Genomic DNA, 57,671 nt, shown 5'->3' on the forward strand with positions numbered 1-57,671 from the left:
TATAAATCGCCCCTTCTTTAACTAATCCAAGATGAGTCTATGAGCGCACCCTTTTGGCAAACAAAAACGTTAGAGCAGATGACGGAGCAAGAGTGGGAATCTCTGTGCGATGGCTGCGGCAAGTGCTGCCTGCACAAACTCATGGATGAAGATACGGATGAAATCTACTACACCAATGTGGCGTGTAGCTTACTCAACACAAAAACCTGTTCGTGCAGCGATTATGAACATCGTTTTGAGTCTCATGAAGAGTGCACCAAGCTGACTCGTGATGACATCGATGATTTCACCTGGTTACCGCACACCTGTGCCTACCGTTTAATGGCAGAAGGCCAGCCACTGCCCGAATGGCACCCGCTGCGCACTGGCTCTAAGTCGGCTATGCACGCCGCCGGCGAAAGCGTCAGAAATAAAGTGGTCTACGAAATCGATGTGATCAATTGGGAAGACCACATACTCAATCATCCTACGCGTGATTAAGCCAATGATTTGTCGTTGAATTGACAACAAGTCCTCGTCTTTAACCTCTTATCCGCCCTCTTTTGTCTCAATGGACCACGGGTTGCTCGGTGCGTGTTGGCGGAGCTAAATCAAAGCGGATGATGAGCCACTGCACGGGTTTTGGCAGTTGATTCATAATAGAGAAAAGTGGACCGGCCGTTTGACTGGGAAAGGTCGTGGTGACGGGCCAAGCCGAAGCGGGGGCTGGGCGGGTGCTACACTCCGCAACGGAGAAATGTATTGATGGCAATGATTTCATCTCTCTTACCTCACAATCCAAAGTGGAAGACAAGCGGGCAACGTCGCCCGCTTGTGTGCACTGACGCTCTAGAGCACCAGTGAGAGAAGGTTAGGCTTCCTCACTCTCAACGTGGTCTGTGATCATGGCTTCGGTGGTGATCATCAAACCTGCAACTGACGCGGCAAATTGCAAGGCGGAACGGGTCACCTTAGCAGGATCCAAGATACCCATCTCAATCATATTGCCATATTCACCGGTTGCGGCGTTGTAGCCGTAGTCCGCATCGCCCGATTTCACCGCATTGGCGACAACGGACGCCTCATCTCCGGCGTTAATGGCGATTTGACGAAGTGGCTCTTCCATCGCACGTAGAGCGACACGAATACCGACGTTTTGATCGTCGTTATCACCTTTGAGATCGGCGAGCTCTTTGGCAATCTTGGTCAGCGCGACGCCACCACCTGCCACAATACCTTCCTCAACGGCCGCTCGTGTTGCATGCAGCGCATCATCCACACGATCTTTCTTCTCTTTCATCTCCACTTCAGTGGCAGCGCCAATCTTGATCACTGCCACACCGCCAGAGAGCTTCGCAATGCGTTGCTGGAGTTTCTCTTTATCGTATTGAGACGTTGCCGAAGCCATTTGCGCTTCAATACTTGCCACGCGGTCTTGAATTGCATGGTGCTGTTCATCGCTGCCTACAATGGTCGTCGCGTCTTTGGTGATGGTCACTTTCTTAGCCTGACCAAGCTGCTCCAAGGTGGTCTTTTCAAGCTCTAAGCCAATCTCTTCAGAGATAACCGTACCAGAGGTAAGCACCGCAATGTCTTCCATCATCGCTTTGCGGTTGTCGCCAAAGCCTGGCGCCTTGACAGCGGTTGCGCGAACGATACCACGCATGTTGTTGACGACGAGTGTCGCCAATGCTTCACCTTCGATGTCTTCGGCGATAATCAGCAATGAACGAGAGGCCTTAGCGACTGACTCTAGAATCGGCAGCAGTTCACGAATACTGCTCACTTTCTTATCGACCAGCAAGATGTACGGATTGTCGAGCTCGACGGTACCTGTGTCTTGATTGGTGATGAAGTACGGCGAGAGATACCCACGGTCAAATTGCATGCCTTCGACAACTGAGAGTTCGTTGATCAGGCCCTGACCTTCTTCAACGGTGATGACGCCGTTGCGGCCGACTTTTTCCATCGCCTGGGCAATGATCTCACCGATAGCGCGATCGCTATTGGCCGAGATACTACCAACTTGCGTAATCGATTCTTGATCGCTGCAAGGTTTCGCCATATCGCGTAATTTAGCCACAGCGGCTTCCGTCGCTTTGTCGATACCGCGTTTAAGATCCATAGGGTTCATGCCCGAGGCCACCGCTTTTAGCCCTTCATTGATGAACGATTGCGCCAGTACCGTTGCGGTAGTGGTTCCGTCGCCCGCTTCATCGTTCGCTTTGGATGCTACCTGTTTGACCATTTGAGCACCCATGTTTTCGAATTTATCTTTTAGCTCAATGGCTTTGGCGACAGACACCCCATCTTTGGTGATGGTAGGGGCACCGTAAGACTGATCTAAAACAACATTGCGTCCTTTAGGGCCAAGCGTCACTCTGACCGCATTGGCTAAGACATTGACACCAGTGAGCATTTTTTGACGTGATTCGTTTGCAAATAGTACGTCTTTTGCAGCCATGATTTTCTCCTCAAAAAGATGACAGAACGAGATTATTCGACGATAGCCAACACATCTGACTCACTGAGAATCAGATACTCTTTGCCATCAATCTTTTCTGTTTTCACGCCGTATCCATCATTGAAAATGACGTGATCACCGACTTTGACGTCCATTGACGCGCGGTCACCATTATCAAGACGTTTGCCTAAACCCACTGCGATGACTTTCCCGCGCGTGGATTTTTTCACCGATTGAGAAGTTAGTACGATTCCCCCTTCAGATTTGTTTTCCACTTCTTGTCTTTCAACAATCAGCTTGTCATTTAAAGGACGAATATTCATTGGATTTGCCTCCTACTTAGGACAAAAAATAAAAGACACAATATGAGCGATTCCTTCGCGCTCGATGAAAAAATAGGGTCTCTCATGGCAACTTCAAGGGGGAAGTTCGATAAAAGATTTTTATGAAAGTAGCGAGGACAATAAAAAAGCTCACCGAAGTGAGCTTTAAAACTAGGAAGGAGTGGCGCAATGGCTAAGAAACCGGGATGCCCAATCGGGGATGCCTAATCTCTGCAATGCGAAATGATTATGAAGCCACAGCAAGGTCGACAACAAATTGAGATTTTTGTCGTCTCGAATCAAAGGCTTGATCCCTTACCAATTGAGAACCGTTGAGCGCTCAATGTTAGATTAGGGCCAGCAAAATGCCGCCAACGGTTGCCGCCGCGGAAAGATATTGCCCCGCAGAGTAAGAGCCGTCTTCCTCTTCTTTGATCTTATCTGGATGATCCATGCCTAGCGCACCGTGGGCGAAAGACTCTACTTTGTCACCGACGGTTTTTTCCGCTTTGTTGGCTTGGCTCTCTTTCTCAATTTCTTGCAATGCGGCAAGCAGTGCTTTCCCTTCCTCTGAAAGGGTTACCGTGTTTTGCTCAACTTTTAAAGGTGCAGCGCCTTTATCTGCAACCGAGGTGTTGGCTTGAGGCTTAACCTGCTGGGTTGGTGCCAGCTTCGCTGACTCCATTCCTACTGGGGTCATAGTGTTCTCCTTACTTCATCCTCAAATAACGTATCGGCAGTGTGGTGTAAAACTTGTGCAAAATATGCGTTATTTGTATGAAAAGCCATCAAGCACAAATCATGCCTATTTATCGGTCGCGAGTGCAGGCGTTCAGCTAAGGTCGATTAGGGGGCTTCAGTCGGCTGACACTTGTTGCTCCCATGACGGGTCGACATTTTATGAAACGCCGCCATTTGATTTTCCATTTTGACGAAGCGCACAGGTGGGGCTAAGACGTGCAATGGGTAATCCGTGTTGAGAGGCTGAGGCTCGCTGGCGGCATCGATGATAGATGCGATATCAGACATAGGTGTAATAACCACGACAGAGAGGTTGGGGTTGCGCGCCAAAATAGACGCTTTGGTTCCTAGCCCTTGTTCGGTATGAAACTTCCCTGCGACATGAATGACTTGGTGGCCTGGGTGGTCATTGAGGTATTGGACGATGCTTTCCGCCATGGTTTCATCCCACGTCATTTGAGCAGCGTACTGTTTTTCGGTTTGGGCGGGCTCGCCATGATGCATTGAGGCCATAAATTTGCGTTTGTATGCGGAGTCCTCGGTGTTGATCTTAGCGGCCACGAGGCGGCGCTCATCGTCGGATAGGCGATCAAGGTAGCGTAAACCGACACGACCCACACAACGTACCGTTGATTTAGGTGCGTTGGCGGCAATGACAGGCCAGTTAAACGTTTTTGCTAGCTCGACTAATGGTCGATAGTCACTTTCATAGTTAGGCCAAGCGTTACCCGATGTGATCAGTGTTTGCTCTCCAATCTCACCGTTAAGGTAGGCGTTGAGATGGGGTTGGGCGTCTCTTGAAAACTGCTCCATCGACAAGGCGGTGTCTCGGCCTTGGCTCGCTATTGCCTTAATAAAATCGGCTTGAAAGCGATGGATAGCGGAATGAGTATGCCATTCACCAATCAAAATAACTTCTGCCTGAGTGAAGGTTTCAGGTAGTGCATTGAGTGACAGGGCTTTTCCCGATGGGTCGTATAGTTGATAGTCATAAAAACTAACGATAGGGGTAGCAGCGCTTGGATCAGAGGTCACTGAGTTTGAACGAGTGGATGGAGAGAGTGACGCTGCGCTGTATGAACAGGCGGTCAGAGTCATACAAGCACTAAAACAAACAAAACGGGTCAATATAAAACGGATCAGCATAAACCGTGGCCTCCTAATGGTCTGCTCGCATACTAAAGGAGGCTCGGGACATTTACAATGCAAATGAGAATTGTTATCTAGTTTGTGCCGGGTAACGCCTGCTTACGATAGATGCGAATCATAAAATCTGCCTCACATTCAAACATAGTGGAGTTTTTCAGTTCGTCACGCAAAGAATCGCTGGCTTTCCAAGCAAATGGGGTCATTTGCAATAGGTCGAACGCATCACCATCGGCGAGGGGGAGGAGGTAGCTGAGCTTTTCTTCCCGCTCAAGGTCGAAGCCTTCAATCGATTCGGCTTCTTCGCTGTGCAGTCGTACATCGTCATAAATTCGCTCTCGCAACTGGTAAAGATGACGTCCTGCTGGCGTGACTGTGATGACCACGCCATTGTCTCGCACGCAGCGTTGCAACTCTTGCGCTTTGCACGGCGCGTAGATGCGTAACACGCCATCGAGTGAGTGGTCGGCAAAGGGTAGGCGGTGGATTGAAGCAACACTGAAAAGGCAGTTTTGGTAACGTTTCGCGGCATAGCGGATGGCGATTTTGGAAATGTCCAAACCGTATGTGTTTGCTGCTGCGTGTTGTTCGATTAACCGATGTGCTACTTGGGTCGTGTAGTAGCCTTCGCCGCAGCCGATATCAAGCAACTGGTGATCACTACCGACTAAGGCTTCGGCGCATAAGTCGGCAATGCGTTGTCGCAGGGGTTGGTAGTAGGTTTTTTCCAAAAATCGGCGCCGAGCTTGCATCATCTCTTTATTGTCGCCAGGATCTTTTGAACGTTTGTGATGCACAGGCATCAGGTTGACGTAGCCCTCTTTTGCTACGTCGAATGAGTGACGGTTTTCACACGAGTAGCGCTGTTTTTCTTGCGATAAAGGCAGATGACATAAAGGACAGGAGTAAGACATATCGAGCTCTGGGCGATTTCGGGGGCTGTATCTTATCAGCTTAGACGAGCGAATCCCAGAAATAGGGTAGAGCGCCGCTCTACCCTCAACGATGTCACGTAAAGGCGCTATTTATTCGCGCTGGAGAGTACGGTGACCAGTTGGTGAGTCTCACCTGGCTCAAGACGTTTACCGGTGTCTAGAGAGGTCGCATGCAGGGTCGACTCGACACACAAAAAGTGCTGATAGCCGCTGTCTTGCATGTCGGCCATCGCCGCCGCGCCTTGCTGCCAAGGGTTCCAAAGGACAGCGGAATTGTGGCCTTGGTTCTCAACGGTAAGTGTGCGATGAAAGACTGGGTCTTCCACATTGATTTGGGGCTCAGGCTTGGTATAGACGCGATCGATGGTGTCGGTCAACTGTAACACGTCACCGCCTTGGCATACTTTCCCGTCTTGAAGGCTATCGATGTACGCTGCGCCCATACCTGTTGTCTGGACTTGGGTAATATCACCTACGTTGAGGTAGGTATGCAGCGCACCGGAGAAGGTCCATGCTTGATCATCAATATTGATAACCTTGAGGGTGACGCTCAGTGTTTCGCCAATCTCAATCAAAAGTCGGGCCTCAAACATATATGGCCAGATGTCGTGGGTCTCTTCACTTGAGAAAAGGGCCAGCTCAACGATGACACCGTTTTCATTTTCTCGATGCTCGACCAATTCCCATTCGCTCGTACGAGCAAAGCCGTGTGCTGGGGCCGCAATGCGTCCAAACCATGGCCAGCAGACCGGGATGCCACCGCGCAGAGCGGCCTTACCATCAAAGACCGCTTGCTCACTCATCCAAATGAGATCTTCTTGGCCTTGAGGTTTGAATGAAATGACATGACCACCATGCAGGGCAATACCGGCGCTGGCTTTGTCATGGATGATACGAATCACCTTTACTTGGTCGACTTCGACAATCGTGACACTGTCAGACAAGACAGTCAGGGCAGGGAGCGTTAATAAGTCCATGTAAGTTTCCTGTGCCATAGAGAGCAGGCGTGTCGCCATTAATGAGCTCTCAAATTTCAGATACAAAAAAGGCGACTCAAGAGCCGCCTTTTATAAAATTCTGCGCTAAACGCTTATCTCAAAGTGATGATTACTTAGAGATGTGAGCGATTAGGTCTAGAACTTTGTTTGAGTAACCGATTTCGTTGTCGTACCAAGATACAACTTTAACGAATTTGTCAGTTAGCGCGATACCTGCTTTAGCATCGAATACTGAAGTGCAAACTTCGCCGATGAAGTCTTGAGAAACTACTTGGTCTTCAGTGTAGCCTAGAACGCCTTTTAGTTCGCCTTCAGACGCTTCTTTCATCGCTTTACAGATGTCTTCGTAAGAAGCACCGTTTACTAGGTTAACAGTTAGGTCAACAACAGAAACGTTAGCTGTTGGTACGCGGAAAGCCATACCAGTTAGTTTGCCGTTTACTTCTGGAAGTACAACGCCTACAGCTTTAGCAGCACCAGTTGATGATGGGATGATGTTTTGAGAAGCACCACGGCCACCGCGCCAGTCTTTAGCAGAAGGACCGTCAACAGTTTTTTGAGTTGCAGTTGTTGCGTGAACTGTAGTCATAAGACCAGATTCGATACCGAACTTGTCGTTAAGAACTTTAGCGATAGGTGCTAGACAGTTAGTCGTACAAGAAGCGTTAGAAACGATGTCTTGACCAGCGTAAGTGTCGAAGTTTACGCCGTTAACGAACATTGGAGTTGCGTCTTTAGAAGGACCAGTTAGTACAACTTTCTTCGCGCCAGCAGTGATGTGCTTACGTGCAGTCTCGTCAGTTAGGAAAAGACCTGTTGCTTCAGCAACAACGTCAACACCGATTTCGTCCCATTTTAGGTCTTCTGGGTTGCGCTCTGCAGTTACACGTACAGTTTTGCCGTTAACGATTAGGTTACCGCCTTCAACTTCAACAGTACCGTTGAAACGGCCGTGAGTTGAGTCGTACTTCAGCATGTATGCCATGTAATCTACATCGATAAGGTCGTTAATACCTACAACTTCGATGTCGTTGCGCTCTTGCGCTGCACGGAATACGAAACGACCGATACGGCCAAAACCGTTAATACCTACTTTGATAGTCATTATAGTTGCTCCACAACTTAATTTCTGATTAAAGATAACTGGTAGTAAAATTACAAAACCCAGTCAAAATCTGCAACCGATAATCGGACTTAACTTGTTTAATGTCAAAAAAAAGTGTCGCTTTTTTTCACAATTAAACGCGAGTGGTTGTTTTTTGAACGGATAGTGGAGTTTATACCTAACCAGTTGATGTAAAATGCGTTGAAGACTTGAACTGCTGCTTAAAGTTTAGCCATTCTGTTATGGTTTCAAAGTATGTGCTACAAAGGTTAAACTGCGCAAGTTTTTCAACAAAAAAGTCACAAATAAAAATGAGAATGTGGAGAATAAGTCAGTGAAACAACATAGCGAAAAAGTCACCAAGCCTGATGAATACTGGCGTGAGAAGCTATCGGATGAAGAGTATCGAGTATGCAGACAGCAGGGCACTGAGGCACCATTCTCCGGTAAATTGCTGCACAATAAAGAGACGGGAATCTACGCGTGTACCTGTTGTGACGCTCCGCTGTTTCGTTCAGATAACAAATACGATTCCGGTTGTGGCTGGCCAAGTTTCGATGCGCCGATCAATGACGATGCGATTCGTTACTTAGAGGATCTGAGCCACGGAATGGTGCGGACAGAGATTCGCTGTGCACGTTGTGATAGCCATTTAGGTCATGTATTTGAAGATGGACCACAAACCACCGGTGAGCGTTTCTGTGTTAACTCGGTGTCGTTAGTTTTCAACAATTGATGGCAAGGCAGCGTTAAACGCTGTGTGTGTTGTTACTCACTTTCAAATTGAACCCATTCAATTCAAAGTGAGTAACCACTAAAAACCTAAGGCTAATCAAGCCCTTCGAGTTGTTGGCGCTGAAATTTCCCGGCCCGAATCGCATCTTCAATATCGTCTGCAAACGCATCCAACTGACGATATTTGTCCTTATCAAAACCGTACAGCAATTGCAGCTCCTTCTCGGAAGCGATCGGCACATCAAAGGCTTTCGCTACCATCGCCCAAACGTACGCTTGTTCGCGTTGATGGGTTTGATAGTGAATACTGGCAAGTGATTTCAATATTTCAACGTTGACAGGCGAGCGCTTGGTCAGCTCCAACGCGTGCTTAAGCAATGCGATGGTTTTTTCTTGGTCACGACCCGTATAAAACGTGGCTAATGCATATTGCATTTCTGCGCTTTCAAGCTGAGGTGACCCTTCCATTTGAAGAAAGGCGCGGCGGGCAGAATCACTCCCAGTGCGACTCCAGAGAAAGTAGAGGGCTTGTGGGCTGGTGGATTCAGAGAGCTTTTTCACTAGCGCTTCGAGATCCTTACCTGAGTTGACCAGTGCTTCAAAACGCCGCTGTTTCAGGTTGGATTGATCAATGGGTTGGATCTGAGAGGCTAGCTCTAGACACTTTTTATACTCTGACAGCAAATTGTATTCTTTGATGAGATTTTGGTCTGTTGGGTCCTTAAAGACTTCAAAGCGGTGCCAAATGAGATCGGTACGAGGAACGCGACATTGGCCATCATCCATATTCAGGCGTTCGCAACGAAGTTCCGGTGTGTCTTTACACAGTTGGTCGGTATTTTTTCGAACTTCAAAGCAGCCCGTGAGTGTGGCCGCTAGCCCTATCAATACCAGTGTGATAAGTCGATTCATACGAAGTTTGCTTGTGATCCGTTACACTTATTCTTAGCCGTTATCTTGACGCCTTCATTGAGGCGGTTAATGTCAGGGCCTTAACAAAAAACAACAGAAACCAAAGGATACGTCATGGACGCAGAGCAGTTGATTAATTCAATTACACCAGAAGCTTACGAGCGTCTCCTCTATGCAGTTGAGACGGGTAAGTGGCCTGAGGGTACACCACTTTCGCAGCAGCAGCGAGATTCTTGCATGCAAGCTGTGATGTTGTATCAGTCTAAGCATAATGTAGAAGCGCAACATATGACAGTTGCGCAGGGTGGTGAGATCAGTTTTAAGTCAAAATCTGAGCTAAAAAAACAGTTTCAAGCAGAACAAGACGACATTTTGCGAGTGAACCCGAATAAATCTTAGTCTCTGATTTTATTCGTTATCCGCAGCATTTTTTAAATTTCTTCCCGCTTTGACATGGGCAAGGATCGTTGCGACCAACCTTGGCCTGATTCGCTTGTGGGAATTCTCCATCGATGTAGTACCACAAGCTATTTTCACGGACAAATCGAGATCGCTCTTCAAGGCATAAGGTCTGTGTTGAGCGACCTTGCTCGGCAGAGAAATACGCCTTGAAGGTGACGAAACCCTCATCATGATGCTCGCCAGGCGCGGTGGATACCACTTCAAGGCCGCACCAGTCGCTCGCGATTGAATCTGCGATGGCATCGCGTTCTTTCTCCGCTTCGCACGAAGGGTGATAGGTGGCGACAACAAAATCAACCAGACCTTTGACATGGGCGCTGTAGCGAGCGCGCATGAGTTGCTCTGGTGTATGGGCATTCTGATGATGTTGATGAATCGGCAGGCAGCAAGACTCATAAGTCTGCTGACTTTCACAAGGACATAAAGACATCCAATCTCCGCTTTTTACTTATATCAGGGACAATCAGGGTTAATTAGACAGTAAATCTGCCGTCCATTGTACCGATTCATCGTAGCATTCACTAACGACTTCTTTCTCAAGGCCGAGCTGTTGACAGAGTTCAGCGGCTTCGTCCCATTGTGCGTGTTCATAGGCGATGACAAGCTTGAGCAACACCCCAAGCGTCCCTTCACCATCAGTGAGTGCATGCTTGACGGCTTCATCAATGGGGATTTCCGCCACGATTTGTTCTAACGGTCTGTCGAGTAAACTGTCGAGCAGCGAAAACATACCCGTAAGAAACGCTTGGCCAGAGGCGAGCTTCTCCTCGAGCTTCGCCGCGACTAATTCGCAGTAGCGTGCGCGCTGAATGGACAACCCGTAAAGGTACTCGGGTTTGGAGTCTTGGGAGGAGGCGAGCGCCACCAAGGAGACAAATTTACGCAATCTATCTTCACCCAGGTAAATCAGCGCTTGTTTAAATGACTGAATCTTGGTGCTGACAATCGAAGACGAGTTGACGTGCGTGAGCAATTTATACGAGAGCGAGACGTCTTTACTCACCAAGGTTTCAATCCGCTGATAATCGATGTCGGATTTTGCAATCTCACTGAGCAGTTGCACTATGGTCATGAAGGAAGGTTCGATCGATTTGCGCTGCAAGATCTCGGGTTTACTAAAAAAGTAACCTTGGAAATAGTCAAAACCGGCTTCAAGCGCGTGACTAAACTCCTCATACGTCTCGACTTTCTCGGCTAAAAACTGGATTTTGCTGCCTTGTAACTTGCGAATGAACAGTCGCGCTTTTTCAATCGGGACGACACGGATATCAAATTTGATGATCGAGACATACGGCAAAAAGGCTTTCCATTCAGGGGAAGGCACAAAATCATCCAGCGCAATTTTATAGCCGAGTTTATATATCTCTTTGACCGCCTCGAGTAGCTCGGGCGTCGGCAGGCAGTCTTCCAAAATTTCAACCACTAGGCTCGCCGACGGAAATAGAGTCGGCACGCGATTGATCAAGCTTTGATAAGGGAAATTCACAAAGCCAACTTTGTCACCCAATGTCGAGTAGTGGGTGGACATAAAATGATCAGACAGCAAACGACTCGTTGCCAGCTCAGGGTCGATTTCTGGAAACGTGTTTTTAGGGCCATCACGAAACAGCAGCTCATAGCCAATAGTATGTTTGTGCCGATCTAAGATAGGTTGGCGTGCAATGTATGAGGTTTTCAAAGTAGCAGTCTAATTTCAACGTGTTACCGAACATTGAAATTAAGTATAGGCACAATTTATTGAAAAATCTGGTACTTATTTGTCAATTTGTTGATAGGAATGCACGATTTTGTAGGTCGTATCCTGTTTTATCAACCACTAAGACCGATCCTTGTGTGTACCAATCCCCTAATACGACGCGATGCAGGGTTTTTCCGTTACTGATAAAACGGTGAATATTCGGGCGATGAGTGTGGCCATGAATCATGAGCTCAACATGGTGTTTATTCATCACGCTCTCCACTTCTTGCTGATTGACATCCATGATCTCAAGGGATTTGGTCTGCTTATCTGCACTGATGTCTGTTTGTACCTTGGCGACGATCTTCTGCTTGATGAACATCGGGATACGATTGAACACCCATTGTAGCCAAGGCTGATGAACTTTTTTTCGGTACTCAAGATAGCTGACATCGTCAGTGCACAGCGTATCACCGTGCAGAATCACGGTGGGCTGACCATACAAATCAATGACGGTCTCATCCCCGAGTAAGGTGACTCCGGTTTGCTTTGCAAAGCGCTTACCGACCAAAAAATCACGATTCCCCTGAGTAAAATAGCAAGGCACACCAGAGCGTGTTAAGCGGCGAAACTCGTCACGAATAGTTTGCGCGAATTTAGACTTATCGTCATCTCCCACCCAAAATTCGAACAAATCACCCAAGACATATAAGGCGTCGGCTTGGCTGGCTTCTTCGCGCATAAAGCGAATAAAACACGCGGTGATCTCGTGCGTTGAAGGGGAGAGATGCAGATCGGAAATAAACAGAGTGGTCATAAAGCAATCAGAATTCAGGCGAGCCCAGTGGGCAGAAAGGGTAGGGCAAAACAATCACAGGTTTAGGGTAAAAGCGCCCAATATAGGAAAAAAGAGCTGCATTAGGCAGCTCCTCTCTGGATAGATTACTCTTCGATCGTTGTGCCAGTGATCACAACATCTTCAAGCGGTACGTCTTGGTGCATGCCGTAAGAACCTGTGCTGACACCTTTGATCTGGTTAACAACGTCCATACCTTCAACGACTTCAGCGAAGACACAGTAACCCCAACCGTCAAGACTTTCACTGCGGAAGTCTAGGAAGGTGTTGTTGTTTACGTTGATGAAGAACTGAGAGCTTGCAGAGTGCGGCTCCATGGTACGTGCCATTGCTAATGTACCCACTTTGTTGCTTAGGCCGTTGTTTGCTTCATTTTTGATAGGAGCACGAGTAGCCTTTTCGCGAAGACCAGACTCCATGCCACCGCCTTGAATCATGAAACCGTCGATAACGCGGTGAAATAGCGTGTTATCGTAGAAACCGTCGCGGCAGTATTGAAGGAAGTTTGCGCTGGTTTCCGGTGCTTTCTCTTCGTTTAGCTGAATTTTGATGTCACCAAAATTAGTGTGAAGGGTGATCATGATTATGTCCTTTCGGTCGATTTTCTATGTGAAGGCAAGATTCTAACGTAAGTTTTACGACTTTCCTACGTCCAAAGTCAGTCGTGTTGTTCACGTACTGGCCCTTTGTCACAAGGATAGTCGGTTTTTCGCCGAGTTAGGGATGACTTCGCCAAGCAGGACTTGATATACTGCTCCACTATTTTGTTTCACTCATTTATTAGATAGAGATCATGTTAAAGATATATAACACACTCACAAGACAGAAAGAGGAATTCAAACCCATCACCGCTGGCAAAGTCGGCATGTATGTCTGTGGCGTCACCATCTACGATCTCTGTCATATTGGTCATGGCCGTACGTTTGTGTCTTTTGATGTGGTCTCACGTTACCTACGCTACCTAGGCTACGATCTCACGTTCGTGCGCAACATTACTGACATTGATGACAAAATCATCAAACGTGCAAATGAAAACGGTGAGAGCTGTGATGCGCTGACAGAACGTCTTATCGGTGAGATGTACGCTGACTTTGATGCTTTGAATATGAAGCGCCCAGATGTTGAACCTCGCGCGACTCAATTTATCCCTGAAATCATCGCCTTGGTTGAAAAACTGATCGAGCGTGGTTTTGCCTATGTGGCCGAGAATGGCGACGTGATGTTTGAAGTGGGCAAATTTGACGAATACGGTAAGTTGTCAAAACAGGATTTGGATCAGCTGCAAGCTGGTGCGCGCGTTGATGTGGAAAGCGCAAAACGCAGCCCGCTTGATTTCGTGTTGTGGAAAATGTCGAAGCCGGGTGAGCCAACGTGGGAGTCACCATGGGGCCCGGGCCGTCCTGGCTGGCACATTGAGTGTTCGGCAATGAACTCGTCGATCTTGGGCAATCACTTTGATATTCACGGTGGTGGTTCCGATCTGCAGTTCCCACACCATGAAAATGAAATCGCACAATCTTGCTGCGCACACGGGACACAATACGTGAACACCTGGATGCACAGTGGCATGGTCATGGTCGACAAAGAAAAAATGTCCAAGTCGCTGGGTAACTTCTTTACTATCCGTGATGTGTTAGGTCATTACGATGCAGAAACCGTGCGTTACTTCTTAATGTCGGGTCACTACCGCAGTCAGTTGAACTACAGCGAAGAGAACCTTAACCAAGCGCGTGCGTCGCTAGAGCGTTTGTACACAGCGCTACGTGGCTTGGATCTGTCTGCCTCCGCATCGGGCGGGCAGCAGTACATCACTCGCTTTACCGAAGCGATGAACGACGATTTCAATACGCCGGAAGCCTATTCAGTGCTCTTTGATATGGCGCGTGACATCAATCGTTTGAAGAGTGAAGACATCAATGCCGCGAACGGTTTAGGTGTCCTGATGCGCGAATTGGCAGACATCATCGGCATTCTTGGTCAAGATCCCGAAGCTTTCCTAAAAGGCGACGCGGGCAATGACGACGAAGTGGCCGAGATTGAAGCGCTTATCAAACTGCGTAACGACAGTCGCGCCGCTAAAGATTGGGCAAACGCGGACATGGCGCGAGACAAACTGACCGAGATGGGTATCGTTTTGGAAGATGGCCCAGAAGGGACCACCTGGCGTCGTAAATAATTTTAACTTAAGGGCTGACTTTTCAGCCCTTTTTGTCATTTTAATCGGCCGCATTGAGTACGCTCATGTTGCCACTTTTGCTACAGGTAACCTTTCGTGGCTCAGATGTACTTCTACTACTCTGCGATGAATGCAGGGAAATCCACCACACTACTTCAATCGTCTTTTAACTATCAAGAACGTGGTATGACGCCGGTGATTTTTACCGCAGCGTTAGATGACCGTTACGGCATCGGTAAAGTCAGCTCTCGTATCGGCTTGCAATCTGACGCGCAGCTGTTTCGCGCTGAGACGGATCTCTTTGCAGAGATCAAAGCGCTGAACGAACACCAAAAGCGTCACTGTATCTTGGTCGATGAATGTCAGTTTCTCACTAAAGAGCAAGTTTACCAGTTGACCGAAGTGGTGGATAAACTGCATATCCCTGTGCTCTGTTATGGTCTAAGAACCGATTTTCTTGGTGAGCTGTTTGAAGGAAGTAAGTATTTACTTTCTTGGGCAGATAAGCTGATTGAACTGAAAACGATTTGTCACTGTGGAAGAAAAGCTAACATGGTGATTCGCACCGATGAAGAGGGCAACGCCATCGCTCACGGTGATCAGGTGGCCATCGGGGGCAACGACAAATACGTGTCGGTGTGTCGTGAGCACTACAAAGAAGCGCTGGGTAAATAAAGTTTTTCAGTGATTCACCAACAAAAAAGCGGAGCCTAGCTCCGCTTTTTTGTTGCTGTCTGATAATCAAAGATTAACGAGCACGGAAGACGATGCGACCTTTTGATAGATCGTATGGAGTCATCTCTACAGTTACTTTGTCACCAGTAAGAATACGGATGTAGTTCTTACGCATTTTACCAGAGATGTGAGCAGTCACGACGTGGCCGTTTTCTAGTTCAACACGGAACATTGTGTTTGGTAGAGTATCAAGGACCGTGCCTTGCATCTCAATTACGTCTTCTTTAGCCATTTAATCCTCTTTTAAAAAAATGGGCGATTTTCAGCGGCGAGAAAGGCCGATAAAAATGAATTAAGTAAAGTTGGGGCGTATTCTACCCTTGCCAACGCTGATTTACTAGCCTTTGATGACGCGCAAATCGGACTTTATAGTTCATAGCCGGGCATTCATCGATTTGATAGCCAAGATAGAGCCACTGTTTTCCAGCGTTCTGACAATAGGTGATTTGCAGCAAGACCGCTAAGGTGCCTAAGGATAAATCGATGTCTGGGTCGAAGAAGGTATAAAACGCACTGGCACTATTGGAGAGAATATCGGTGACCGCGACCGCAATTAAACGCTCGCCATCATAGAGGTGTAAATATTGGGTGTTGAGCCAGTTGCAACGTGAAAATTGAGCAAACTCGTTTTTCTTTGGCGGATACATACTGCCTTGGTGGTGACGAGCGATGATGTAGCGTGAGTAGAGATCAAACCAATCCTCATCTAAGGTCTCTTTGAGTTGCCAAGTCAGGTGGCGTGATTTGGCCAAGAGACGCTTTTGACTCTTGCTTGGTACGAAGTCGGGCAGTGATACTCGCAGCGCCTGACAAGATTGGCAATGGTCACAGTGCGGTTTGTAGATGGTGTCGCCGCTACGGCGAAACCCATTGGCCAGCAGCACTTCGTAACTAGAAGCGCTGTGCATTTTAGGGTCGAGTGCAACCGCCACGCGCTCTTGCCTCTCCTTGAGGTAACTGCATGGGTGACTGTCGGTTAATCCAATTCGAATCTGCTGTAAATCAGAGCTCATTCACGTTCTCTATTCATCGGCTAAGGTTTGCTGAGCAAAACAGCCTAGTTTGACGCTTTGTGCTTTTAATAATAGCAGTTGTTGCATAAAGTCCTCTCTTTCTATCTCCTCTGCGCCCAATGAGTCAAGGTGCGGATTCATCACCTGGCAGTCAATGAGCTGGCCATCATGACGGGCAAAGTGGCGACAAAAATACCAAAGCGCCACTTTGGAGGCGTTGGGTTTGAGGCTAAACATCGACTCACCACAAAACAGTTGGCCAACGCTGACGCCATAGAGACCGCCAATCAAGGTCTCGTCTTGCCACACTTCGACCGAATGGACGCGCCCTTTCTTGGCCAACCTTTTATACGTGTCACGCATCTCTTCGTTCAACCATGTCTCATCGGCAGGGCGAACACTGGCGCAATAGTCGATCACTTGTGCGGTCGCCTTGTTTATACTCACAGAGTAACGCTGTTTTTTTTGAAACTTCTTGAGACTTTTTGCCGGGGCAAAGGTCTTAGGATAAAAGACCGCCCTCGGTGCTGGGCTCCACCACAAGATGGGTTCACCTGGCCCAAACCAGGGGAAGATGCCGTGCTGATAAGCCAGTTCAACGCGCTCTGGTGAGAGATCGCCGCCAAAGGCGAGTAGGCCGTTGGGCTCTTCTAACGCCTCAAATGGAGACGGAAAGCTCAGCGTTTGGGGGTCTAACTCAGTCAAATATATCGTCATAATCGAAGAGGACGTGAGATGAAAAAGTGGACTTGGATCTTATTGATTTTTCCTCTGTTTGCCAATGCTGCTTATCAGAGAAATGTTGCCAGACCTGTGAACGAAGTGGTGTTTGGCGCAGTGGATACCGTGCGCTACATCAGTCAAGAAGAAACCGTTCAGTCGCACGCGAATGGCTGGGAAACCTTGTTAGGTGCCGTCATTGGTGGTGTGGTTGGCAATCAGTTTGGTGATGGTACCGGGAGAGAGGTGGCAACGGCGGTAGGCGCCGTCGCGGGAGCCAGTGTGGCAAGGCATCGTGCCAATCAAATCTATAAAGTGGAGTACAAATTGGTTGAGCTGTTGATTGAAACCGACAGCGGCCACTTGGTGGATGTGATTCAAGATGTGGACCCCAACATGCTATTTAGTCGCGGAGATAAAGTCAGGATTTTGTATTTTGACAACGGCGTTCGGGTGGATAAGACCTATTGATGGAGTCGCACAGGCACTCAATCGTATTTGTACGTGACTTAGCTCTGGTTTTAACCGGGGATTTTAGTTAGTCTGCCAGTACGAAGAATTTTTCATTGCCCTCAATAGGAATGAGGGTGATAAAGGAACAACTCACTGAATGGAAAGCCTTACGTTACAACCGATCAATAAAGTCAATGGTGAGGTCAACTTACCTGGTTCAAAAAGTGTCTCAAATCGTGCGCTGCTGCTTGCTGCGCTAGCAAAAGGGACAACACGCCTGACAAACTTACTCCATAGCGACGATATTCGCCATATGCTCAATGCACTGACGCAACTTGGCGTCAGCTACACCTTATCGGACGATAAAACCGCCTGTGAGGTGGAAGGTCTCGGTCACGCATTTCATAGCGAGGGCGCACTTGAGCTCTTTTTGGGCAATGCCGGCACGGCGATGCGCCCATTGGCTGCGGCGCTCTGTCTTGGCACTGGCGATTATGTGCTGACTGGCGAGCCGCGCATGAAAGAGCGCCCGATTGGTCACTTAGTGGATGCGCTACGTCAAGCTGGTGCGGAGATCACCTATCTGGAAAAACCTAACTATCCACCGCTGAAAATTCAAGGCACGGGGCTTTCTGGTGGTACCGTTGAAATTGACGGCTCCATCTCGAGTCAGTTTTTGACCGCATTCCTTATGGCAGCACCGCTGGCGAAAGGGGATGTGGCGATCAAAATCATTGGTGAGTTAGTCTCAAAGCCTTACATCGATATCACTCTGCACATCATGAAGCAGTTTGGTGTTGAAGTAGAGAACCGCGACTACCAAGAATTTGTGATCCAGAGTGGCCAATCTTATCTCGCCCCGGGTGATTTTCTGGTTGAAGGTGATGCCTCTTCCGCGTCTTACTTCTTGGCTGCCGCCGCGATTAAAGGCGGAGAGATCAAAGTCACCGGCATTGGCAAAAACAGTATCCAGGGCGATATTCAATTTGCTGATGCTCTTGAAAAAATGGGCGCTCAGATTGAGTGGGGGGATGACTACGTCATATCACGCGTGGGCGAGCTTAAAGCGGTAGATATGGATTTCAACCATATTCCCGATGCGGCGATGACCATCGCCACCACCGCGCTGTTTGCAAAAGGGACAACCGCGATACGCAATGTTTATAACTGGCGCGTGAAAGAGACAGATCGCCTATCGGCGATGGCAACGGAGCTGCGTAAAGTCGGTGCAGAGGTGGAAGAGGGTGAGGATTACCTTATCGTGACGCCGCCAGCAACGCTGACACACGCTGCGATCGATACCTACGATGATCACCGTATGGCCATGTGCTTTTCGTTGGTTGCACTGAGCGATACGCCAGTGACGATTAATGATCCCAAGTGCACCTCTAAAACCTTCCCAGACTACTTCGAAAAATTGGCGGCGCTGAGCTGCTAACGAGGGTGAATGGATTAAAGCCAAGGCAAAAGTCCTTGGCTTTTTTTGGGGCTAGAGAGGGGCTATCGCTCGGTTATTTTGCGAGTGTAAACTCTTTAGACAGGTGATGAGCGAGGTATTTAAACATGTTGAATACGGCGGTCGTCTCTTGGGTAGGTAGGCCATTGTCATCAAGAAAGTAGTCACCTTTGAATACCAATACGTCCTCTTTTTCTTCTACGCTGGTCGCTCGCATCCCTTCGATATAGTCATCATGTTCTTGGATGATGTGATTGGCGATCATCAATAATTCCGCTTCTGAGATGGTCTGTTTATCGCTCATGGGGTTACCTCTTTGATATTGATAGCCGAATTCTAAGCATCTTTTCCATAATTTCAATGCGTGTTTACGTTGGATAAAGAGGACAGTGCGGCTACGCTTTTGTGAGCAAATGCAAAAATCGTTTCGATTTCTAAAGCGCATCGCTGAGTCTATCTATAGTATGTGCGCCCTTCTTTATTACCCATAGTGGGAGAGTCGTCGAATTGTCGAGCAGTCAATTGACTTTTTTAAAAAAGGTATTGATCTTCTTGCAATCTCGCTCAATAGTAAAAAAAGAAGCAAAATTTTAAGTATATCGTGCGCTAAAAGCGCTGCCGAAATAGGACACTTGAGTCGATTATGGGTAAGTCACTGGTTATTGTGGAGTCGCCAGCCAAAGCGAAGACCATCAATAAGTATTTAGGTAAAGACTTCATTGTGAAGTCGAGTGTTGGTCACGTCCGTGACCTACCAACTGCGGGTCAAAGCACAGGCCAGAAGGCGGCGGCGATCTCGACAAAAGGTTTGAGCGCTGAAGAAAAAGCCAAAATCAAGAAAGAGAAAGACAGGAAAGCACTGATCAAAAAGATGGGCATCGACCCATACCACGGTTGGGAAGCAAACTACCAAATCCTACCCGGCAAAGAGAAAGTGGTTGCAGAGCTGCAAAAGCTTGCTAAAGACGCGGACGCCGTCTATCTCGCCACCGATTTGGACCGCGAAGGAGAAGCCATCGCTTGGCACCTTCGTGAGATCATCGGCGGCGATGAAGAGCGATACAAACGCGTTGTATTTAACGAAATTACCAAGAACGCGATTCAACAAGCATTCCAAAAACCGGGTGAGTTGAGCATGGACGGCGTCAATGCACAGCAAGCGCGCCGTTTTATGGATCGCGTTGTGGGCTTTATGGTGTCACCACTGCTGTGGAAAAAGGTGGCTCGAGGCTTATCTGCTGGTCGCGTGCAGTCAGTGGCGGTGAAACTGCTGGTTGAGCGTGAACGTGAAATCAAAGCGTTTGTCCCTGAAGAGTTCTGGGACATTCATGCCAACACCAAAACGGCGGACAAGACAGATTTTCGTCTTCAAGTCGCGCAAGAAAATGGTACGGCATTTAAGCCCGTCAATGAAGCGCAAACTCAAGTGGCGTTGGATGTGCTCAAAAACGCCGCTTTTGAAGTGTGCAAGCGCGAAGATCGCCCGACATCCAGTAAGCCTTCCGCCCCTTTCATTACTTCAACGTTGCAGCAAGCGGCGAGTACCCGTCTTGGCTATGGCGTAAAGAAAACCATGATGCTGGCTCAAAGGTTGTATGAAGCCGGTTACATCACCTATATGCGTACCGACTCGACCAATTTGAGTGCAGAAGCGGTCGACAGTGTGCGTGGCTTTATTGGCAGTGAATACGGTGATGCCTATTTACCCGCCAAACCGAATGTTTACGGCAGCAAAGAAGGGGCGCAAGAAGCGCACGAAGCGATTCGTCCTTCGGATGTTGCGGTGAAAGCCGAGGATTTACAAGGCATGGAAGCGGATGCGCACAAACTCTATGCTTTGATTTGGAATCAGTTTGTCGCATGTCAGATGACCCCTGCTAAGTACGATTCCACCACCGTTAGCGTTAAAGCGGCACAATACACGCTGAAAGCGAAAGGTCGTATTCTTAAATTTGACGGTTGGACACGCGTTCAGCGCCCGATGGGTAAGAACGAAGACCAAATTCTACCGCCAGTGCAAGTGGGCGATCACGTTGACCTAGTGAGCTTAGATCCTAAGCAGCACTTCACCAAGCCGCCTGCTCGTTTCACCGAAGCGGCACTGGTTAAAGAGCTTGAAAAGCGCGGCATTGGCCGTCCGTCGACGTACGCATCTATCATCTCTACCATTCAAGACCGTGGCTATGTGAAAGTGGATCAGCGCCGTTTCTATGCCGAGAAGATGGGTGAGATCGTCACCGATCGTCTTGATGGTAGCTTTGATGAGCTGATGAACTACGAGTTCACGTCTAAGATGGAAGAGAAGCTCGACCAAATCGCTGAGGGTTCCGCCAACTGGAAATCGGTCCTCGATAGCTTCTTCAAAGATTTCACTCAAGATCTTGAACAAGCTGAGCAAGATGAAGAAGAAGGCGGTATGAAGCCTAATCATATCGTTTACACCGACATCGAATGCCCGACCTGTTCACGTCCAATGGGAATTCGCACCGCATCGACAGGGGTTTTCTTAGGGTGTTCGGGCTATGCGCTGCCACCGAAAGAGCGTTGTAAAACCACCATTAACCTCGGTGACGAAGAGGGCATCATCAATGTCCTTGAAGAAGACGTTGAAACCGCGGCATTGCGAGCGAAGAAACGTTGTCCTATCTGTGAAACCGCGATGGACGCGTATTTGATTGACGACAAGCGCAAACTGCACGTGTGTGGTAACAACCCGAACTGTGAAGGTTATGTGGTTGAAAAGGGCGAGTTTAAAGTCAAAGGGTACGATGGCCCTGTCGTTGAGTGTGACAAATGTGGCAGTGACATGGTGCTGAAAAACGGTCGATTTGGTAAATACATGGACTGCACCAGTGAGACCTGTAAGAACACGCGTAAGATTCTGAAAAATGGTGAGGTAGCGCCGCCTAAAGAAGATCCTGTACATCTTCCTGAGCTACCTTGTGAGAACTCAGAGGCTTACTTTGTGCTCAGAGACGGTGCGTCTGGTCTCTTCCTCGCAGCGAGTACGTTCCCGAAATCTCGTGAAACTCGCGCACCTCTAGTTGAAGAGTTGGTGAGGTTTAAAGACCGCTTGTCACCTAAGTTCCTCTACTTGACCGAAGCGCCGCAAAAGGATCCGGACGGATTGCCTATGGTGGTTCGTTTTAGCCGTAAGACTAAAGAGAACTACGTTCGTTCAGAAGTTGAAGGTAAGCCAACGGGTTACACCGCTTTGTATATCGACGGAAAATGGGAAGTGTCGGACAAGCGTAAAAAATCCGCCAAGTAACACGACGATGTCTTTACGATAAGCACGTCTTCAGCAGACCCCAAAGGCAGCCAATCTAGGCTGCCTTTTTAGTTTTAGAACTAACAATAATAAGCATGGTGAATGGGATGGCGATCCCCATTTGCCAAATAAATAATCAACTTTGTGATGATTCGCTGGTTCTGTTTTGACATTTTCAATCTGAACTTCTATTGATCTATCTCTGGTGAGATAAAAAGATGACTCTAAAGTTAAGACTATTTTTCGCAATCTTCGTACTCTGTATGGCGTTCGGGTTGGCAGCCTATGCGCTCTCTAAGCATATTATCGATGATATTATCGAGGAATTGATGTGGAAGTATGGTCAAATCATCGCGCAATATGATGTAGAGAAAACTCTTGCGCCGTTGACCACGGAAATCGCCTTGGCGCAGGAGCTGGCAAGACACCCCAACATCACCTCCTGGGCGCAGAATGCTCAAGATGGTGTTTATCGCTCCGTGGCCCAAGAAACGCTCGAACACTACCGATGGCGCTTTGATTCCAAAAACTTTTTTATTGCACTCGATCAAGACCTTTCCTATCACTTCAACGATGTCAACAGTATTAGAACGGGTGACTTTCAACGATACACCTTAGAGCCTAACGCGGATGACGACCAATGGTACTTTGAGCAAAAATCGAGCTTAACGCCTCTGGCGGTCAACATTGATAAAGACTCTCACTTGGGGGTAACCAAAGCGTGGATCAACCAAAGCGTTATTGTCGATGGCCAGTTTTTGGGCATTGTCGGTACGGGTTTGGATATTGATATGTTGGTCAGTCAGCTTAATCACCACAAGAGCTCACCACTCTCGACCCTGTTTATTGATCGCCAATTGCGCGTGCAATTGATCCGAGATTCCGATCGCTTTGTGTTTCCATTGGGTGAGCAAGGTCAAAGCCGCCCGACACTGCAAGAGGTGATAGACAACGATAGTGATTACCAAATCATCCAGTCGGCGTTGTATCAACAACTGAATGGCCGTGAGTCACAGTTTCTGATGCTCAAGCAAGATGCAGGTAATGTGGTGGCCATGATGCATTACATCGACGCATTGGGCTGGTTTGAGTTGACGCTGCTGAATGTAGACGCGGTGCTGCCACTCTTTATGCTGGATTATTTGTTGTTTATTTACCTAGGCCTCGCGTTGGTACTGAGTGTACTCTTCTACCTGTATGCAGCCAAAGAGTGGTTGATGCCGCTAGAGAGGTGGTTCACGCGCCTACACACGATGGCTCGTGGTCGGCGTCACTCCCATTTGGATGCTGTGACCGTTGATGCGGACTTAGCGGTTGTTGAAAGAGAGCTCTTAGAGGCGCGTCAAAGCGTCGAGAAGTTGGTTGTCGCGCGGACCGCCGCGCTCGATAAACTGGCGACCTATGATGTGATGACGCACTTACTTAATCGACGTGGCATAGAAAGAGAAGTGACGAATGAGCTTGCTCGAGGTAAGCGCGAACAGAGCCAATTCGGCTTGATATGGGTGGATGCTGGGCTTTGTGACGCGCTGAGTGCGGAGCACATAGGGCAAGACAAAACGCCTTGTTTGAAGTCGATTGCCGTAGCCATTTCAGATACGATTCGTGAGTATGACCTTGCTGCGCGTTGGGGAGAAAGTGAGTTTTTGTTGTTGATCAAAACCGATCAGAGGGAAGTGCTAAGCACGTTAGCACAGCGATTGATTGACACGATTCAACAGCAAAGAGCCCAAGACCAATTGCCCGCCTTATGTTTGTCCGTTGGTGGCTCTCTGATTAGTTCTGAGATGACCTTGCATCAAGCTTTATCGGTGGCGGATCGCGCCCTCTATCAGGCCAAAATTAATCAAGAAAAAATATATATTCACCACTGCCCACATGACACCCTGAATCAACTAATGGAACTGTCATAAAACATAAATAAAACACAGGTTTATTACTGAGCAAGAACGTCACTCTCTTGTGGTGATCTTGTTAATCTTATGTGAGCAATCGCTTATGTAATGTGAGCTGAATCAGCCATCCGCAAAGTAACTCATCTTACCATCTAAGTACGGTATATTTTAAATTGTAATCTTGGGCAAATAAGATAACGTAGAGTAAATCGCCGTGTTAAACGTTTACGTAGCAAAATGCGCGTAAGATCTATGCAGTTTGCATGCGCCATTCGCTAACGCTGTCAGATTTTGGAGCGTCGATGAGCCCCCCAAATATTACACTTTCTCATCGACAATATTATAAAAATGGAGATTAAAATGGCTGGTGTTTTAGGTATGATCCTCGCAGGTGGCGAGGGTTCGCGTCTGCGTCCTCTAACTGAATCAAGAAGTAAACCCTCGGTGCCTTTCGGCGGGAGTTACCGTCTGATTGACTTTGCGTTGAACAATTTCGTTAATGCGGATTTGATGCGCATTTACGTGCTGACGCAGTTCAAGTCTCAGTCTCTGTTCCATCACTTGAAAAAAGGGTGGAACATCAGCGGGATTACGGATCGCTTTATTGACCCGATCCCAGCGCAAATGCGCACGGGCAAACGTTGGTACGAAGGCACGGCAGATGCGATCTACCAAAACCTGCGTTTCATGCAGTTGTCGGAGCCAGAGCAAGTGTGTATTTTTGGCTCTGATCACATCTATAAAATGGATATCAAACAAATGCTTGATTTCCATAAAGAAAAAGAGGCTTCCCTGACCGTTTCTGCGTTGCGTATGCCACTGTCAGAGGCGTCACAGTTTGGTGTGATCGAGGTGGATGAAGAAGGTCGCATGATCGGATTTGCTGAGAAGCCAGCCAATCCGAAAGCGATTCCAGGTGACCCTGAGCACGCGCTCGTCTCTATGGGTAACTATATCTTTGAAGCAGAGACGTTATTTGCTGAGTTGATTGAAGACGCCGACAATGAAGCGTCATCGCATGACTTTGGTAAAGACATCATTCCTAAGATGTTCCCAAGTGGCGACGTGTTCGTTTACGACTTCAGTACCAACCGTATCACTGGCGAGAAAGAAGAAGTGTATTGGCGCGATGTGGGTACGATTGATGCCTACTGGCAAGCGCACATGGACTTACTTGCCAAAGACGCGCCATTCTCGCTCTATAACCGTAAATGGCCACTTCACACCTACTACCCACCATTGCCGCCTGCAACGTTTAGTGATTCGGACAATGGTCGAGTGCAAATTATTGATAGTTTAGTGTGTAACGGTAGTTTTGTACGCGGTTCGCGTATTGAAAAATGTGTGCTTGGCTTTAGAAGTAATATTGCATCTGCGTGCGATATTAGCGAAAGTATCCTTTTAGGTGACGTGAAGATCGGCGAAGGCTGTGTCTTGCGTCGCGTCATCATCGACAAGGATGTGGATATTGCGCCAGGGACGCAAATCGGTGTGAACCTGACGGAAGATAAAAAGCATTTCCACGTGTCGGATGACGGTGTTGTCGTTATTCCAAAAGGAGCACGTGTTGGCTACTAAGAATCTCTCTATTCTCTTTGTAGCATCGGAAGTAGAAGGATTGATCAAAAGCGGTGGCTTGGCAGATGTTGCCAAGGCACTGCCTGAAGCCCTTTTTGAGCTCGAGCAAGATGTGAGACTCACACTTCCCGCTTATCGCAAGGTTGCAGGCATTGAGTCTGCGACTGTGGTTTTAGAGACGGCATTAGAGCACTGGCCTCATACGCCTTATTGCGTCAAGCAGCTAGCGCTATCGGGAATCACTGTGTATGCCATCGATTGTCCGCAGTATTTTGACCGTCCTGACATGTACGCCGAGTACAATCAAGCCTACTCAGACAATGGTGAACGCTTCGCCTTTTTTAGTGCGGCGAGTTTGGACATGCTGCCGAAACTGGGCTTTCAGCCGGACATTGTCCACGCCAATGACTGGCACACGGGTCTGGTTCCATACCTTCTCAAGCATCGTTACGCCAGTGACGATTTTTTTGCTCATACCAAAAGCATTCTTTCCGTGCACAACGCGGTCTTCAAAGGTGTCTTTGGCTATGATGAGCTCGGCGATCTGCCTGAGTTCCAGACGCATTACGCGCCGGATGCCGCAGTGAGTGCAACGCACATCACCATGCTTCGCGCTGGGGTGAAAACCGCTGATAAGGTGAACGCGGTTAGCCCGACGTACGCGCAAGAGCTCAAGACCGAACTGGGCAGTCATGGTATGGCGCAAGATTTTCAAAGCCGAAGCCATGATCTGGTGGGGATTCTTAATGGTTGCGACTACAGTACATGGAACCCAGAAACAGACACCCACTTACCGTTAAATTACCGAGCGACGAAGCAGAGTATGGTACGCGGTAAGAAAGCGTGTAAGGCGGCGCTGCAAGCAAAAGCGAAACTGAGCGAAAAAAACGTCGCGATGTTTGGCATGGTTTGCCGTTTGACGCAGCAAAAAGGCTTACATTACCTGATCCCTATTCTGTCTGAGTTTCTCAAACACGATGTTCAGTTGGTGATTGTTGGGACCGGCGACCCGATGTTGGCAAGCCATCTTAAAGCGCTCTCAGCCACACACAGCGACAAATTTGCGTTTATCGAGGCTTACGATGAAGAGCTTGCTCACTTGGTGGAAGCGGGCAGTGATTTCTTCTTGATGCCGTCAGAGTTTGAGCCTTGTGGTCTCAATCAGATCTACAGTATGGCTTACGGTACGCTGCCAATCGTTCGTGGTGTGGGTGGACTGAAAGATACGGTTCACCATTACGACGATGATCCGTCAATCGCTACTGGGTTTGTGTTTGATGAGCCAACGCCGACTGCGTTGTTGTTGACTATGCTTCGTGCTTTGCTGCTCTACGCGCAAAATCTCAATGAGATAAAACGGGTTCAATTGCACGCGATGACAGAAAACTTCTGTTGGGAAAAAGCGGCGGGTGAGTACATCGAACTCTACCACAGTGCTTTAAGCGCCTAACACTAGGTCATTGAATTACGGACGCTATTTTTTAGTCTGTTCGCGTAAAGACGACAATAGGTCCGCATAAAGAAAGCGCCTGAGGGGTTTTGTGCTTGCACAGTCTCACGGCGCTTTCATTTTTTCTAACATTTCCGATTGCACTAAAGTGGCGGTTTTCGTTTATGCTAAACAAAAACACGGGCGCTTTTGTGTTACCCTGCGCCCTGAATTGTGTGACGATAACGGTTATTTTTCGACTATGACTCAAAGCTTGCTATTCCATAAGACTTTTAAACACCCCACTAGCGATGAGTGGGTGGTCTTTGTGCATGGCGCAGGCGGCAGCTCATCGATTTGGTTTAAACAGATCAAAGCCTACAAGCAGCATTTTAATTTGCTGCTGATTGATTTGCGCGGCCATGGAAAATCGAACCAGCTGATTAAGGAGATCATTGCCAATCGCTACACCTTTAAAGAGGTCACATTAGACATCTTAAAAGTGCTCGATCACCTAAAGATTCAGTCGGCACATTTTGTCGGCATGTCGCTTGGAACCATCATCGTCCGTAACTTAGCGGAGCTAGCGACTGGGCGCGTAAAAACCATGGTGTTAGGTGGCGCCGTCACACGACTCAACACACGCTCTCAAGTACTGGTGAAGTTGGGCAATCTGTGTAAACACATTGTGCCCTACATGTGGCTCTATCGACTGTTTGCCTACATTGTGATGCCGCAGCGAGCACAAAAAGAGTCGCGACATATGTTTATCCGCGAAGCGAAGAAGTTGTGCCAAAAGGAGTTCAAGCGTTGGTTTATTTTGACCGCAGAGGTGAACCCTCTGATGCGCTACTTCAAAGACCGCGAGTTACCTATCCCTACGCTCTATCTGATGGGTGAAAAAGACTACATGTTCATCACCCCTGTGAAAGAGATGGTCTCAGCACATACGCTCAGTGAGCTGCATGAAATTCCTGACTGTGGCCATGTGTGTAATGTTGAGCGCCCAGATGAGTTTAACGATCACTCCATCGCCTTCATTCAGCAACACCTCACTGCTTAATTTCGGCTAGCTCCCCACACACTCATACTGGTTTGGTGTGCTCGCACTGCCAACATAACTGAAAATGGCCGTCATTTTCTTCTTGGCAAGTCGGGCAAACCCAAACCATGTTGTCGGGAGCGTCTTGTTGGAAGTCATCAATTAGCGCGAGTGCCGTCTGCTTCTGTTCTGGACGAGTTAACCAAACGTACGGGCTGGCCTCTTCGCCAAACGGAATCTCTCCTTGCAAGCCGAACAAACCTTCACCTCTCACCTCACAGGCTATTCCTTCGCTGCGTAACATTTCACACACGATGTGTGCTTGTGGTGGGGTTGTAGCAATAAAAATTTTCAAGACGCTTGCCCATTGGATTGCGGTGTCGCTTTGAGCTTGGCCATTACCCATTTGGCAATGATTGGGAATACCCCGAGCAACGCAAAAGAGGCGAGTACTGTTGGAGAGACGATGCCTGACAAACTGTCGATTTGCGCTAGCTGGGTCCCGGCGTTGAGGTAGACGGCCGTGCCCGGCAACATACCCAGTTGACTGACCAGATAGAAGCGCGCGATGGTGATGGGCGTAAGACCCATCAAGAGGTTGATCAAAAAGAATGGGAATACCGGGATAAGGCGCAGTGAGAAGAGATAAAACGCACCATCTTTTTCGACCCCTTGATTAATTGTCGCGAGCTTATCGCCAAACTTGCTTTGTACCCACTCTTTGAGTAGAAAGCGGCTGCTTAAAAACGCCAATGTGGCACCTATAGTACTGGCAAAAGAAACGAGCAATAAACTGGTCCAAAAGCCAAACAGCGCAGCGCCAAGCAAGGTGACAACGGCCGCTCCAGGGATCGAGAAGGCGGTGATAGCGACATAGGCGAAGAAGTAACTCAGCGCGGCGAGGGCAAAGTGGGCGTCAATGATTTCAGCCAGCGCTTGCTGCTGGGCTTTGGCGTTATCAAGTGTCAGGTATTGACCAAAGTTTGCGCCTAAAAACACAATCAGAGCGAGCAAACCAATACCTAAAAGCAGTTTCTTGTTCATATGGATCCCTTTGAAAACATCATCATTGATCATTGTTAGATATGAACCAAAAAGCCAGTAAAAAATTTCGCCCTAAAGGGAAAAATACGTTGGATTCTATGACGAAGGAATGGAAACGCTAGAAAAGCATCGGCTAAAAACGTCTCAAGCCAGCGGTGTGGGCTGGCTTGAGACGGGGATTGGAATTACTGAACGCTATCGCTGACTAGCTTTGCAGCTGATTCAGGAGCTCGTCGCGTCTTGCTTGAGGGACCACAGACCAGTGCGTGCCTTTAATTGCCCCCTCAAGTGCCCACAGCAGGTCGATGCTGACGTCGGCAGAGTGTGTGGAACGAATCGCTTTATACGCTTCCACTGCGCCCGTCTGCTCCAAACGGGAGACACTGTCGATACCCGCTTTCTTGAGCATTCGCTCGGTCGCTAGACGCAAGTTCGGCAGATCTTTCAGGCGCGTTGGTTTGGCGTTGGTTTGACGCTGCTTGTCTTTGTTGGCCGCCTCTAGTGCAGTGTTTGCCATCGCAATAGTCTGAGCGACATCCTGATCCCAGTCATGGCCAAGGGCATAGTATTTGGTGACCACAGGGAAACCACGTTTTTTATACACGTATGGCTCGAGTCCCTGAGCATTAAACAGTTGGGCCAACGAGTCGTCGGCGCGTATGTGAAGTTTGTCATTTACCACGAGGGCAAACATGATGTCATCAGCGAAGATTCCGAATCCACCAAACATTGAGCGAGACTTGATCTTGCCCAATGGTTCAAACAATCGCATTGAGTCTTTTAAAATTGGTTTATCCATGCTGTTATTCTCGGTGTATTACAATACGCCACCAAATTCAGGTCCGAGAGATTAGCAAAAATATGCAGGTTTTGTGTCAGTAGGGTGTCATTCTGGCTCATAAAAGAATAATCCTACTCACGGTGTGAGCGCATAATGCGCGCGCAACGTTTAAGTCATTGTATTCTTTGCTTTTGATAAAGAATTACGAAGTGCACATTTGCCATCGGCAACCCCGCTACCAAGCAGTCATCAACGTTGATATCGTTGAGTGGCTGCAACAGGCCGGAAGCTTTGCGTCCCATCCTTTCGAAATGGTTTGCCCTGTTCGTGGCATTCGTCGAACATAATAAGCATAAATAATTTATGGGCTAAACATCACGTTTTGATGGGTTAAATGTGATCTTAGTTCATAAAATAGAGGGGTGTTACCGAGAGAATAAAGCCCAGCGGATGAGAAGTATTCTCGCTGGGCTAGTCGATGTGATGTGCTGAACTTGTTCGTTGGTCTATTTCACCGTCGCCACGGTATCGCGCTCGACGATTTCTGGGTGCATTTCAAAAATACGTTTTTCATGCTCTTTGTCTTTAATACGTTCGAGCAAAATCTCAAATGCGTTTTTACCCACACGGCGCTTCGGCTGGTGAACCGTCGTTAGCGGTGGTGAAAAGTACTCGGCTAGCTCAATGTTGTCATAACCAATGACCGACATGTCTTCTGGAATACGAATGCCTTTTTGCTGTAAACGGCTCATCAAACCGAGCGCCATCGTATCGTTGAAACAGAATACTGCGGTTGGCTTTTCGTCCATGGCGACGATTTTGTCCGCGGCAAGCACGGCGGTATCGCACTCAAAGTTACCTTCTAAGATCCAATCTTCGTTGACGCTCAAACCCGACTCGTTCATTGCGCGCTTAAAGCCTTGGATGCGCTCTTGGCAGGCCGCTTTTTCAAAATGCCCACTCAAGCAAGCAATGCGCTTGTGGCCGTGATCAATCAGGTATTTTGTTGCGAGGTAGCCGCCTTCTTCCGAGTTGTCGATGATTTTATCGGCTTGTGAGCTTTCCGGGCCCCAATCCATCACCACCTTAGGGATGTCTTTATGACGGTCAAGCATTTCGCTCAACTCTTCGGTCAAATCTGAACACATCACTAAGATGCCATCGACGCGCTTTTCCGCCAGCATGCGAATGTAGTCACGTTGTTTCTCGTAGATGCCGCCAGTGTTACACAAGATCAAGGTGTAGCCTTGACGGTAGCAGTAGCTCTCAACCCCGTCGATCACTTCCGAGAAGAAAAGGTTGGTCGATTGAGTAACCAGCATGCCTATTGTGCGTGTCGAGTTACATTTCAGGCTGCGTGCAACGGCACTTGGGGCATAGTTCAACTCTTGAACCGCTTCCATCACTTTTTCTTGCGTGGCTTCAGCGACAAAGCGTGTTTTGTTGATCACATGGGATACAGTGGTGGTCGAGACACCCGCTAAGCGAGCGACGTCTTTAATCGTGGCCATATGGTTTTGTCCTGTCGATGACTGCCTACTATTCTATGAAAAGTTAAGTCTATAAAAGTAAAGTCTATACAAAGTTTAGAGTATGTAGACAGAAAGTATCAGAAACACAAAAACCGCCCTCAAAAAGCGGTTTGTATTTATTAGTTTTATCGTTTGCGGACCGAATTGTAGTCCGCAACGTCGATTTGGGCAAATAAAAAAACCGCCTTTGGGATCTCGCCACACCTTTTGTATGGGCTTAATCGCTATCGCCTTGCAGGTAGGCTTTATCCAATTGAATGAACGCGCACAATAGCGACGACAGCGCCGCATAGAAGCCGAATGTGTCGAGGCGCTGGCAGCGCTCGGCAAACCTCTCAATCCAAGGGAGTAGATGCTGCTCAATAAAATCGGCTTGCTCTTGGTAGGCGAGATGCGTGTCGCCTGCCGTCTGCTCTGCTGCATGAGCGCCGCGCACAATCAGGTTACCTAAAAAATCCAACTCTATCGCGAGATGATCAGAAGGTTCATTGAGCCCTGAATGCACGGCCACGCCATGTTGTTGGAGCAGAGTGTCCATCTGTTTGGCGGGCTCCCCATTGAGCAGTCCGGATTCATCTAAGTAGACAGAGGCGTAAGGCAACGCGCTGTCTCGGTCGGATTTTAAAAACAGGTCGCAATAGTCGGCTGATAGTTCCAACTGAGCATCTGGCCTGTCTTGCAATCGGTTCAATGCATCGATGAGCCTGTCTGCGGCTACGTTAAGCTCAGGGGTTTGTGCAAGTCCCGTCAGAAAGGTACGTGTGTCCACCGAATGATATTGGGCCAGCTCTTGCTCTGAGAGCTCTTTGGCAAACACGCTCGAAAACCACCAGTAGAGCTCGGCGCGTTGCTCATCAAAGGCGCGCTGCTCTTTTTCGGCGGGAGATAAAGGGTCGGAAATCTGGGCGTTAGGTGTCTCTGGCATGATGGGCTCTCAACTGAATCAGATGCCGTTAAGTCTAACGGATAAAAATGAACAGCGGTCAACCTGATTATGAGAAGAAATGGTCAAATATGGCAATTTGTGAACAGGGCAGCAAAGCTTGCTTTGCATCAATGAATCGCCAACTTTTCACCTCCCAAAGAGGACAAAGATGGAGTTGTGACTAATTATGAATAGAATAAAGCCATTGAATCAGTGTTTGAATAAGTGAGTAGAGCCGATGAGCTACCACATTTTGGTTGTTGAAGATGATGAAGTGACTCGCCGTAAATTGGCGGGCTACTTTCAAACCGAAGGGTATCAGGTGAGCCAAGCTGAGAATGGCGCGCAGATGCGCGACGTACTCAGTAGCAGTCGGGTCGATTTGGTGATGCTGGATATCAATCTGCCCAGCGAAGATGGCTTGATGCTGACGCGTGAGCTGCGCAGTCAATCGGACATCGGTATTATCTTGGTGACCGGGCGTACCGACAGCATTGATAAGATTGTTGGTCTAGAAATGGGCGCGGACGATTATGTCACTAAGCCATTTGAGCTTAGGGAACTGCTCGTCAGAGTCAAGAACCTCTTGTGGCGCATCGCACTGGCTGCGGGAGCGCAAAACGCGGGCAGCGATCAGCAAGACGGCGTGGTCCGCTTTGCTGAATGGACGTTCGATATTCAGCGCCGCGCTTTGAGCCGAGGGGATGAACCGGTCAAACTGACTAAAGCAGAGTATGAGCTTTTGGTGGCGCTCTCCTCTCACCCTAACCAAGTGCTCAGTCGGGAACGCATTCTTAATATGATCAGTCATCGTGTGGACGCACCCAATGATCGCACTATCGATGTCCTGATTCGACGCATGAGAGCGAAGATGGAGGCGGATCCAAAAAATCCGCAGATATTCGTCACCGTGCATGGCGAAGGCTACATGTTCGCCGGAGATTAACGTAGTTCGGCAATTAACGAGCGAAAATTGACGCAAAAGAAACGAAAAATCCAGGCATGCAGCCTGGATTTTTGTTTTAGGTCGAAGACGTTATCCGTCTACGCTGGCGGCCGGTTAAACGTCGCTCTGCGCAGCCTCCACCTCTAAGGCTTGCTCTTCATAATCGGACGCCCAGTCGCGGAGGTGTTGCCAAATGGTGCCCAGCGTTTCATGCCAGTAGCGCTCAGTTTGTTCGAGATATTTGCCCTTCGGCGCGTACTTCTCCCACGCTTGATCGATGTTTCTCTGCGCTAGGTAGTTGGTCGGCGCGGCGTAAGGTTTCAATCCTGCGGAGTGGAATTCATTCAGGGCACGGTTCATGTGACTGGCCGATGTGACCACCACCAACTTCTTGTTCTTAACGAACGCTGCCGCTTGGCGCGCTTCTTCCCAAGTATCTTTGGCGGTTTCGAGCAGAATGATGTCAGATTTAGAAACGCCAAGCGCCAGCGCTACTTTAGCCATCATGCGCGCATTGCTCACTTCAGAACCGGCGGCATAGCCTGAGAGAATCAGTTTAGAGCCCGGATAAATTCGCATCACACGAATCCCTTCGGTCAAACGCATTAGGCCGGCGCGACTCAGTTCTGAGGTGGGCGGAATGTCGTCGTCCACAACATGGCCGCTGCCAAGCACCATCACATAATCAATCGATTCATCGACAGGAAAAAAGGCCGAGTATTGGCGCTCGATAGGCATGAGAAGACGTGATGAAACGGGCTGGAAGGCAACGAGAAAAATGCCAACAAACGAGAAGAGAACAACGAAACATCCTGTTTTTTGTTTTCGTGTGAACATGACGAGCATGAGTCCCACAAGGCCAATGATCAGCAGGGCTGGCAAAGGCATAAGTAAAGCCGAGACGACTTTTTTCAGCTCAAACATACTTAAATAGTCCGAAAAAACACCAGTTGATTATAATTTAAGAGAAAGCCTCTTTATTCCTGCCTTTCTTGTGACAGAATAGCAGCACGATTCAACATCATAACTCAAGCTGCTGTGACTGAAGACCGCAATTTCGACGATATTGCCCACAAATTTGCAAAAAATATATACGGCTCTGACAAAGGCGAGATTCGACAAGTCATTGTTTGGGAAGACCTTCAAACCATCCTCGCCTCGTTACCCGCCAGTGATTCACCACTCGACGTGCTCGATGCCGGGGGTGGGTTGGCACAAATGTCGCAAAAGCTGGCGAAACTAGGCCATCGCATTACGTTATGTGATCTATCTTCTGAAATGCTGCAATTAGCTGAGCAGGATATTGCAAAAAATGGCTTGCTTGAGCAGTATCGCTTGATTCATTCGCCCGTTCAATCCATCGCTCAACACCAGCAGCAACCGGCGGATTTGGTGATGTTTCATGCCGTCATGGAGTGGTTGGCTGAGCCAAAGCCAGCGCTGCAAACGCTGTTAGAGCAGGTCAAACCGGGCGGTATCGCGTCGGTCATGTTCTACAACCATCATGGCCTCGTGTACAAAAATGTCGTGTGTGGCAACCTTCCGCATGTGTTAGAGGGAATGCCACACCGAAAGAGATTTAAGCTTCAGCCCCAAAAAGGGCTTAAGCCTGAAGATGTCTACCGTTGGATAGAGGAGTCGGGGTTTCACATTGAAGGGAAATCCGGCATTCGTTGTTTCAGTGACTACATTGGCGATCGCCAGTATATGGGCGACTACACCAGTGAGGATGTCTTGGCCCTAGAGAGGCAACTGTGCCGCCAAGAACCGTATGTGTCGCTCGGACGCTATATCCACGTTTGGGCAAGAAAGAATTAAAACAGGATAAACCATGAGTGAAATGACTCTGAATGCCGCTGAGCAACCGATTGATGAGTTGGTGGGTTGGGTCAAGCAGCATGATTTTTCATTGAACCTGACCAACGAACGCTTGGCCTTTTTGATCGCCATTGCCGTGTTGAGTAATGAAAGGTTTGATGAAGAGTTAGGTGAAGGGGAGTTGCATGATGCGTTCGCCATTGTCACTCGATTGTTTGCCGATTCGGGCGAAGCGTCGGCGTTTCGCGCCAACAACGCCATCAATGACATGGTCAAACAGCGCCTTGTCAGCCGCTTTACCAGCGAAATTACCGACGGTGCGAGTATCTATCGTCTCTCGCCGTTGGCCATCGGCATTACGGACTACTATGTTCGTCATCGCGAATTTTCCAAACTGAAACTCTCTATCCAACTGTCTATGGTGGCGGACGAAATGGCGAAAGCCATTGAAGCGGCACAAAAAGGCGGAACGGCGGGTCATTGGAAGAAAAACGTTTACGGCGTGCTGAAATACTCAGTCGGTGAAATTTTCGATCAGATTGATTTAAACCAGCGCGTGATGGATGAGCAGCAGCAGTCGGTCAAAACACAGATAGCTGAGCTACTTAACAAAGATTGGCGCGATGCGATCAATAACTGTGAATCCTTGCTGTCAGAAACCTCCAGCACACTGAAAGAGCTGCAAGACACCTTGCAAGCGGCGGGTGATGAGCTGCAAAGCCAAATCCTCGATATTCAAGAGTTGGTACATGGCGATGATGAGCTCGAGTTTATTGCCGAAACCCTGTTTGTGTTGCAGATGAAGCTCGACCGCATCACCAGTTGGGGTCAGCAAGCGATTGATCTCTGGATTGGTTACGATCGCCATGTGCACAAGTTCATCCGAACCGCCATCGACATGGACAAAAACCGCGCGTTTAGCTCGCGCCTACGTCAGTCGGTCAAAGACTACTTTGAGAACCCTTGGTACCTCACTTACGCCGATGCGGAGCGGTTGAGCGATTTACGTGATGAAGCCTTGGTGTTGCGTGATGATGAAGTGACCGGCCAGGTGCCACTCGATGTGGTCTACGAAGAATTTCAGCAAGTGAATGATGCGCTGTCTGAGCGCATTGGGGAGATGCTCCAAGTGCACAAAGCGCAGGGTCAGCCTATTGATTTAGGCCAAGTGCTGCGCGACTACCTCGCCGAGCACCCCTATACCCATCATTTTGATTTAGCCCGAATTGTTGTCGATCAAGCGGTGCGACTGGGTTACTCCGAGTCCGATTACCAAGCGATTCAGCCCGATTGGCAAGCGATCAACAATTATGGTGCAAAGGTACAAGCCAATGTCATCGACAGATACTAATGAATACATGCCAGAGAATCTGGTCAAAGCGATCTCTAATCCGCTGTTTCCGGCGCTAGACAGCATGCTGCGTGCCGGGCGTCACATCTCCAGCGAAGACCTCGACAACCACGCCTTGTTGTCGGATTTTGAAGTGGAGCTATCGAGTTTTTATCAGCGTTACAACACCGAACTGGTGAAAGCGCCTGAAGGCTTCTTTTATTTGCGTCCGCGTTCGACGTCGCTGATTAACCGCAGTGTCCTGTCTGAGCTCGATATGCTGGTGGGCAAAGTGTTGTGCTTTTTGTATTTGAGCCCAGAGCGTCTTGCTCACGAAGGCATCTTTACCAACCAAGAGTTGTACGATGAGCTTCTGTCACTGGCCGATGAGTCCAAATTGATGAAGCTCGTGACCAACCGAGCCAGCGGCTCTGATCTCGACAAAGAGAAACTGTTCGAGAAAGTGCGCACCTCGTTGCGCCGCCTGCGCCGTTTGGGCATGGTGATCAACATCGGTGAAACCGGAAAATTCAGCATCAGTGAAGCGGTGTTCCGTTTTGGTGCGGATGTTCGTGTCGGTGACGATATGCGTGAAGCGCAGCTACGCCTCATCCGTGATGGTGAAGCAGTGGTTCACACCAAAGAGCCGAGCCAAGGCGATCTTTTGCACAGCGATAACCTAGATGCGCCAGAAGGCGAAGAAGAACTGACACAAGCAGGTGAAGCATGATTGAACGCGGTAAATATCAATCACTGACAATGGTCAACTGGAATGGCTTTTTTGCCCGCACTTTTGACATTGATGATCTGGTGACCACCTTATCGGGAGGGAACGGAGCGGGCAAATCGACCACCATGGCGGCGTTTATCACCGCGTTGATCCCTGACCAAACCTTGCTTCACTTTAGAAACACCACCGAAGCTGGCAGTAGCCAATCTTCTCGCGACAAAGGTCTCTACGGTAAACTTCAGCCGGGTGCCTGTTACGCGGCGCTCGATGTGGTCAACTCGCGTAAGCAACGCCTACTGTTTGCCGTTAAGCTGCAACAGGTGGCGGGGCGTGACAAAAAGGTCGATATCAAACCCTTCGTCATTCAAGGCTTGCCAAGCCATGTCAAACCTACCGATGTACTGATTGAAACCGTCTCGGCGACCCAAGCGCGCGTACGTCAAGTCAACGAAGTCAAAGAGGCAGTGGTCCAATTTGAAGGGGTGCAATTTAAAACCTTCCCATCGATTGTTGATTATCACGCGCAGATGTTTGAATTTGGTGTGATCCCGAAAAAGCTACGTAACTCGGGCGATCGTTCTAAATTCTACCGCTTAATTGAAGCCTCACTGTATGGCGGTATTTCCAGCGCCATCACCCGTTCGCTACGTGACTACCTACTGCCACAAAACGGCGGAGTGAAGAAAGCCTTCCAAGATATGGAATCGGCGCTGCGTGAAAACCGCATGACGCTTGAAGCGATCAAAACTACTCAAGCGGACCGAGATCTATTCAAACACCTGATCACAGAGTCGACGAACTATGTCGCGGCGGATTATATGCGTCATGCCAACGACAGACGCAATAAACTCGATCAGACCTTGGCGCTGCGCAGCGAGTTGTTCAGCTCACGTGAAATGTTGATCGAACAAAACGCGTTGCTGACACGCGTGCAAGAAGAGCTTGAGCTGTTGGTGGAGTCTGAATCTGGGCTAGAGCAAGATTACCAAGCCGCATCCGACCACTTGCAACTGGTGCAAACTGCGCTGCGTCAACAAGAGAAAATTGCCCGCTACCAAGATGATCTGGAAGAGCTCAGTGAGCGTCTTGAAGAGCAGATGATGGTGGTGGAAGAAGCGAATGAACGAGTTCACATCGCGCAAGACCAAGCGCTTTTTTTTGAAGAAGAAGTCGATAGCTTAAAGAGTCAGTTGGCCGATTACCAACAAGCGTTGGATGTTCAGCAGACGCGCGCGTTGCAATATCAGCAAGCGGTGCAAGCGCTGGAAAAAGCCAAAACGTTACTGGGTGACAATAATCTGACCGCCGAGTCGGCGCAAAGCTTGGTGAGCAGCTTGAAAGCTGAGCAGGGCGAGCGCACCGACGCCTTACTCGCGATGAAGCACAAACTTGATATGTCGAGTGCGGCGGCCGAGCAGTTTGATAAAGCCTTTGCGCTGGTTGAGTCTGTCGTGGGCAAGGTAGCTCGCCAAGAGGCGTCAGAACGCGCTAAAGCGTTGATCAATCAAGCGCGCGATGCGCAGCAAACGCTGCAAAACGAAGCTCAACTGCGCGCCCAACATCGTGATGTTGAACGCAGCTTAACTCAGCAGCGTAGCGCCGCAGAGCAAGTGGCGAGCTATCAAAAGCAGCACAACGTCGCACTGGTTGATGAACTGACGTTTGAACAAGAGCGCGAACGCCACAGCGCGCTGATTGACTCTCTTGAACACAATCAAGAAGCATTGCGTGAGCAGCGCAGTGAGCAGCGCCGCAGTGAGCAAGATTACGCTGCGCAGATCACCCAGTTGGAAGCGCTCGCTCCGGCTTGGATTGCCGCGTCTGATGCGCTAGAAAACCTGCGTGAGCAAAGCGGTGCTGAGCTTGGCGATAGCCAGTCGGTGATGGCGCACATGCAGCAAGTGTTGGAGCAAGAGAAGCTGCAATCTCTGGCGAAAGAGAAACTGGCAGAGCGCCGCGCGACACTCGATAGCGATATTGAGCGCCTCGCTTCACCGGGTGGCTCGAACGATCCGCGCCTTAAAGGATTGGCGGATACACTGGGTGGTGTGTTGCTGTCTGAAATCTACGATGACATCACTATAGACGATGCGCCGTATTTCAGCGCCATGTATGGCCCTGCTCGTCATGCGATTGTGGTATCGGATTTGTCTGGCATCGAGCAAAAGTTGGTTGAGCTGGACGACTGCCCAGAGGATCTCTACATCATTGAAGGCGATATTGATGCCTTTGATGACAGCAGCTTTGATGCGCAAGAATTAGAAGGCGCCGTCTGCGTGCGCATGAATGAGCGCCAAATGCGTTACTCGCGATTCCCTCAGATCCCACTGTTTGGGCGTGCGGCGCGTGAACAGCGTCTTGAGCTTTTGCGCAGTGAACGTGATGAGGTCATCGAAGCGCACGCCAAAGCGGCGTTTGATTCGCAAAAATTGCAGCGCCTTTACCAAGCATTCAACCGTTTTGTTGCTGAGCACATTCAGGTCGCTTTTGATGACGATCCTGAGCAAAGCTTGCAAGTCGCGCGTGAGAAACGCACTCAAGTGCAGCGCATCTTAGCCGAGTTAGATGGGCAAGAGGCGACTTTGCGCGGTCAACTGCAAGCGAGCAAACAGGCGCTCAGCGCACTGGATAAATTAGCGCCCATGATGTCGCTGGTGGAAGACAATACCTTGGCTGAGCGTTTTGTCGAGCTTGACGCGCAGATGAGCGCCTTGAGCGAAGCGAAAGCCTTTATCAACCAACATGGTAAAGCGATTGAGCAGCTAACGCCGATCGCCTCCGCGCTTGAGGCTGACCCACAGCAGTTTGAAGCGCTGGAGACGAACTATCGTCAAGCCGATGAGGCACTGCAGCAGATCAAAGCACAAATTTTTGCGCTCTCTGATCTTATTGAACGTCGCCACTACTTCGCTTACTCCGACTCTATCGACATGTTGGGTAAGAGCAGCGAACTCAGTGAGCAGTTGAAAGCCAAGTTGGCACAAGCGGAAGTCAACCGTGGCCGAGCGCGCGAAGAGCTTAAGCTTGCGCAAGACCAACTGAACCAATACAACCAAGTGCTCGCCTCTTTGAAAAGCTCTCACCAAGCCAAAATGGAAACGGTGCAAGAGTTCAAACAAGAGCTGCAAGAGTATGGTGTCAACGCCGATGAAGGCGCGATGGAACGTGCTGAGCGCCGTCGTGATGAGCTGCATGAACGTTTGCACAGCGCGCGAGCACGTAAGAGTGAGTATGAGCGCACCATCACCTCGACAGAGCTTGAGATGAAAGGGCTGGCTAAGCGTCTGAAGAAAGTACAAAAAGAGTACACGGATCTGCGCACGTTCGTTGTGGCAGCAAAAGCGGGTTGGTGCTCGGTACTTCGATTGGCGCGTGAAAATGATGTCGAGCGACGCCTGCACAAGCGTGAGCTTGCCTACCTCTCTGCGGATGAATTACGTTCGATGTCGGACAAATCATTGGGCGCGCTGCGTCTTGCGGTGGCCGACAACGAAGATCTGCGAGATGCGCTGCGCCTTTCGGAAGACAACGCTCGCCCAGAGCGAAAAGTCTTGTTCTACATTGCGGTCTACCAGCATCTGCGCGAGCGCATTCGCCAAGACATCATTCGCACCGATGATCCTGTGGAAGCGATCGAAGAGATGGAAGTGGAACTGGCGCGTTTGACCGAAGAGTTGACCCAGCGTGAAAACCGTTTGGCGATCAGCTCTGAGTCCGTTGCTAGCATCATCAAAAAGACGATTCAGCGTGAGCAAAACCGCATTCGTATGCTGAACCAAGGCCTCTCGAACATCTCGTTTGGTCAGGTGAAAGGGGTACGTCTGAACGTTAAGATTCGTGAAAGTCATGAGGTGCTGTTAAACGGCCTAGCGACCGGTCAAGAGCAGCACAAAGACCTGTTTGAGTCGATGCGTTACACCTTCTCAGAGGCGATGGCAAAATTGTTCCAACGTGTGAACCCACACATCGATATGGGCCAACGTTCACCGCAAGTGCTGGGTGAAGAGCTGCTCGATTATCGTAACTACCTTGAGCTGAGCGTCGAAGTGAACCGTGGCTCAGACGGTTGGCTGCAAGCGGAGTCGGGCGCGCTCTCTACTGGTGAAGCGATCGGTACCGGTCAATCGATTCTTTTGATGGTGGTACAGAGCTGGGAAGAGGAGTCTCGCCGCTTACGCAGTAAAGAGATTGTGCCGTGTCGTTTGTTGTTCCTCGATGAGGCGGCTCGATTGGATGCCAAATCGATTTCAACCCTGTTCGAGCTGTGTGACCGCCTCGATATGCAGCTGTTGATCGCGGCGCCTGAGAACATCAGTCCAGAAAAAGGCACCACGTACAAGCTGGTTCGTAAAGTCTTTAAAGACCACGAACATGTGCATGTGGTGGGCCTAAGGGGCTTTGGTCAAGGCGAAAAGCCTAAGAGTGAAGCTGCTCAACTCATCGAAGAGTTTTAACGTCAACGCCCACCTTTTGGTGGGCGTTGTTTTATGTGTGGGATGGACGTATTTGTTTAACGGACTTATTGCTTTAACGGACTTATATGTCGAAACGTCGCGTACTCTGCATTCGCTAATGCTCACGAAGATGGGGCACCGCATGGGCCGATTTGCGATAGTGACTTGGCGAATCGCCACTCCACTTACGAAACGCGTGACGAAAGTTGGCACTGTCTGAGTAGCCGACGCGCTCTGAAATCTCATCAATGCTCAATTGCGTCGAGCAGAGGTAATGGCGTGAAAGCTGAAAGCGAACGTGATCCAAAATCTGTTGGTAGCTGGTCTGCTCTTGACTCAGTTTTCGTCTCAGCGTGCGTGAAGACATCCCCAGCTGCTGCGCCACGATTTCAATCGATGGGTAGTGCCCCGGCTGCTCGATTAAGCGTTGAGTAATCCTGTCTTTTAAGCTGGTACTGGTGCCACTCAGTTTTGCCAGCATCTCATCACACGTTTTTAAGCACTGCTGCAAGGTCATCTTGTTGGCGGTAGGCAAGGGTTGATTGACCACATCCGTAGAAAATTGCCACTCCAGCTGTTTGGATTGAAACTTCACCGGGCAGCGAAATACCTCTTGATACAATGATGCGTAGTGGGGCGCGGGGTAAGGAAAATGCAATTGGTGTGAGGGGAAGGGATGTTGCATCACCTCTTCACACAAAGATTGAATTGCCGAAAACCAGTATTCGCAGCAAAAGGGCATCAAGGTGTCGAGATCAATTAACTCTTCCGCGCGGATATACCCCAAATCCTTATCGATGAGGAGCTGCTTGCGCAGCACTGGCCCCGCCAATCTCAGGTATTTGAATCCCATCGTCATCGCTTCAAGCAAGGTGCTGGAGCTAAACACCGCGTAACCCAACACGCCAAAATCGCTGAACCTGGCTTGTTGGCCCACCTTAAGGCCAAGTCCGGGCTCGTCTGCACAGAGTAGGGCATTGCTGAAAATATGCAGCTTCTGGGCGAGGGTGACTTGCGTGTCGGGTTGATAGAGCTTTTCGACACTGACACCACTGCCATCCAGCAGGTCTGTGAGCGGCACTCGCTGACCGAGATAGCGCACCAACAACTGCACGTCCAGCAGACCGCATGCGTTACTATCAGGCTCATAAACCGCTAAATGTTGCATTGTGTGACCGCTCCAGTATGAGAGTAAGATAACGGATATTGGCGTTGAGTATAGCCAAGATGGGGCTGTGATGTTGTCAGCAGTCTCTCAGTTTTGTCCGAAATTCACCGTTTTTTGTCTGTTTGCCACCTAGGTGGCATGTTAACAAAATGTTGTAATACTTGTGTCAGTACCACGAGAATCGATTATGAATGCATTAGTACACCCTCAAACACCTCATGATGTTATTTCACCCTCAGACCAAGATCTGCAGCAATGGTTTGATGCGTTGAGCACGGCCTATCGCAACGAACCCATGCCGTCACTGGATGTGCGTAAGCAGCGTTTAGTGGCGTTGAAAACTCAGTTGCGCCGCTATCAAGATAGATTAGCTCAAGCGATGAGTGATGATTTTGGTGGGCGCAGTGAGACCGAATCTAAGATGGCGGATGTGTTGGCACCGATATTGGACATCAACCATGTTCTTCGTCACTTGAAAGGTTGGATGAAAGCCAAGCGTCGCCCGACGGAGTGGCTATTTAAAGGCAACAAATTGCAAATACGCTACCAACCGAAAGGGGTGGTGGGCATCATTTGTCCGTGGAACTTTCCGGTTTATCTCTCTATTGGGCCTATGATCACCGCATTGGCTGCGGGTAATCGCTGCATGATTAAAATGCCGCCCAACTGTCCCAATACCACCCGTGTATTGAGCCAAATGTTGGCGGAAATTTACTCAAACGATCTGGTGCGGATTGTCCCCGGCGATCACCCGCAAGCGATGGACATATCGCATCTGCCGTTCAATCACTTGGTGTTCACCGGTTCGCCGAGCAGCGGCAAGATCATTATGGCCAATGCTGCGGCCAATTTAACGCCGGTCACATTGGAGCTCGGCGGTAAGTCTCCCGCTATTGTGGCGCCAGATTATGACGTCACCAAAGCGGCGAAGCGTTTGGCGCACGGCAAAGGCTTTAACTCAGGGCAAATTTGTATCGCTCCCGATTATGCGTTTGTCCATGAGAGCAAGCTAGAGGCGTTTGTCGACGCGCTGTGTGATGCCCATGTAGCTATGTATCAGCAAATCAGTGGCAATGCTGATTACACCTCTTTGGTGGATGAGCCACAACATCAACGCTTCCATGCGCTGCTCGAGGATGCGAAACAGAAAGGCGCTAACATCATTCAATGTTTGCCCGAAGGGGAAGGGCGCAAGACGCCGCTTTATATTGCCACGAATCTCAGCAGCGATATGCGTATCTGCCAGGAAGAGATCTTTGGCCCACTGCTTCCGGTGCACAGCTACAAAAACATCGAGCAGGTGGTGGAGTACATCAACAATCGACCTAGACCGCTTGCTTGCTATTTGTTTACCCACAGTGGCTCGCTGCGCGATGACATTCTTTGCCAAACACACAGTGGCGGCGTCACCGTGAACGATTGGGGCTGGCATGTCCTCAACCACTCGGTCCCGTTTGGCGGCATAGGCAATTCAGGTATCGGTAACTACCACGGCGAAGAAGGATTTCGCGAGCTTAGCCACGCGCGCAGCGTACTGCAAATGCGCGAGTGGTTCCCTATTTCGTTGTTTTCACCGCCCTACGGCACTTGGGTGCAGAAGCTCGTGGTGAAGCTATTTGTCGGCAAATCCGACCCAACGGTTTAAATCGACCCTCTCCCCGAGAAGGGGAATACCCTACACACAATAACAAACTTACGGGCCGCATCGTCTTGATGCGGCTAAGATAAGGAGATCCCGCATGCACAACTTGGCTGTCAATCTGGAGCGTAATGCCGCGCTCTTTGCTTCTCATCCTGCGCTCAAACTGGCGAACAACGTTATCACCTACCAACAGCTCGACATCATGGCGGGTAAGGTGGCGCGTCACTTGGCTGAGCTTGGTCTCGAGCCGGGGGATAAAGTCGCGCTATCGTGCCCCAATATTCACTACTTTCCGGTGGCCTATTACGGCATTTTAAAAGCTGGGTGCGTGGTGGTGCCGATGAATGTGCTCTTTAAAGCGCGCGAAATTGCCTATCACCTAAACGATTCAGAGGCCAAAGCGTACCTTTGTTTCGATGGCAACGACGCGCTGCCGATGGGCCAATACGGCCGAGACGGTTTTCATGCCGCACAAGGCTGTCAGCACTATATCGCCATGCCACAAGGTAAAGTGGGCGAGCATTCGTTGGAAGCGTGGTTGGCATCGGACGTCGAGCCGCTAGAGTCGGTTGTGCGTCAAGGCGATGACAGTGCGGTGATTCTCTACACTTCAGGTACGACAGGGCAGCCTAAAGGGGCAGAGCTGTCACACACCAACATGCTCACCAATGCGATGGCATCACAAAACTTGATGCGCTTGCAACGTGATGACACCACCATCGCCACCTTGCCGCTCTTCCACAGTTTTGGTCAGACGGTGATGATGAACGCCACCTTGATGATTGGTGGTTGTATGGTGCTGGTGCCTCGCTTTGATCCCAAACAGGTTATTGAAGACGTCATTAGCCACAAAGTCAGCGTATTTGCTGGCGTGCCTACCATGTACATTGCGCTGCTCAGCGCGGGGCAAGCGGATACCGAAGTGGCGCACAAACTTAAAGAGAGTTTGCGCCTAGGCGTGTCTGGCGGTGCTTCACTACCGGTTGAAGTGCTGCGCCAGTTTGAGGCGCTGTTTGAAGTGCCTATCCTTGAAGGTTATGGCCTGTCCGAAACCGCGCCGGTGGCGACGTTCAACCACATTGACGGTGAGCGCCTGCCTGGCAGTGTTGGTCAGCCACTGTGTGGCCACATGGTGAAAGTAATCGATTTAGAGGGCAATCGCGTGCCGTGTGGAGAACTGGGTGAAATCTGCGTGAAAAGCCCGAGTGTGATGAAAGGTTACTACCGCCGCGAAGAGGCCACCGCAGAAGTGATTCAAGATGGCTGGTTTAAAACTGGGGATATTGGCCGTTTAGACGAGCAGCAAAACCTTTTTATTGTTGATCGAGTGAAAGACATGATCATTCGCGGTGGATACAACGTCTACCCACGTGAAATTGAAGAAGTGATGATGTGCCACCCTGCGATTGAGATGGTGGCTGTAGTGGGTGAGCCTGATGAGCGTTTGGGTGAAGAGATCCACGCTCACGTGACGTTAAAACATGACAGTGATCTTGACGCGGATACCCTGGTTCAGTGGTGCCGTGAGCAGTTGGCAGAGTACAAATACCCGCGCCGTATATTTGTTCGTCAATCTTTGCCGATGACAGCAACGGGTAAAATTCTCAAACGGGAGCTGCATCCATGTGATGCCGAGGAGGCGTGATTATGGAATACGATTTTATTGTGGTCGGCGGCGGCTCGGCGGGCTGCGTGATGGCGTCACGTTTAAGTGAAGACCCTAGCATCAGCGTGTGCTTAATTGAGGCTGGCGGTAAAGACAGCAGCGCGGTGATCCACACGCCGGTAGGCGCGGTGGCGATGATGCCGACCAAAATCAATAACTGGGCGTTTGAGACAGTGCCTCAGCCTGGTCTAAATGGTCGCAAAGGCTATCAGCCACGTGGAAAAACGCTCGGTGGTTCAAGCTCCATCAACGCCATGATGTACGCACGCGGCCATCGCTATGATTACGACCTTTGGGCAAGCCTAGGCAATCTCGGCTGGAGCTACAACGAGTGCCTGCCGTACTTTAAAAAGGCAGAGCATAATGAGCAGCACGTCGACGCCTATCATGGACAAGGTGGACCGCTTAACGTCAGCAACTTGCGTTCACCGAGTCCGCTACTAGAGCGTTTTCTTGATGGGTGTGAATCCATCGGGGTGCCAAGAAATCATGACATCAATGGTGCAGAGCAGTTTGGCGCTATGGTCACCCAAGTGACGCAAAAAAACGGTGAACGCTGCAGCGCGGCAAAAGGGTATCTCACGCCGAACTTACATCGCTCAAATCTCACCGTGATTACCCGAGCCACGACCCGAAATTGCTGCTTGAAGAGAAGCGTGCGGTGGGTGTGGAGTACCAGCACAAGGGTAAGGTGTACCAAATTCGAGCACGTAAAGAGGTGATTTTGAGCGCCGGAGCCTTTGGCTCGCCGCAAATTATGCTGTTGTCGGGCATAGGCGCCAAGAGCGATGTTGAACCGCACGGGCTGACTCACCACCACCATCTACCCGGCGTGGGAGAAAACTTGCAAGATCACATCGACCTTGTCCATAGCTATAAAACCAGCGCCAAGAAAGAGACCTTTGGTGTGTCGCTCTCTATGGCGGCTGAGATGAGCAAGGCGCTGCCTGAGTGGATGTCTGAGCGCAAAGGTAAGCTTAGCAGCAACTTTGCCGAAGGAATTGCGTTCGCGTACTCCGAACCTGAGCTCGATGTGCCGGACCTTGAGTTTGTGTTTGTGGTCGCGGTGGTCGATGACCACGCAAGAAAAATCCACACCAGTCACGGTTTCAGTTGCCATGTCACTGTGCTAAGGCCGAAAAGCCGTGGCACCGTTAAGCTGGCGAGCGCTGACCCGACTCACGCCCCATTAATTGATCCGCTATTTTTTGCTGACCCAGACGATATGGAAGTGATGAAGCGTGGCTGGAAGTTGCAGCATCGCATGCTAAACAGCCGTGCGTTTGACGAGGTGAGGGGGGAGAACTTTTATCCGGTCGATATCACCGATGATGCGCAAATCGAACAAGACATTCGTAATCGCGCCGATACCCAGTATCACCCAGTCGGTACTTGTAAAATGGGGCCCAGCAGCGATGAGTATGCGGTAGTGGACGCCGACCTCAAGGTACACGGCTTAGAAGGGCTGCGGGTGGTGGATGCGTCGGTGATGCCGACCTTGGTGGGCGCGAATACCAACGCCCCGACCATCATGATTGCCGAGCAAGCTGCGGATAAAATTCAGCGTCAATATGGCCTGCTGTCTACCTCTGACGTGCGCGCCGCGAGCTAATGTGACACCCGAGGTCGACAAGACACAAAAGACCAGAAACAAAAATAGCCGCTAAGCGGCTATTTTTTATTGGAGGTTTAAGGCAACTTAGACATTAAGGAATCAAGCAGGAATTTCGTTGGCGAAAATTCCAAACTGTTTCGCGGCATAGGCGACGCGCTCTTCCGGTGTAGGGTAACGGATAGCCGTGCCCATGTTTTCAATGTGACGCAGCCTTGGTAGCAGTCCGCTGCCGTTCGCGATCTGAATTGCCAGACCGGGGCGCGCGTTGAGCTCGAGCACCATCGGCCCCTCTTCTTTGTCGAGCACCATGTCGGTGCCCATGTAACCGAGACCGGTCATCTCCCAAGCACTAGAAGCCAGCACCAGAAGGCGCTCCCAATGAGGCACTTGTAGGGTCGCCAGCTCTTTGCCGGTGTCTGGGTGATGAGTAATCGGTTGGTCAAACTGCACCGCTCGCACCGCGCGGCCGGTTGCAATATCGATCCCGACGCCCACGGCGCCTTGGTGCAAGTTCGCTTTGCCATCAGACGCAGCGGTCGAGCAGCGCATCATAGCCATCACTGGGTAGCCTTTAAATACGATGATGCGCACATCGGGCACCCCTTCGTAGCTAAAGCCATCAAAGCAATCATCAAATTTGATCAGATTTTCAACCACGGCGACATCGTTCTTGCCACCGAGCGAGAAGAGCCCAGCGAGGGCATTACTGATGTGACGTTCGACATCTTCTTTATTGATGGTGGCACCGGAAGGCTTGGTGTAGACGCCATCCTTATGAGAGGTGATAACAAGGATCCCCTTGCCACCACTGCCTTGTGCTGGCTTGATAACAAAACCAGGCCAATCGAGCACCATATTGTGAATACGTTTGACTTCGGCTTGGTTACTGATAACGCCGATAAGCTTCGGTGTCGTCGCGCCATGCATCTCGGCAATGATCTTGGTTTTCAGCTTATCGTCCACCAAGGGGTATTTTGAACGGTCATTGTAGCGACCAATATAACTGTGGTTACGTTGGTTCATGCCCATAATGCCCTTGTGGCGCAGCTTACTCGGAGAGGTAAAACGTGAAAACATCGTTCAGTCCTCCGCTAATGGCTTAAAACGACGCAGCTCAGTCAGACGGTATCCAGTGTAGGTACCGAGTAACAAAATACCGCCCAGTACGATCAGTTGCAGACCAATAAAGTTAAAGGTCAGGTGTTGAATGTAAGGGTTGGTCATCGCTAGGTAGACCAGTACAGCAGTCAGTAGCGAGCCCCCACCTTGCAATACTACCTCTTTAGCGCCTTCCTCTTCCCAGAGAATCGACATGCGTTCAATAGTCCAAGATAGGATGATCATTGGGAAGAAGGTGATCGAGAGACCTTCGGTCAAGCCAATCTTAAATGCCACCACGGTAAACACCGAGATGATCATAATCACCGTGATGATGACCGCCGAAATCCGCGCCACCAAAAGCAGGTTGAGCTTAGAGAGATAGCTGCGGATAACCAAGCCAGTACCGACGATCAATAGGAAGCCGACAATACCGGTCACAAGCTGAGTTTGCACAAAGGCGACCGCAATCAGAACGGGCATAAAGGTGCCGGAGGTTTTCAGACCAATCAGCACGCGTAAGAAAACCACAATCAAGGCGCCAATCGGGATCAGCATGATGGTTTTGAACATGGCTTGCTCTTCTAGTGGCAAGCTATGAATAGAGAAGTTGAGTAAACCGTCGGCCTGCACTTTGTCCATCGTCGCTTGAGACGGCGAGACTTCCTGAGCAATCATGGAGAAGTGGACTTGACTGTTTTGACCGCCAATCAAATCAAGTAGCGAGACGTTCGATTCATCCCACACCAGAATGTTCTCTGCGGTGACTTGGCTCGCTTTGCTTGGGTTGAACAGCACCCAACTTTTGCCATCCCACACTTGGTTCATCTGCTGAATGCTTTGGCGACGACGGCCATCTTCCAGCTCGATAACACCGACGACTTTACTTGGGATATCCGCATAGGCGAGCAGTTTGCTTACTGCTTCAACTTTAGACATGCGATTGAGAATTAACGCTGCGTTCTGGCTGTCTGAATCGTTGATGGATTTGATCAGTTCACGGGTAAAGGTGATGTCATCGGCAGAGCGTTGATTAGCGAGTTCAATCAATGCATTAGCCGCTGCTTCGACAGGACCATCGAAAGTGGGTTTGGTGGTGGCGGCAACAGGTGGAATCGGATCGACGTCGGCTTGCGGGTCAACCAAAAACTGCGCTTTGTAGTAGATGGTTTGCGCGCCGCTCGCTTGGCGAATGGACCACTCGGCACGGCGCCCGGTTTCGGTGTCGATGTAGGAAACACCATAGCCTGGAGAAGATGACGACTCGCTAATCAGGGTAAAACCCGATTGTGTATGAGGCGCAGCAAGGGAGGCTTTGACGGGCTTATTTTGCGCATTAAATTCAATACGAGCCTCGATATCCCAGACTTGGCGCGTTTCTCCTGGCGTCCAAGGCACACCATAGCTTTGGTGGCGAAATAGACTCAGCGCAATCCCTACGCAGATCAGGACAACCACTGAAATATAAAAAGGGACTTTTGACGTCATACTGTTACCTTATTATTTTTTTGCAACTTCCGTGTGAATGTACTTCTTGCTGACATCGACGACGGCGATGTCACGGATGAATTCACGACCTAGAAGAACAGGATGACTCATTTGAGAGCGATCTGCCAATGTAAACTGCGCTTTTTCATGAATTTTTCCAAGTTTGACCCAAAGTTCAACCACGACTCGTCGCTCCAGTTCTTCATTGGTGGATTGACGAATTTTGACATGGCGAACCACGGGCGCTTCGATCCAGTTGTCATCATTTAACTCTGTGACACCATCGGAGAGGTGGAAGCGAACCCAGTTTTTGCCGTTGCGCTCAAACTCCGCAATGTCGACAGCATTGAGTGACGAGGTCGCAGCGCCGGTGTCAACTCGGGCGTCAAAACGTTGTGAGACGTTGTCTATGGTGACCGTCTCGATTTCTCCCAGCACAATGCGGTTACTTGGGTCAACCTTGACAATTTTCTGCGTGGGCGCTTTGGGTGTGGTTTGTGCTTTGCTCGGTGTGTTGACGCGTTTTTTCAGTTCACCCACCTCACCACCTAACACCAAGACTTGGCCCTCTAGGCTTTCGATGTAGTCGGACTGATTGCTCAGTTGCAGGGCGATGTTTTCGAGCTTGTTATTAAGAGAGGTTTCTTGCGCTGAAATCGCGGCGAGTGTTTCTTGATGGTACGGCTTTTCGTCAGTTGTCGCGCAGCCTGAAAGCACAGCAAGGGCGACAAGCGGAGTCAATCTTGAAAACATTAATCAACCTAAATTGGGCAGTAAAACAGAGATAAAAACAAAGAAATAGTCCCTTACTGACTGGGCGTATTAGGCGGCAGAAAGTAAGGGTTTGGAGAGTAACGATTCGATAGCAAAAATGCGTTAACGTATTGTCAAATCTTTAAGAAATTCGGAATTCCTAGTTGGGTTTCTTCGCCACCAAGATCGCACGTCGTGGCGCCGGATAGCCTTCCACGGTTTTGCTCGGATCGCTTGGGTCTAAATAGTCTGGCAATGAGTTATGCGTCATCCAATCGGTGGTGCGCTGTTCGCCAGTGCTCGTGACGTTTTCATCCACAATACGCACCTGTTCAAAGCCAACCAGTTCCAGCCAGACTTTAAGCGCTTTGGCGGAAGGGAAGAAGTACACATTTCGCATCTGTGCATAGCGAGATGTCGGCACCAATACGGATGTTTCATCGCCTTCGATAACCAGAGTTTCGAGCACCAGCTCTCCGCCTGCCACCAATTGATCTTTAAGTTGGATCAAGTGATCAAGCGGCGAGCGGCGATGGTAGAGCACACCCATGCTAAAGACGGTATCAAAGGCTTCCAGTTTTGGCAGTTGTTCTATACCCAGCGGCAGAAGATGAGCTCGTTGATCACCGCCCATCAGTTTGCGAATCGCTTCAAACTGGATCAAAAACAGGTGTGATGGGTCGATGCCGACCGTAAGACGCGCGCCTTCGCCCAGCATGCGCCACATGTGATAGCCATTGCCACAACCGACATCCAGCACACTACGATTTTTCAGTGGAGAGATATGAGGGAGGACACGATCCCACTTCCAGTCGCTGCGCCACTCAGTATCAATATGGATACCGTGTACGGTGTACGGCCCTTTACGCCAAGGGTGGAAGGTACGCAGTAAGTTTTCGAGTTTCTTTAACTCGCCCTCATGGAATGGCGTGTCATTGCTCAACGTCACCGAATGTTTAACATCGACTTGATCTGGCGCGCCTTCTGGGATCTTGTTCAGTGCTTTTAACCAGCGGCCAAAATCACCGTGTTCGGCATTTTGCCAATCGGTCAACTGCTGTGGTAGAACATTCAGCCAAGGTTGCAGACGCGTGTCTTGAGCGATGAGTTGATAGAAATCGGCAAAATTAAACATGAAAACAAGGTCCTCGTTGATACAGGCATGCCCCTAGATGTTTATGGTTGCTCGCGGCCTCTAGGGACTCGGCGCGTGCAAATGTGGAGATGGGTGTCGTACAACACTATTCGTTGATGGACACCATCTGATCGTGATGACTACTTAATCGCGAACATAGAACCAAAGTTAAAACACTGAAACCAAACGTCAAAACTGCTAAAGCCAATCTTGGCAAAGCGCTCTTTATGCGCTTTGATGGAATCAGGACGCATGACGTTTTCAATCGCGCTGCGCTTTTGGCTGATCTCGAGTTCGCTATAGCCATTGGCGCGTTTAAAGTCATGGTGCAAATCAATTAATAGCTCGTTGGCGCCGACATCATCAAAGACAAATTTCTCTGACAAAATGAGAATACCGCCAGGTCTTAAACCCGCGTAAATCTTCTCTAGCAAACTGTAGCGGTCTTGTGGTGAGAGAAATTGCAGCGTGAAGTTCAAGACCACCACAGACGCGTTGTCGATGTCGATGTGTCGAATATCGGCTTCAACCACCTCAACAGGCGTATCGCTGCGATAGGCGTTGACGTGCAGTTTGCATCGCTCAACCATGGCTTGCGAGTTATCGACAGCGACAATCTTGCAGCCTTCTTGCTGGATGTGGCGACGCATAGAGAGGGTTGCGGCACCCAATGAACAACCTAAATCGTAAATGTTGGAGTGAGGCTTAACGAAGCGCTCGGCCAACATGCCAATCGCTGAAATGATGTTGCTGTAGCCTGGTACCGAGCGCTGGATCATGTCAGGGAACACTTCTGCGACACGTTCATCAAACGTGAAGTCACCAATTTTGTCGATTGGCGCCGAAAAAATGGTATCTGGGTTGCTCTTAGGGTTCATCACACACTCTCGCTACGGACGATGCAAACAGTCAAGCATGCCATCGTCAGATGTCAAAAAAGGCGCGTATTTTATGAGATCTTTGCGCGCTTGTCATGTGACTTAAAACATAGATATTTGCGCGTGGTCGCCTTGGCTTGGAAATGGCGCTAAATCGGGCAATGACACCTGCTGTTGCAAACGTCGATAGAGCTTCGCGGCTAGCTCGGGCGCAACCAGGTTGTCGGCGGTATGGATCATCAGGTAAGGCTGCTTTCCTTCGCCTATCCACTGCGGCAATTTGTCGAGCCAAGGAGTAAAAAAAACGTCATTGAGTGGTTCATCAGGATGGCCAATAAAACGCACCATAGGATGCGCTCCGGTGGCAATGGCGTGCACGGGAACGCGCGGTTTCTTCTCTTGGGCATCAATTAGGGCAGCAAAATAGGGGGAGCGCCTGTCCGGCTGGGTCGAAAAAACAGGGCGACTGTCCATAATGATGCGATCGTAATTGCGCTCCAGCAGCCACTGATTGAGTCGCTTTTCGGCGTCACCTTTGGCGAAAAAGGCGGGGTGGCGCACTTCAACACCGATGGGAAAGTCCGGTGGCAGCATGGCGCAGAAGGCCGACAACTGTGAAAAGTGTTCGGGTCCAAAGGCGGCGGGGAGTTGAATAGTCCATTGCCCAATGCGCGGTATCAGTGGCGCCATAATGTGCATAAAGTCGGCAAGCAGTGCTTGGCAGCCTTGCAACTGATGCTGGTGGGTGATGGCTTTGGGAAGCTTGAAGGTAAAGCGAAAATCATCGTGCGTGGCGGCTTTCCAGTTGCTCACCGTTGATGGCGTTGGCGTGGCGTAAAACGTGGTGTTACCTTCAACGGTATGGAATACCTCAGCATACTTTTCAAGGCGTTGTGAGGCCTGCGTGCCACTACCATAAAACGCCTGCTGCCAGTGGTTGTTTGACCACATTGTCAAGCCTAATCTTAGTGGTAACTTGTCCATACTTCCCTCAATACGCATCGGATGTCTCTACTCTACGAGAGTTTTGAAGAAAAAGGTAATCTGGCGTTATAATCGGGTCAATTTGACGGCGAAATCGGCTTTTTTGGCCATTTGTTGGTGTAAAAATCATCAAAGCACGATAAAACGCAATAAATTGTCGCTGCAACAGTCGATTTAAAATGACTTTCAGCGTATAAATGGACCTTTGCTCTGGCGGCAGTCAGCTAGGGCGTCATCAACTTATTACTAGAGAGATTGGGAATTTCATTATGCGTACCCATTACTGTGGTCACCTGAACAAGTCCCTAGCAGGACAAACTGTAGAACTGTGCGGCTGGGTAAACCGTCGCCGTGATTTAGGCGGTCTTATTTTTATCGATATGCGAGATCGCGAAGGTATCGTACAGGTAGTGGTGGATCCAGACATGGCGGACGCGTACGAAGTGGCGAATACCCTTCGTAGTGAATTCTGTATCAAGCTAACGGGTGAAGTGCGTGTTCGTCCAGAAAGCCAAGTCAACAAAGACATGGCCACCGGTGAAGTTGAGATCCTTGCGAAAGGTCTTGAGATCATCAACCGCAGTGACGTTCTGCCTCTAGACTTCAACCAAAAGAACTCGGAAGAACAACGTCTTAAATACCGTTACCTAGACCTGCGTCGCCCTGAAATGAGCGACCGCATCAAGCTGCGTGCGAAAGCGTCTAGCTTTGTTCGCCGTTTCCTAGACGACAACGGCTTCCTAGACATCGAAACACCTGTACTGACCAAAGCGACACCAGAAGGTGCGCGTGATTACCTAGTACCAAGCCGTGTTCACAAAGGCAGCTTCTACGCGCTTCCTCAGTCTCCACAGCTATTTAAACAGCTGCTGATGATGTCGGGTTTTGACCGTTACTACCAAATCGTTAAGTGTTTCCGTGATGAAGACTTGCGTGCTGACCGTCAACCAGAATTCACTCAGATCGATATCGAAACGTCATTCATGACCGCTGACGAAGTGCGTGCAACCACAGAGAAAATGGTTCGCGACATGTGGCTAGAGCTACTGAACGTTGACCTTGGTGAGTTCCCTGTCATGCCATTTAGCGAAGCGATTCGCCGTTTTGGCTCTGACAAGCCTGATCTACGTAACCCACTAGAGCTTGTTGATGTTGCAGATCTAGTGAAAGACGTTGAGTTCAAAGTCTTCTCTGGTCCAGCCAATGACGAGAAAGGCCGCGTTGCTGTGATTCGCGTACCGGGTGGTGCGTCACTCACTCGTAAACAAATTGACGGCTACGGCGAGTTTGTTGGTATCTATGGTGCGAAAGGTTTGGCATGGATGAAGGTCAACGACCGTGCGGCGGGTATGGAAGGTATCCAATCTCCTGTGGCTAAATTCCTTAGCGAAGAGGTGATCAATGGCATCCTTGAGCGCACGCAAGCGGAATCTGGTGACATTATTTTGTTCGGAGCAGATAAAGCGAACATCGTGGCTGAAGCGCTGGGTGCACTGCGTCTGAAACTGGGCAAAGACCTAGAGCTGACAAAAGAAGGCACTTGGGCGCCTCTATGGGTTGTTGACTTCCCAATGTTTGAAGAAGACGATGAAGGCAACTTGCACGCGATGCACCACCCATTCACATCGCCTCTCGGTGTGACGGCAGAAGAGCTAAAAGCGAACCCTGCAGCGGCGAACTCTAACGCCTACGACATGGTACTCAACGGCTACGAAGTGGGCGGCGGTTCTGTTCGTATCCACAATGCGGAGATGCAAGCGGCGGTATTCGATATTCTTGGTATCGATGCGGATGAGCAACGTCTGAAGTTTGGCTTCCTATTGGACGCACTGAAATTTGGTACGCCGCCGCACGCGGGTCTTGCATTTGGTCTCGACCGTCTTGTGATGCTGTTGTGTGGTACCGAGAACATCCGTGATGTGATTGCGTTCCCGAAAACGACGGCAGCGGCTTGTCTATTGACCGACGCGCCTAGCCTTGCTAACCCTGCCGCGCTTGAAGAGCTAGCGATTGCAGTGACCGCAGCGAAAGATAAAGAGTAATCCCTTTACGGGTGACGAAACCAAAAAAATACCGCTCAATAGAGCGGTATTTTTTTATCCTAAGTTACTCTGAGAGGGTAACGAAGAATCATTTATAACAAGGGCAGTTACAAGTCGACGGTTTGCCACTCGCCTGGCTGCAAATCGCCTAACGTGATGTCACCCATCGAGTAGCGCACAAGCCTAAGAGTCGGGAAGCCGATGTGCGCGGTCATGCGTCTGACTTGGCGATTACGACCTTCGATGATGGTGACGGCGAGCCAAGTCGTTGGAATCGAGGCGCGAAAACGCACCGGCGGGTTGCGCTCCCAAATATCAGGCGCGTCCATGCGTTCGATGGTGGCCGGCAGTGTCATGCCATCTTTTAATTCAACCCCTTGGCGAAGCTTGTCGAGATCCGCATCGCTCGGTTCGCCTTCTACTTGTACCCAATAGGTTTTAGGGGCTTTCGATTTGGGTGAAGTCAGTTTGGCTTGGAAGATGCCGTCATTCGTCAGCACCATCAGCCCTTCACTGTCACGATCGAGTCTTCCAGCGGCGTACACATCTTTAACATCTATGTAGTCGGCTAGGGTTTTTCTTCCCTCCCCATCGGTGAACTGGCTCAAGGTGTCATAGGGTTTATTGAAGACGATCACCTTACGTTCTGATGGCGCGATCTTCGCTCGTTGACTTGGCTTTTTTCTGCGATGTTTAGACGAGCTGCGCTTGGCATCTTGCGCGCCAAACGGTCGTTTTAAACGTGTTTGACCGTTGCGTGGTGAAGCGGGCTGAGACTCGCGTCTTGAGCGTGGTGACATGTTAACTACCTTGCAAAAATGTAAACGAAGTGTGGGCGAAAGTTTCGATCTATCTCGAATTACGCTATGATGTGCGCGCCTCGAATCAGGATTGGCGCACAAGATAATAGACTATTTTGCCGATTTTGTTTAATTATAACGATTACGTTCTCATGGACGCCGAGTCAGCGAAACACAAAGTTTCAACGGCGATGGCCAAACAAAAAAAGAGACATCTAAATCGCAACAAGTGAGGGGATGACGATACCAAGGCAACCACATTCGTGTTGGTATTATCTACTTGTCGCGGACAGACCACAAAAGCCCATGCATCCAATGGGTTTGTCAGAACAAATAGGGAAATTTCATGCCTACAGAAAAGCCTACAATTATTTACACGATCACCGATGAAGCGCCAGCGCTAGCGACCTACTCACTACTGCCAATTATCCAGTCTTTCACTGCCTCCTCAGGCATTGACGTAGACACACGCGATATTTCACTCGCCGGTCGTATCATCGCGAGCTTCCCTGAGCATCTGAAGCCAGAACAGCGTATCGGTGATGCGCTTGCTGAATTGGGCGAGTTGGCGAAAACACCTGATGCCAACATCATTAAACTGCCGAACATTTCGGCGTCTATCCCACAGTTAAAAGCCGCAATTAAAGAGCTGCAAGCCAAAGGCTACAACCTGCCGAACTACCCTGAAGAGCCAAGTACATACGAAGAGGAAGCGATCAAAGCGACCTACGACAAGATCA

The 57,671-nt window shown here is 49.5% G+C and carries 51 protein-coding genes, 1 pseudogene and 1 riboswitch (1 of these 53 running past the window's edge); of the genes and pseudogenes, 22 read left to right on the forward strand and 30 right to left on the reverse strand.

Going from position 1 to position 57,671, the window contains the following annotated elements; genetic code table 11:
- Positions 1 to 39: 39 nt before the first annotated feature.
- Positions 40 to 480 carry a YcgN family cysteine cluster protein gene (locus AC6R1O_RS16890; protein WP_334551061.1) on the forward strand — a complete coding sequence of 147 codons (441 nt, stop codon included), beginning with the start codon at positions 40 to 42 and terminating at the stop codon, positions 478 to 480.
- Between the two features lie 370 nt (positions 481 to 850).
- Here the strand turns inward: AC6R1O_RS16890 and groL are convergent, their stop codons facing one another.
- From groL to gap, 7 genes are all read right to left on the reverse strand, one after another.
- Positions 851 to 2,443: a chaperonin GroEL gene (groL, locus tag AC6R1O_RS16895; RefSeq protein ID WP_500634163.1), complete on the reverse strand. Its 1,593-nt coding sequence runs from the start codon at positions 2,441 to 2,443 to the stop codon at positions 851 to 853.
- A gap of 32 nt (positions 2,444 to 2,475) precedes the next feature.
- Positions 2,476 to 2,766, reverse strand: coding sequence for a co-chaperone GroES (locus AC6R1O_RS16900; protein ID WP_334551057.1), 291 nt, complete (start codon positions 2,764 to 2,766; stop codon positions 2,476 to 2,478).
- 346 nt (positions 2,767 to 3,112) lie between these two features.
- Entirely contained in the window at positions 3,113 to 3,466 is a 354-nt protein-coding gene (locus AC6R1O_RS16905; protein WP_500629099.1) for a hypothetical protein, read from the reverse strand.
- Positions 3,467 to 3,612: 146 nt separating this feature from the next.
- Positions 3,613 to 4,605: a ChaN family lipoprotein gene (locus tag AC6R1O_RS16910; protein ID WP_500634162.1), complete on the reverse strand. Its 993-nt coding sequence runs from the start codon at positions 4,603 to 4,605 to the stop codon at positions 3,613 to 3,615.
- Positions 4,606 to 4,730: 125 nt separating this feature from the next.
- Entirely contained in the window at positions 4,731 to 5,567 is an 837-nt protein-coding gene (rlmA, locus tag AC6R1O_RS16915; protein WP_500634161.1) for a 23S rRNA (guanine(745)-N(1))-methyltransferase, read from the reverse strand.
- A gap of 107 nt (positions 5,568 to 5,674) precedes the next feature.
- Positions 5,675 to 6,565, reverse strand: a complete 891-nt coding sequence (locus AC6R1O_RS16920) for a D-hexose-6-phosphate mutarotase (RefSeq protein ID WP_500634172.1) — start codon at positions 6,563 to 6,565, stop codon at positions 5,675 to 5,677.
- 130 nt (positions 6,566 to 6,695) lie between these two features.
- Entirely contained in the window at positions 6,696 to 7,691 is a 996-nt protein-coding gene (gene gap, locus AC6R1O_RS16925; protein WP_334551052.1) for a type I glyceraldehyde-3-phosphate dehydrogenase, read from the reverse strand.
- A 334-nt stretch (positions 7,692 to 8,025) separates the two neighbouring features.
- Between gap and msrB the strand changes: the two genes are divergently transcribed.
- The gene (gene msrB / locus AC6R1O_RS16930) at positions 8,026 to 8,427 is read left to right on the forward strand and encodes a peptide-methionine (R)-S-oxide reductase MsrB (protein ID WP_334551050.1); all 402 of its coding nucleotides are present in this window, start codon (positions 8,026 to 8,028) and stop codon (positions 8,425 to 8,427) included.
- 92 nt (positions 8,428 to 8,519) lie between these two features.
- Here the strand turns inward: msrB and AC6R1O_RS16935 are convergent, their stop codons facing one another.
- Positions 8,520 to 9,338, reverse strand: a complete 819-nt coding sequence (locus AC6R1O_RS16935; RefSeq protein ID WP_500634160.1) for a DUF2989 domain-containing protein — start codon at positions 9,336 to 9,338, stop codon at positions 8,520 to 8,522.
- A 114-nt stretch (positions 9,339 to 9,452) separates the two neighbouring features.
- Here AC6R1O_RS16935 and AC6R1O_RS16940 point away from each other — a divergent pair, with 114 nt between their 5' ends.
- A complete protein-coding gene (locus tag AC6R1O_RS16940) occupies positions 9,453 to 9,737 on the forward strand; it encodes a YeaC family protein (RefSeq protein ID WP_334551047.1) in 285 nt (94 codons plus the stop codon).
- Between the two features lie 16 nt (positions 9,738 to 9,753).
- Here AC6R1O_RS16940 and AC6R1O_RS16945 read toward each other — a convergent pair whose 3' ends face one another.
- The 4 genes from AC6R1O_RS16945 to AC6R1O_RS16960 form a co-directional block, all read right to left on the reverse strand.
- Positions 9,754 to 10,230 (reverse strand): YchJ family metal-binding protein, encoded by a 477-nt coding sequence (locus tag AC6R1O_RS16945; RefSeq protein WP_500634159.1) that lies wholly within the window; start codon positions 10,228 to 10,230, stop codon positions 9,754 to 9,756.
- A 39-nt stretch (positions 10,231 to 10,269) separates the two neighbouring features.
- Positions 10,270 to 11,478 (reverse strand): EAL and HDOD domain-containing protein, encoded by a 1,209-nt coding sequence (locus AC6R1O_RS16950; protein WP_500631905.1) that lies wholly within the window; start codon positions 11,476 to 11,478, stop codon positions 10,270 to 10,272.
- Positions 11,479 to 11,560: 82 nt separating this feature from the next.
- Positions 11,561 to 12,295, reverse strand: coding sequence for a UDP-2,3-diacylglucosamine diphosphatase (gene lpxH, locus AC6R1O_RS16955; RefSeq protein WP_500657467.1), 735 nt, complete (start codon positions 12,293 to 12,295; stop codon positions 11,561 to 11,563).
- Positions 12,296 to 12,420: 125 nt separating this feature from the next.
- Positions 12,421 to 12,915, reverse strand: a complete 495-nt coding sequence (locus AC6R1O_RS16960; protein ID WP_334551042.1) for a peptidylprolyl isomerase — start codon at positions 12,913 to 12,915, stop codon at positions 12,421 to 12,423.
- A 212-nt stretch (positions 12,916 to 13,127) separates the two neighbouring features.
- On the opposite strand from AC6R1O_RS16960, the gene cysS reads away from it, so the two are divergent.
- Positions 13,128 to 14,510 (forward strand): cysteine--tRNA ligase, encoded by a 1,383-nt coding sequence (gene cysS, locus AC6R1O_RS16965; RefSeq protein ID WP_500657468.1) that lies wholly within the window; start codon positions 13,128 to 13,130, stop codon positions 14,508 to 14,510.
- A 96-nt stretch (positions 14,511 to 14,606) separates the two neighbouring features.
- On the forward strand, positions 14,607 to 15,185 hold the full coding sequence (locus tag AC6R1O_RS16970) for a thymidine kinase (protein WP_500629092.1): 579 nt from the start codon (positions 14,607 to 14,609) through the stop codon (positions 15,183 to 15,185).
- Positions 15,186 to 15,258: 73 nt separating this feature from the next.
- Here the strand turns inward: AC6R1O_RS16970 and infA are convergent, their stop codons facing one another.
- The 3 genes from infA to aat all read right to left on the reverse strand — a co-directional run bounded on the left by infA (position 15,259) and on the right by aat (position 16,975).
- Positions 15,259 to 15,477: a translation initiation factor IF-1 gene (gene infA, locus AC6R1O_RS16975; RefSeq protein ID WP_001040192.1), complete on the reverse strand. Its 219-nt coding sequence runs from the start codon at positions 15,475 to 15,477 to the stop codon at positions 15,259 to 15,261.
- An 82-nt stretch (positions 15,478 to 15,559) separates the two neighbouring features.
- Positions 15,560 to 16,258, reverse strand: a complete 699-nt coding sequence (locus tag AC6R1O_RS16980) for an arginyltransferase (RefSeq protein WP_500657469.1) — start codon at positions 16,256 to 16,258, stop codon at positions 15,560 to 15,562.
- 9 nt (positions 16,259 to 16,267) lie between these two features.
- Positions 16,268 to 16,975, reverse strand: a complete 708-nt coding sequence (gene aat / locus AC6R1O_RS16985) for a leucyl/phenylalanyl-tRNA--protein transferase (protein ID WP_500629091.1) — start codon at positions 16,973 to 16,975, stop codon at positions 16,268 to 16,270.
- 18 nt (positions 16,976 to 16,993) lie between these two features.
- Between aat and AC6R1O_RS16990 the strand changes: the two genes are divergently transcribed.
- Both AC6R1O_RS16990 and aroA read left to right on the forward strand, forming a co-directional pair.
- Positions 16,994 to 17,449: an outer membrane lipoprotein gene (locus AC6R1O_RS16990; RefSeq protein ID WP_487903235.1), complete on the forward strand. Its 456-nt coding sequence runs from the start codon at positions 16,994 to 16,996 to the stop codon at positions 17,447 to 17,449.
- Between the two features lie 139 nt (positions 17,450 to 17,588).
- A complete protein-coding gene (aroA, locus tag AC6R1O_RS16995) occupies positions 17,589 to 18,869 on the forward strand; it encodes a 3-phosphoshikimate 1-carboxyvinyltransferase (protein WP_500657470.1) in 1,281 nt (426 codons plus the stop codon).
- 73 nt (positions 18,870 to 18,942) lie between these two features.
- Here the strand turns inward: aroA and AC6R1O_RS17000 are convergent, their stop codons facing one another.
- Entirely contained in the window at positions 18,943 to 19,191 is a 249-nt protein-coding gene (locus AC6R1O_RS17000; protein WP_500657471.1) for a YciN family protein, read from the reverse strand.
- A 339-nt stretch (positions 19,192 to 19,530) separates the two neighbouring features.
- Here AC6R1O_RS17000 and topA point away from each other — a divergent pair, with 339 nt between their 5' ends.
- The 5 genes from topA (at position 19,531) to AC6R1O_RS17025 (ending at position 28,123) form a co-directional block, all read left to right on the forward strand.
- Entirely contained in the window at positions 19,531 to 22,158 is a 2,628-nt protein-coding gene (gene topA, locus AC6R1O_RS17005) for a type I DNA topoisomerase (protein WP_500657472.1), read from the forward strand.
- A gap of 218 nt (positions 22,159 to 22,376) precedes the next feature.
- Positions 22,377 to 24,071, forward strand: coding sequence for a GGDEF domain-containing protein (locus AC6R1O_RS17010; protein ID WP_500637015.1), 1,695 nt, complete (start codon positions 22,377 to 22,379; stop codon positions 24,069 to 24,071).
- A 342-nt stretch (positions 24,072 to 24,413) separates the two neighbouring features.
- Positions 24,414 to 25,631, forward strand: a complete 1,218-nt coding sequence (gene glgC / locus AC6R1O_RS17015; protein ID WP_500631909.1) for a glucose-1-phosphate adenylyltransferase — start codon at positions 24,414 to 24,416, stop codon at positions 25,629 to 25,631.
- Entirely contained in the window at positions 25,621 to 27,081 is a 1,461-nt protein-coding gene (glgA, locus tag AC6R1O_RS17020; RefSeq protein WP_500657473.1) for a glycogen synthase GlgA, read from the forward strand. The genes glgC and glgA overlap by 11 nt, the downstream gene beginning before the upstream one ends.
- A gap of 241 nt (positions 27,082 to 27,322) precedes the next feature.
- Entirely contained in the window at positions 27,323 to 28,123 is an 801-nt protein-coding gene (locus AC6R1O_RS17025; protein ID WP_334551028.1) for an alpha/beta fold hydrolase, read from the forward strand.
- Positions 28,124 to 28,145: 22 nt separating this feature from the next.
- On the opposite strand, the gene AC6R1O_RS17030 is transcribed toward AC6R1O_RS17025, so the two are convergent.
- The 5 genes from AC6R1O_RS17030 to torD form a co-directional block, all read right to left on the reverse strand.
- Entirely contained in the window at positions 28,146 to 28,457 is a 312-nt protein-coding gene (locus tag AC6R1O_RS17030) for a putative signal transducing protein (protein WP_500657474.1), read from the reverse strand.
- Positions 28,454 to 29,146 (reverse strand): TVP38/TMEM64 family protein, encoded by a 693-nt coding sequence (locus AC6R1O_RS17035; RefSeq protein WP_500657475.1) that lies wholly within the window; start codon positions 29,144 to 29,146, stop codon positions 28,454 to 28,456. Before AC6R1O_RS17035 ends, AC6R1O_RS17030 begins: the two co-directional genes overlap by 4 nt.
- 205 nt (positions 29,147 to 29,351) lie before the next feature.
- On the reverse strand, positions 29,352 to 29,945 hold the full coding sequence (locus AC6R1O_RS17040; protein WP_500625822.1) for a TfoX/Sxy family DNA transformation protein: 594 nt from the start codon (positions 29,943 to 29,945) through the stop codon (positions 29,352 to 29,354).
- A gap of 204 nt (positions 29,946 to 30,149) precedes the next feature.
- Positions 30,150 to 30,258, reverse strand: a riboswitch (cyclic di-GMP riboswitch).
- Between the two features lie 175 nt (positions 30,259 to 30,433).
- Positions 30,434 to 31,438, reverse strand: a complete 1,005-nt coding sequence (gene purR / locus AC6R1O_RS17045; protein ID WP_500629083.1) for an HTH-type transcriptional repressor PurR — start codon at positions 31,436 to 31,438, stop codon at positions 30,434 to 30,436.
- 238 nt (positions 31,439 to 31,676) lie between these two features.
- Positions 31,677 to 32,384, reverse strand: a complete 708-nt coding sequence (gene torD / locus AC6R1O_RS17050) for a molecular chaperone TorD (RefSeq protein ID WP_500634152.1) — start codon at positions 32,382 to 32,384, stop codon at positions 31,677 to 31,679.
- A 238-nt stretch (positions 32,385 to 32,622) separates the two neighbouring features.
- On the opposite strand from torD, the gene torR reads away from it, so the two are divergent.
- The gene (gene torR / locus AC6R1O_RS17055) at positions 32,623 to 33,330 is read left to right on the forward strand and encodes a two-component system response regulator TorR (RefSeq protein ID WP_500637011.1); all 708 of its coding nucleotides are present in this window, start codon (positions 32,623 to 32,625) and stop codon (positions 33,328 to 33,330) included.
- 114 nt (positions 33,331 to 33,444) lie between these two features.
- Here the strand turns inward: torR and elyC are convergent, their stop codons facing one another.
- Entirely contained in the window at positions 33,445 to 34,254 is an 810-nt protein-coding gene (elyC, locus tag AC6R1O_RS17060; RefSeq protein WP_334551018.1) for an envelope biogenesis factor ElyC, read from the reverse strand.
- 96 nt (positions 34,255 to 34,350) lie between these two features.
- Between elyC and cmoM the strand changes: the two genes are divergently transcribed.
- From cmoM to mukB, 4 genes are read left to right on the forward strand one after another with little or no spacing between them, the layout of a single operon-like run.
- Positions 34,351 to 35,148: a tRNA uridine 5-oxyacetic acid(34) methyltransferase CmoM gene (cmoM, locus tag AC6R1O_RS17065; protein ID WP_500631950.1), complete on the forward strand. Its 798-nt coding sequence runs from the start codon at positions 34,351 to 34,353 to the stop codon at positions 35,146 to 35,148.
- A gap of 13 nt (positions 35,149 to 35,161) precedes the next feature.
- The gene (gene mukF, locus AC6R1O_RS17070; RefSeq protein ID WP_500637010.1) at positions 35,162 to 36,499 is read left to right on the forward strand and encodes a chromosome partition protein MukF; all 1,338 of its coding nucleotides are present in this window, start codon (positions 35,162 to 35,164) and stop codon (positions 36,497 to 36,499) included.
- Entirely contained in the window at positions 36,480 to 37,208 is a 729-nt protein-coding gene (gene mukE / locus AC6R1O_RS17075; RefSeq protein WP_334551013.1) for a chromosome partition protein MukE, read from the forward strand. Before mukF ends, mukE begins: the two co-directional genes overlap by 20 nt.
- Positions 37,205 to 41,662, forward strand: coding sequence for a chromosome partition protein MukB (gene mukB, locus AC6R1O_RS17080; protein ID WP_500657476.1), 4,458 nt, complete (start codon positions 37,205 to 37,207; stop codon positions 41,660 to 41,662). Before mukE ends, mukB begins: the two co-directional genes overlap by 4 nt.
- A 115-nt stretch (positions 41,663 to 41,777) precedes the next feature.
- Here the strand turns inward: mukB and AC6R1O_RS17085 are convergent, their stop codons facing one another.
- Positions 41,778 to 42,830 carry an AraC family transcriptional regulator gene (locus tag AC6R1O_RS17085; RefSeq protein ID WP_500657477.1) on the reverse strand — a complete coding sequence of 351 codons (1,053 nt, stop codon included), beginning with the start codon at positions 42,828 to 42,830 and terminating at the stop codon, positions 41,778 to 41,780.
- A 187-nt stretch (positions 42,831 to 43,017) separates the two neighbouring features.
- Between AC6R1O_RS17085 and AC6R1O_RS17090 the strand changes: the two genes are divergently transcribed.
- The 3 genes and pseudogenes from AC6R1O_RS17090 to AC6R1O_RS17100 all read left to right on the forward strand — a co-directional run bounded on the left by AC6R1O_RS17090 (position 43,018) and on the right by AC6R1O_RS17100 (position 47,750).
- Entirely contained in the window at positions 43,018 to 44,475 is a 1,458-nt protein-coding gene (locus AC6R1O_RS17090; RefSeq protein WP_500657478.1) for a coniferyl aldehyde dehydrogenase, read from the forward strand.
- 94 nt (positions 44,476 to 44,569) lie between these two features.
- The gene (locus AC6R1O_RS17095) at positions 44,570 to 46,117 is read left to right on the forward strand and encodes a long-chain-fatty-acid--CoA ligase (protein WP_500657479.1); all 1,548 of its coding nucleotides are present in this window, start codon (positions 44,570 to 44,572) and stop codon (positions 46,115 to 46,117) included.
- A pseudogene (locus AC6R1O_RS17100) lies at positions 46,117 to 47,750 on the forward strand (GMC family oxidoreductase). The gene AC6R1O_RS17095 and the pseudogene AC6R1O_RS17100 overlap by 1 nt, the downstream one beginning before the upstream one ends.
- A gap of 102 nt (positions 47,751 to 47,852) precedes the next feature.
- Here AC6R1O_RS17100 and AC6R1O_RS17105 read toward each other — a convergent pair.
- The 6 genes from AC6R1O_RS17105 to AC6R1O_RS17130 form a co-directional block, all read right to left on the reverse strand.
- Positions 47,853 to 48,830 (reverse strand): alpha-L-glutamate ligase-like protein, encoded by a 978-nt coding sequence (locus AC6R1O_RS17105; protein ID WP_500631918.1) that lies wholly within the window; start codon positions 48,828 to 48,830, stop codon positions 47,853 to 47,855.
- A 3-nt stretch (positions 48,831 to 48,833) separates the two neighbouring features.
- On the reverse strand, positions 48,834 to 50,339 hold the full coding sequence (locus AC6R1O_RS17110) for an inactive transglutaminase family protein (RefSeq protein ID WP_500625832.1): 1,506 nt from the start codon (positions 50,337 to 50,339) through the stop codon (positions 48,834 to 48,836).
- A 12-nt stretch (positions 50,340 to 50,351) separates the two neighbouring features.
- On the reverse strand, positions 50,352 to 51,092 hold the full coding sequence (locus tag AC6R1O_RS17115; protein ID WP_500637007.1) for an ATP-dependent zinc protease family protein: 741 nt from the start codon (positions 51,090 to 51,092) through the stop codon (positions 50,352 to 50,354).
- Between the two features lie 160 nt (positions 51,093 to 51,252).
- Positions 51,253 to 52,227, reverse strand: a complete 975-nt coding sequence (cmoB, locus tag AC6R1O_RS17120; RefSeq protein WP_500637006.1) for a tRNA 5-methoxyuridine(34)/uridine 5-oxyacetic acid(34) synthase CmoB — start codon at positions 52,225 to 52,227, stop codon at positions 51,253 to 51,255.
- A 140-nt stretch (positions 52,228 to 52,367) separates the two neighbouring features.
- Positions 52,368 to 53,105 carry a carboxy-S-adenosyl-L-methionine synthase CmoA gene (cmoA, locus tag AC6R1O_RS17125; RefSeq protein ID WP_487902693.1) on the reverse strand — a complete coding sequence of 246 codons (738 nt, stop codon included), beginning with the start codon at positions 53,103 to 53,105 and terminating at the stop codon, positions 52,368 to 52,370.
- A 102-nt stretch (positions 53,106 to 53,207) separates the two neighbouring features.
- The gene (locus tag AC6R1O_RS17130) at positions 53,208 to 54,089 is read right to left on the reverse strand and encodes a DUF72 domain-containing protein (RefSeq protein WP_500637005.1); all 882 of its coding nucleotides are present in this window, start codon (positions 54,087 to 54,089) and stop codon (positions 53,208 to 53,210) included.
- Positions 54,090 to 54,358: 269 nt separating this feature from the next.
- Here AC6R1O_RS17130 and aspS point away from each other — a divergent pair, with 269 nt between their 5' ends.
- Positions 54,359 to 56,131 carry an aspartate--tRNA ligase gene (gene aspS, locus AC6R1O_RS17135; protein ID WP_500631922.1) on the forward strand — a complete coding sequence of 591 codons (1,773 nt, stop codon included), beginning with the start codon at positions 54,359 to 54,361 and terminating at the stop codon, positions 56,129 to 56,131.
- A 107-nt stretch (positions 56,132 to 56,238) separates the two neighbouring features.
- On the opposite strand, the gene AC6R1O_RS17140 is transcribed toward aspS, so the two are convergent.
- The gene (locus tag AC6R1O_RS17140) at positions 56,239 to 56,931 is read right to left on the reverse strand and encodes a pseudouridine synthase (RefSeq protein ID WP_500637004.1); all 693 of its coding nucleotides are present in this window, start codon (positions 56,929 to 56,931) and stop codon (positions 56,239 to 56,241) included.
- Positions 56,932 to 57,277: 346 nt separating this feature from the next.
- Between AC6R1O_RS17140 and AC6R1O_RS17145 the strand changes: the two genes are divergently transcribed.
- Positions 57,278 to 57,671 carry the start of an NADP-dependent isocitrate dehydrogenase gene (locus tag AC6R1O_RS17145; protein WP_500637003.1) on the forward strand. The gene runs 1,832 nt beyond the window's last position, so 394 of the gene's 2,226 nt are visible here — the first part of the coding sequence; the start codon lies at positions 57,278 to 57,280; the stop codon falls past the right edge of the window.

This window comes from Vibrio sp. R11-SG3-ISO3-SZ, assembly GCF_059834345.1.

Bases quoted from the DNA above. Each gene is read 5' to 3' on its own strand.
- AC6R1O_RS17000 (WP_500657471.1), bottom strand. From the start codon at position 19,191: ATGAGCGATAAACAGACCATCTCAGAAGCGGAATTATTGATGATCGCC.
- AC6R1O_RS17085 (WP_500657477.1), bottom strand. From the start codon at position 42,830: ATGCAACATTTAGCGGTTTATGAGCCTGATAGTAACGCATGCGGTCTG.
- AC6R1O_RS17035 (WP_500657475.1), bottom strand. From the start codon at position 29,146: ATGAACAAGAAACTGCTTTTAGGTATTGGTTTGCTCGCTCTGATTGTG.
- AC6R1O_RS16890 (WP_334551061.1), top strand. From the start codon at position 40: ATGAGCGCACCCTTTTGGCAAACAAAAACGTTAGAGCAGATGACGGAG.
- AC6R1O_RS17025 (WP_334551028.1), top strand. From the start codon at position 27,323: ATGACTCAAAGCTTGCTATTCCATAAGACTTTTAAACACCCCACTAGC.
- lpxH (WP_500657467.1), bottom strand. From the start codon at position 12,295: ATGACCACTCTGTTTATTTCCGATCTGCATCTCTCCCCTTCAACGCAC.
- aspS (WP_500631922.1), top strand. From the start codon at position 54,359: ATGCGTACCCATTACTGTGGTCACCTGAACAAGTCCCTAGCAGGACAA.
- AC6R1O_RS17105 (WP_500631918.1), bottom strand. From the start codon at position 48,830: ATGTTTTCACGTTTTACCTCTCCGAGTAAGCTGCGCCACAAGGGCATT.
- torD (WP_500634152.1), bottom strand. From the start codon at position 32,384: ATGCCAGAGACACCTAACGCCCAGATTTCCGACCCTTTATCTCCCGCC.
- cmoA (WP_487902693.1), bottom strand. From the start codon at position 53,105: ATGAACCCTAAGAGCAACCCAGATACCATTTTTTCGGCGCCAATCGAC.
- AC6R1O_RS17110 (WP_500625832.1), bottom strand. From the start codon at position 50,339: ATGACGTCAAAAGTCCCTTTTTATATTTCAGTGGTTGTCCTGATCTGC.
- AC6R1O_RS16935 (WP_500634160.1), bottom strand. From the start codon at position 9,338: ATGAATCGACTTATCACACTGGTATTGATAGGGCTAGCGGCCACACTC.
- topA (WP_500657472.1), top strand. From the start codon at position 19,531: ATGGGTAAGTCACTGGTTATTGTGGAGTCGCCAGCCAAAGCGAAGACC.
- aat (WP_500629091.1), bottom strand. From the start codon at position 16,975: ATGACGATATATTTGACTGAGTTAGACCCCCAAACGCTGAGCTTTCCG.
- gap (WP_334551052.1), bottom strand. From the start codon at position 7,691: ATGACTATCAAAGTAGGTATTAACGGTTTTGGCCGTATCGGTCGTTTC.
- aroA (WP_500657470.1), top strand. From the start codon at position 17,589: ATGGAAAGCCTTACGTTACAACCGATCAATAAAGTCAATGGTGAGGTC.
- AC6R1O_RS16920 (WP_500634172.1), bottom strand. From the start codon at position 6,565: ATGGACTTATTAACGCTCCCTGCCCTGACTGTCTTGTCTGACAGTGTC.
- AC6R1O_RS16960 (WP_334551042.1), bottom strand. From the start codon at position 12,915: ATGATCACCCTTCACACTAATTTTGGTGACATCAAAATTCAGCTAAAC.
- AC6R1O_RS16980 (WP_500657469.1), bottom strand. From the start codon at position 16,258: ATGAGCTCTGATTTACAGCAGATTCGAATTGGATTAACCGACAGTCAC.
- AC6R1O_RS17010 (WP_500637015.1), top strand. From the start codon at position 22,377: ATGACTCTAAAGTTAAGACTATTTTTCGCAATCTTCGTACTCTGTATG.
- AC6R1O_RS17130 (WP_500637005.1), bottom strand. From the start codon at position 54,089: ATGGACAAGTTACCACTAAGATTAGGCTTGACAATGTGGTCAAACAAC.
- mukE (WP_334551013.1), top strand. From the start codon at position 36,480: ATGTCATCGACAGATACTAATGAATACATGCCAGAGAATCTGGTCAAA.
- AC6R1O_RS16905 (WP_500629099.1), bottom strand. From the start codon at position 3,466: ATGACCCCAGTAGGAATGGAGTCAGCGAAGCTGGCACCAACCCAGCAG.
- AC6R1O_RS17140 (WP_500637004.1), bottom strand. From the start codon at position 56,931: ATGTCACCACGCTCAAGACGCGAGTCTCAGCCCGCTTCACCACGCAAC.
- elyC (WP_334551018.1), bottom strand. From the start codon at position 34,254: ATGTTTGAGCTGAAAAAAGTCGTCTCGGCTTTACTTATGCCTTTGCCA.
- cmoB (WP_500637006.1), bottom strand. From the start codon at position 52,227: ATGTTTAATTTTGCCGATTTCTATCAACTCATCGCTCAAGACACGCGT.
- mukF (WP_500637010.1), top strand. From the start codon at position 35,162: ATGAGTGAAATGACTCTGAATGCCGCTGAGCAACCGATTGATGAGTTG.
- AC6R1O_RS16900 (WP_334551057.1), bottom strand. From the start codon at position 2,766: ATGAATATTCGTCCTTTAAATGACAAGCTGATTGTTGAAAGACAAGAA.
- AC6R1O_RS17115 (WP_500637007.1), bottom strand. From the start codon at position 51,092: ATGTTTTCAAGATTGACTCCGCTTGTCGCCCTTGCTGTGCTTTCAGGC.
- AC6R1O_RS17040 (WP_500625822.1), bottom strand. From the start codon at position 29,945: ATGGATAAACCAATTTTAAAAGACTCAATGCGATTGTTTGAACCATTG.
- AC6R1O_RS16910 (WP_500634162.1), bottom strand. From the start codon at position 4,605: ATGACTCTGACCGCCTGTTCATACAGCGCAGCGTCACTCTCTCCATCC.
- purR (WP_500629083.1), bottom strand. From the start codon at position 31,438: ATGGCCACGATTAAAGACGTCGCTCGCTTAGCGGGTGTCTCGACCACC.
- AC6R1O_RS16940 (WP_334551047.1), top strand. From the start codon at position 9,453: ATGGACGCAGAGCAGTTGATTAATTCAATTACACCAGAAGCTTACGAG.
- AC6R1O_RS16945 (WP_500634159.1), bottom strand. From the start codon at position 10,230: ATGTCTTTATGTCCTTGTGAAAGTCAGCAGACTTATGAGTCTTGCTGC.
- AC6R1O_RS17095 (WP_500657479.1), top strand. From the start codon at position 44,570: ATGCACAACTTGGCTGTCAATCTGGAGCGTAATGCCGCGCTCTTTGCT.
- mukB (WP_500657476.1), top strand. From the start codon at position 37,205: ATGATTGAACGCGGTAAATATCAATCACTGACAATGGTCAACTGGAAT.
- glgC (WP_500631909.1), top strand. From the start codon at position 24,414: ATGGCTGGTGTTTTAGGTATGATCCTCGCAGGTGGCGAGGGTTCGCGT.
- AC6R1O_RS16990 (WP_487903235.1), top strand. From the start codon at position 16,994: ATGAAAAAGTGGACTTGGATCTTATTGATTTTTCCTCTGTTTGCCAAT.
- rlmA (WP_500634161.1), bottom strand. From the start codon at position 5,567: ATGTCTTACTCCTGTCCTTTATGTCATCTGCCTTTATCGCAAGAAAAA.
- AC6R1O_RS17090 (WP_500657478.1), top strand. From the start codon at position 43,018: ATGAATGCATTAGTACACCCTCAAACACCTCATGATGTTATTTCACCC.
- torR (WP_500637011.1), top strand. From the start codon at position 32,623: ATGAGCTACCACATTTTGGTTGTTGAAGATGATGAAGTGACTCGCCGT.
- infA (WP_001040192.1), bottom strand. From the start codon at position 15,477: ATGGCTAAAGAAGACGTAATTGAGATGCAAGGCACGGTCCTTGATACT.
- groL (WP_500634163.1), bottom strand. From the start codon at position 2,443: ATGGCTGCAAAAGACGTACTATTTGCAAACGAATCACGTCAAAAAATG.
- cysS (WP_500657468.1), top strand. From the start codon at position 13,128: ATGTTAAAGATATATAACACACTCACAAGACAGAAAGAGGAATTCAAA.